The 55,553-nt window shown below is 68.0% G+C and carries 53 protein-coding genes, 1 tRNA gene and 1 pseudogene; 19 read left to right on the top strand and 36 right to left on the bottom strand.

Annotated elements, in window-relative coordinates:
* Nucleotides 1–55: 55 nt before the first annotated feature.
* From LAO51_06060 to LAO51_06050, 3 genes are all read right to left on the bottom strand, one after another.
* Nucleotides 56–445 (bottom strand): ParB N-terminal domain-containing protein, encoded by a 390-nt coding sequence (locus LAO51_06060; protein ID MBZ5638307.1) that lies wholly within the window; start codon nt 443–445, stop codon nt 56–58.
* 176 nt (nt 446–621) lie between these two features.
* Complete coding sequence (locus tag LAO51_06055; protein ID MBZ5638306.1) at nt 622–969, bottom strand: HNH endonuclease; 348 nt, start codon at nt 967–969, stop codon at nt 622–624.
* Nucleotides 970–988: 19 nt separating this feature from the next.
* A complete protein-coding gene (locus LAO51_06050) occupies nt 989–1,219 on the bottom strand; it encodes a hypothetical protein (protein MBZ5638305.1) in 231 nt (76 codons plus the stop codon).
* 122 nt (nt 1,220–1,341) lie between these two features.
* Here LAO51_06050 and LAO51_06045 point away from each other — a divergent pair.
* The 9 genes and pseudogenes from LAO51_06045 (at nt 1,342) to LAO51_06005 (ending at nt 9,284) form a co-directional block, all read left to right on the top strand.
* A pseudogene (locus LAO51_06045) lies at nt 1,342–1,527 on the top strand (hypothetical protein).
* A gap of 213 nt (nt 1,528–1,740) precedes the next feature.
* A complete protein-coding gene (locus LAO51_06040; protein MBZ5638304.1) occupies nt 1,741–1,995 on the top strand; it encodes a hypothetical protein in 255 nt (84 codons plus the stop codon).
* A 177-nt stretch (nt 1,996–2,172) separates the two neighbouring features.
* Nucleotides 2,173–2,448 carry a hypothetical protein gene (locus LAO51_06035; protein MBZ5638303.1) on the top strand — a complete coding sequence of 92 codons (276 nt, stop codon included), beginning with the start codon at nt 2,173–2,175 and terminating at the stop codon, nt 2,446–2,448.
* Between the two features lie 220 nt (nt 2,449–2,668).
* A complete protein-coding gene (locus LAO51_06030; GenBank protein MBZ5638302.1) occupies nt 2,669–3,712 on the top strand; it encodes a hypothetical protein in 1,044 nt (347 codons plus the stop codon).
* 88 nt (nt 3,713–3,800) lie between these two features.
* A complete protein-coding gene (locus LAO51_06025) occupies nt 3,801–4,007 on the top strand; it encodes a helix-turn-helix domain-containing protein (protein MBZ5638301.1) in 207 nt (68 codons plus the stop codon).
* The gene (locus tag LAO51_06020) at nt 4,007–6,442 is read left to right on the top strand and encodes a hypothetical protein (protein ID MBZ5638300.1); all 2,436 of its coding nucleotides are present in this window, start codon (nt 4,007–4,009) and stop codon (nt 6,440–6,442) included. Before LAO51_06025 ends, LAO51_06020 begins: the two co-directional genes overlap by 1 nt.
* Nucleotides 6,443–6,880: 438 nt before the next feature.
* Nucleotides 6,881–7,372: a DUF2924 domain-containing protein gene (locus tag LAO51_06015; protein ID MBZ5638299.1), complete on the top strand. Its 492-nt coding sequence runs from the start codon at nt 6,881–6,883 to the stop codon at nt 7,370–7,372.
* On the top strand, nt 7,369–8,931 hold the full coding sequence (locus LAO51_06010; GenBank protein ID MBZ5638298.1) for a recombinase family protein: 1,563 nt from the start codon (nt 7,369–7,371) through the stop codon (nt 8,929–8,931). Before LAO51_06015 ends, LAO51_06010 begins: the two co-directional genes overlap by 4 nt.
* Entirely contained in the window at nt 8,928–9,284 is a 357-nt protein-coding gene (locus tag LAO51_06005) for a hypothetical protein (GenBank protein ID MBZ5638297.1), read from the top strand. Before LAO51_06010 ends, LAO51_06005 begins: the two co-directional genes overlap by 4 nt.
* 93 nt (nt 9,285–9,377) lie before the next feature.
* Here LAO51_06005 and LAO51_06000 read toward each other — a convergent pair whose 3' ends face one another.
* The 10 genes from LAO51_06000 to LAO51_05955 form a co-directional block, all read right to left on the bottom strand.
* Entirely contained in the window at nt 9,378–9,539 is a 162-nt protein-coding gene (locus LAO51_06000) for a hypothetical protein (protein ID MBZ5638296.1), read from the bottom strand.
* Between the two features lie 37 nt (nt 9,540–9,576).
* The gene (locus tag LAO51_05995) at nt 9,577–10,032 is read right to left on the bottom strand and encodes a hypothetical protein (GenBank protein ID MBZ5638295.1); all 456 of its coding nucleotides are present in this window, start codon (nt 10,030–10,032) and stop codon (nt 9,577–9,579) included.
* Between the two features lie 9 nt (nt 10,033–10,041).
* On the bottom strand, nt 10,042–11,181 hold the full coding sequence (locus tag LAO51_05990) for a HigA family addiction module antidote protein (protein ID MBZ5638294.1): 1,140 nt from the start codon (nt 11,179–11,181) through the stop codon (nt 10,042–10,044).
* Between the two features lie 10 nt (nt 11,182–11,191).
* Entirely contained in the window at nt 11,192–11,488 is a 297-nt protein-coding gene (locus tag LAO51_05985) for a type II toxin-antitoxin system RelE/ParE family toxin (protein ID MBZ5638293.1), read from the bottom strand.
* 449 nt (nt 11,489–11,937) lie between these two features.
* Nucleotides 11,938–12,013: transfer RNA gene (locus LAO51_05980), tRNA-Asn, on the bottom strand.
* Between the two features lie 144 nt (nt 12,014–12,157).
* Nucleotides 12,158–12,760, bottom strand: a complete 603-nt coding sequence (gene rdgB / locus LAO51_05975; protein MBZ5638292.1) for an RdgB/HAM1 family non-canonical purine NTP pyrophosphatase — start codon at nt 12,758–12,760, stop codon at nt 12,158–12,160.
* Complete coding sequence (gene rph / locus LAO51_05970; protein ID MBZ5638291.1) at nt 12,757–13,503, bottom strand: ribonuclease PH; 747 nt, start codon at nt 13,501–13,503, stop codon at nt 12,757–12,759. Before rph ends, rdgB begins: the two co-directional genes overlap by 4 nt.
* Nucleotide 13,504: 1 nt before the next feature.
* Complete coding sequence (murI, locus tag LAO51_05965) at nt 13,505–14,317, bottom strand: glutamate racemase (GenBank protein ID MBZ5638290.1); 813 nt, start codon at nt 14,315–14,317, stop codon at nt 13,505–13,507.
* 7 nt (nt 14,318–14,324) lie between these two features.
* The gene (locus tag LAO51_05960) at nt 14,325–14,999 is read right to left on the bottom strand and encodes a GerMN domain-containing protein (GenBank protein ID MBZ5638289.1); all 675 of its coding nucleotides are present in this window, start codon (nt 14,997–14,999) and stop codon (nt 14,325–14,327) included.
* Nucleotides 14,996–16,132 (bottom strand): N-acetylmuramoyl-L-alanine amidase, encoded by a 1,137-nt coding sequence (locus LAO51_05955; GenBank protein ID MBZ5638288.1) that lies wholly within the window; start codon nt 16,130–16,132, stop codon nt 14,996–14,998. The genes LAO51_05960 and LAO51_05955 overlap by 4 nt, the downstream gene beginning before the upstream one ends.
* Before the next feature lie 130 nt (nt 16,133–16,262).
* On the opposite strand from LAO51_05955, the gene LAO51_05950 reads away from it, so the two are divergent.
* From LAO51_05950 to LAO51_05940, 3 genes are all read left to right on the top strand, one after another.
* A complete protein-coding gene (locus LAO51_05950) occupies nt 16,263–16,628 on the top strand; it encodes a hypothetical protein (GenBank protein ID MBZ5638287.1) in 366 nt (121 codons plus the stop codon).
* A 36-nt stretch (nt 16,629–16,664) separates the two neighbouring features.
* Nucleotides 16,665–17,081, top strand: a complete 417-nt coding sequence (locus LAO51_05945) for a DsbA family protein (protein MBZ5638286.1) — start codon at nt 16,665–16,667, stop codon at nt 17,079–17,081.
* Nucleotides 17,082–17,178: 97 nt separating this feature from the next.
* Nucleotides 17,179–18,813, top strand: a complete 1,635-nt coding sequence (locus LAO51_05940) for a glycosyltransferase family 39 protein (protein ID MBZ5638285.1) — start codon at nt 17,179–17,181, stop codon at nt 18,811–18,813.
* 3 nt (nt 18,814–18,816) lie between these two features.
* Here LAO51_05940 and msrA read toward each other — a convergent pair whose 3' ends face one another.
* The 3 genes from msrA to LAO51_05925 all read right to left on the bottom strand — a co-directional run bounded on the left by msrA (nt 18,817) and on the right by LAO51_05925 (nt 20,527).
* Entirely contained in the window at nt 18,817–19,389 is a 573-nt protein-coding gene (gene msrA / locus LAO51_05935) for a peptide-methionine (S)-S-oxide reductase MsrA (GenBank protein MBZ5638284.1), read from the bottom strand.
* Entirely contained in the window at nt 19,332–19,919 is a 588-nt protein-coding gene (locus LAO51_05930; GenBank protein MBZ5638283.1) for a thioredoxin family protein, read from the bottom strand. Before LAO51_05930 ends, msrA begins: the two co-directional genes overlap by 58 nt.
* Nucleotides 19,920–20,017: 98 nt before the next feature.
* Nucleotides 20,018–20,527: a hemerythrin domain-containing protein gene (locus LAO51_05925; protein MBZ5638282.1), complete on the bottom strand. Its 510-nt coding sequence runs from the start codon at nt 20,525–20,527 to the stop codon at nt 20,018–20,020.
* A gap of 142 nt (nt 20,528–20,669) precedes the next feature.
* Here LAO51_05925 and LAO51_05920 point away from each other — a divergent pair, with 142 nt between their 5' ends.
* Nucleotides 20,670–21,869 (top strand): NAD(P)/FAD-dependent oxidoreductase, encoded by a 1,200-nt coding sequence (locus tag LAO51_05920; GenBank protein MBZ5638281.1) that lies wholly within the window; start codon nt 20,670–20,672, stop codon nt 21,867–21,869.
* A 41-nt stretch (nt 21,870–21,910) separates the two neighbouring features.
* On the opposite strand, the gene LAO51_05915 is transcribed toward LAO51_05920, so the two are convergent.
* The 14 genes from LAO51_05915 to LAO51_05850 all read right to left on the bottom strand — a co-directional run bounded on the left by LAO51_05915 (nt 21,911) and on the right by LAO51_05850 (nt 37,864).
* On the bottom strand, nt 21,911–22,828 hold the full coding sequence (locus tag LAO51_05915) for a protoheme IX farnesyltransferase (GenBank protein MBZ5638280.1): 918 nt from the start codon (nt 22,826–22,828) through the stop codon (nt 21,911–21,913).
* Between the two features lie 4 nt (nt 22,829–22,832).
* Nucleotides 22,833–23,792, bottom strand: coding sequence for a cytochrome c oxidase subunit II (gene coxB, locus LAO51_05910; GenBank protein MBZ5638279.1), 960 nt, complete (start codon nt 23,790–23,792; stop codon nt 22,833–22,835).
* Nucleotides 23,793–23,800: 8 nt separating this feature from the next.
* Nucleotides 23,801–24,091: a cytochrome C oxidase subunit IV family protein gene (locus LAO51_05905; GenBank protein ID MBZ5638278.1), complete on the bottom strand. Its 291-nt coding sequence runs from the start codon at nt 24,089–24,091 to the stop codon at nt 23,801–23,803.
* Nucleotides 24,092–24,101: 10 nt separating this feature from the next.
* Nucleotides 24,102–24,722: a cytochrome c oxidase subunit 3 gene (locus tag LAO51_05900; protein ID MBZ5638277.1), complete on the bottom strand. Its 621-nt coding sequence runs from the start codon at nt 24,720–24,722 to the stop codon at nt 24,102–24,104.
* The gene (locus tag LAO51_05895; protein ID MBZ5638276.1) at nt 24,719–26,344 is read right to left on the bottom strand and encodes a cbb3-type cytochrome c oxidase subunit I; all 1,626 of its coding nucleotides are present in this window, start codon (nt 26,342–26,344) and stop codon (nt 24,719–24,721) included. Before LAO51_05895 ends, LAO51_05900 begins: the two co-directional genes overlap by 4 nt.
* Before the next feature lie 25 nt (nt 26,345–26,369).
* Nucleotides 26,370–27,176, bottom strand: coding sequence for an SCO family protein (locus LAO51_05890; protein MBZ5638275.1), 807 nt, complete (start codon nt 27,174–27,176; stop codon nt 26,370–26,372).
* A 95-nt stretch (nt 27,177–27,271) separates the two neighbouring features.
* Nucleotides 27,272–28,189 (bottom strand): cytochrome c, encoded by a 918-nt coding sequence (locus tag LAO51_05885; GenBank protein MBZ5638274.1) that lies wholly within the window; start codon nt 28,187–28,189, stop codon nt 27,272–27,274.
* Nucleotides 28,186–29,337, bottom strand: coding sequence for a quinol:cytochrome C oxidoreductase (locus tag LAO51_05880; protein MBZ5638273.1), 1,152 nt, complete (start codon nt 29,335–29,337; stop codon nt 28,186–28,188). The genes LAO51_05885 and LAO51_05880 overlap by 4 nt, the downstream gene beginning before the upstream one ends.
* A complete protein-coding gene (locus LAO51_05875; GenBank protein MBZ5638272.1) occupies nt 29,334–30,464 on the bottom strand; it encodes a DUF3341 domain-containing protein in 1,131 nt (376 codons plus the stop codon). The genes LAO51_05880 and LAO51_05875 overlap by 4 nt, the downstream gene beginning before the upstream one ends.
* The gene (nrfD, locus tag LAO51_05870; GenBank protein MBZ5638271.1) at nt 30,457–31,848 is read right to left on the bottom strand and encodes a polysulfide reductase NrfD; all 1,392 of its coding nucleotides are present in this window, start codon (nt 31,846–31,848) and stop codon (nt 30,457–30,459) included. Before nrfD ends, LAO51_05875 begins: the two co-directional genes overlap by 8 nt.
* Entirely contained in the window at nt 31,838–34,858 is a 3,021-nt protein-coding gene (locus LAO51_05865) for a Fe-S-cluster-containing hydrogenase (protein MBZ5638270.1), read from the bottom strand. Before LAO51_05865 ends, nrfD begins: the two co-directional genes overlap by 11 nt.
* A complete protein-coding gene (locus tag LAO51_05860; GenBank protein MBZ5638269.1) occupies nt 34,855–35,079 on the bottom strand; it encodes a hypothetical protein in 225 nt (74 codons plus the stop codon). Before LAO51_05860 ends, LAO51_05865 begins: the two co-directional genes overlap by 4 nt.
* 14 nt (nt 35,080–35,093) lie before the next feature.
* Nucleotides 35,094–35,657, bottom strand: coding sequence for a cytochrome c family protein (locus LAO51_05855; GenBank protein MBZ5638268.1), 564 nt, complete (start codon nt 35,655–35,657; stop codon nt 35,094–35,096).
* Between the two features lie 194 nt (nt 35,658–35,851).
* Nucleotides 35,852–37,864 carry a tetratricopeptide repeat protein gene (locus LAO51_05850; GenBank protein MBZ5638267.1) on the bottom strand — a complete coding sequence of 671 codons (2,013 nt, stop codon included), beginning with the start codon at nt 37,862–37,864 and terminating at the stop codon, nt 35,852–35,854.
* Between the two features lie 92 nt (nt 37,865–37,956).
* Between LAO51_05850 and LAO51_05845 the strand changes: the two genes are divergently transcribed.
* On the top strand, nt 37,957–38,136 hold the full coding sequence (locus tag LAO51_05845; protein ID MBZ5638266.1) for a hypothetical protein: 180 nt from the start codon (nt 37,957–37,959) through the stop codon (nt 38,134–38,136).
* Nucleotides 38,137–38,149: 13 nt separating this feature from the next.
* Here the strand turns inward: LAO51_05845 and LAO51_05840 are convergent, their stop codons facing one another.
* From LAO51_05840 to LAO51_05815, 6 genes are all read right to left on the bottom strand, one after another.
* Nucleotides 38,150–39,763, bottom strand: a complete 1,614-nt coding sequence (locus tag LAO51_05840; protein MBZ5638265.1) for a glycosyltransferase family 39 protein — start codon at nt 39,761–39,763, stop codon at nt 38,150–38,152.
* 147 nt (nt 39,764–39,910) lie between these two features.
* On the bottom strand, nt 39,911–41,074 hold the full coding sequence (gene cax / locus LAO51_05835; protein MBZ5638264.1) for a calcium/proton exchanger: 1,164 nt from the start codon (nt 41,072–41,074) through the stop codon (nt 39,911–39,913).
* Nucleotides 41,074–42,051 (bottom strand): FkbM family methyltransferase, encoded by a 978-nt coding sequence (locus LAO51_05830; GenBank protein MBZ5638263.1) that lies wholly within the window; start codon nt 42,049–42,051, stop codon nt 41,074–41,076. Before LAO51_05830 ends, cax begins: the two co-directional genes overlap by 1 nt.
* Nucleotides 42,044–45,109 carry an efflux RND transporter permease subunit gene (locus tag LAO51_05825; protein ID MBZ5638262.1) on the bottom strand — a complete coding sequence of 1,022 codons (3,066 nt, stop codon included), beginning with the start codon at nt 45,107–45,109 and terminating at the stop codon, nt 42,044–42,046. Before LAO51_05825 ends, LAO51_05830 begins: the two co-directional genes overlap by 8 nt.
* Nucleotides 45,106–46,242, bottom strand: coding sequence for an efflux RND transporter periplasmic adaptor subunit (locus LAO51_05820; GenBank protein ID MBZ5638261.1), 1,137 nt, complete (start codon nt 46,240–46,242; stop codon nt 45,106–45,108). Before LAO51_05820 ends, LAO51_05825 begins: the two co-directional genes overlap by 4 nt.
* Nucleotides 46,242–47,483, bottom strand: a complete 1,242-nt coding sequence (locus LAO51_05815) for a TolC family protein (protein MBZ5638260.1) — start codon at nt 47,481–47,483, stop codon at nt 46,242–46,244. Before LAO51_05815 ends, LAO51_05820 begins: the two co-directional genes overlap by 1 nt.
* 177 nt (nt 47,484–47,660) lie before the next feature.
* Between LAO51_05815 and LAO51_05810 the strand changes: the two genes are divergently transcribed.
* From LAO51_05810 to LAO51_05790, 5 genes are all read left to right on the top strand, one after another.
* Nucleotides 47,661–48,782 carry a glycosyltransferase family 4 protein gene (locus tag LAO51_05810; protein ID MBZ5638259.1) on the top strand — a complete coding sequence of 374 codons (1,122 nt, stop codon included), beginning with the start codon at nt 47,661–47,663 and terminating at the stop codon, nt 48,780–48,782.
* A gap of 1 nt (nt 48,783) precedes the next feature.
* Nucleotides 48,784–49,311, top strand: a complete 528-nt coding sequence (locus LAO51_05805; protein MBZ5638258.1) for a class I SAM-dependent methyltransferase — start codon at nt 48,784–48,786, stop codon at nt 49,309–49,311.
* Nucleotides 49,308–52,019: a glucosidase gene (locus LAO51_05800; protein MBZ5638257.1), complete on the top strand. Its 2,712-nt coding sequence runs from the start codon at nt 49,308–49,310 to the stop codon at nt 52,017–52,019. Before LAO51_05805 ends, LAO51_05800 begins: the two co-directional genes overlap by 4 nt.
* Before the next feature lie 237 nt (nt 52,020–52,256).
* Entirely contained in the window at nt 52,257–53,729 is a 1,473-nt protein-coding gene (locus tag LAO51_05795) for an ABC transporter permease (GenBank protein ID MBZ5638256.1), read from the top strand.
* A gap of 313 nt (nt 53,730–54,042) precedes the next feature.
* The coding region (locus LAO51_05790) for an ATP-binding protein (protein MBZ5638255.1) at nt 54,043–55,553 on the top strand (1,511 nt) is incomplete at its 3' end.

Below are 55,553 nucleotides of genomic sequence, written 5' to 3'. Positions count from 1 at the left end.
ACATCCCGTCCTCCTACTCGCGGCCTTCGGCCGCCAGAAGAAGGAGGGAATTTCTCTACCGATTTACGCCCTCAAACCCGGAAGGATTTCGGAGAGGAAAACAAGCACCGACCTGCTCCAGCTCGGCGAGGACCGCGGCCAGTTTCTCCTCGTCCCACTCGCCGGAGATCTTGTTGAGCGCGAGGTTGAGTTGCCGCTCGGACGGGTCGTCCAGGTCCACGTAGACGACCGGGAGCGTGTCGATCCCCTCGGCTTCGGCGGCCCTGACCCGCTGGTGGCCGCCCACGATGTGGCCCGAGCGCTTGTTGACCACGATCGGCTCGACGGTGCCGAAGAACCGCAGGGACCGGCGGAGGGCGTCCAGATCGTGGTCGCTGATCCGCCTCGGGTTGTAGGGAGCGGCCATTCCGGCCAGTTGCGTGGTAGAAACATGCTCAATTTGCATGGGTTTTGACCCCGTTTCAGGCCCGCTTCAAACGGCCCTCGTTCTCGAAAGCGGGCGCAATATCAATCCATTTCCTCATACCCCCCCCTATGGCAAAACCCGCGGCCGCGTGCGTGCGACCAGGCGCGCGGAAACGGCCGCATTTCCTAGAGTTTGAGGTCCCCTCCCCCTCGCGCTCACGCTCTCGCCTTCTTCGCCACGGACTCCACCATCGTCTTCGCGCTGTGACATGAATGGCAGAGTGCTTGGAGGTTTCGAGGATCGTCCGAACCGCCAGCTCGCTTCGACATGATGTGGTCGACGTCGGTCGCTCGCTGTCCGCAGCCGCGGCACACGTGGTTGTCGCGTCGGAGGATCTCCTTCCTCAGTGTGAGCCACGCGCTCGTGTAGCCGCGCTCTCTCATGCTTGGACGGTTCGCGTCCTGCCGTCGGTACTCGTCGCTCTGGTGTTCGGGACAGAACCTCTCGTGGCTCAGCGCCGGGCACCCAGGCCAGCGGCACGGCGTGGCAGGTCGGCTCGGCATTCCGCACTCCTTCCGTGCCTCACGGTAGTCCGTCCTTGCGTTGCAGATCCGCTACCCCGACCTCGATACGCTGCTCGTTGTGCAGGATCTCGATGAGTCGCTTCGTGTAGTCCGCCTCGCGGGCCAGACGTTCGAGTTCCCACGGTGCCTTCTCGCCCAGACGTCGCAGGCGCCAGTAGTGGCGGTTGCAGTAGGTCCGGCTTCGCCTTACGAGGAAGCGCACGCCGCACACGGCGCAGCGGGCGATCATCGCCACACCCTCGCCTCTGCGGAGTCGCCCCACATTCGCCTCAGAAATGCTCGCGAATTCCCTTGATCACTCGCGAAACCGGGCGCACTCATGACCATGCAACGACGCGAAGGAGAACGACGATGGCCACTAAGCCAAAGACCCCACGGAAGGCGACGAACAACACGATCGCGGAAATCGCTCGGGCCCACCTCGCGATCAACACCCTTGAGACCCGGAACAGCGACGCGCTGGACTTCCACGACGTGGCGGTGTGGAAGGTCAATGCCGCGCTCGAGGCGGCATACGCTGCAGGCATCGCCGCCGCCACCACCAGGGACGAACGGACCACCGATCAGAAGATCGACGCCTTGAGGCCCGGCGGAACCATCGAGCTCTCCCGGAACGACGACGGCACGCGGGTGTTCGCCGAGCGGAGCGGCAACGGCAGGATGCTGCGGATCGTCCGGGAGTTCACGGACGGAACGCAAATCCTCGGCTACGACATCATCCTCGATGAGGTCTGGTAGAGGGAATCCACGATGGCCAAGATCATCAGCCCGAATCGGCACCAGCAGCCGCACGACCTGAAACCCGGCGAGCAGTTCGATGCCGCGTGCATCTACATCAGCGACCGCGGCGCCGTGTACTGCGGGGCGCATGTCGGAACGGAAGCGTCGTTCACCCCATGGGCGTGGAGTTGCCTCGGGTTGGGGACGACGTTCACGAACCCCGATGACGGGATCGTCTTCGCTTGCGAGACGTGCTACCCCCGCGGCTTCCGCGCCGGACGCTGACCCGTGAACGACCGCTCTTCCATCCGCGGGTGCCGTCGAGAGGCGGCGATCATCTATCTGGATCGACCTGTCTGCGAAGTTCATTGGAATCGATATGCCGCGGACGACGCGCCTCCCGCACGGCTGAGGATGGTCCTCGGCCTCGGGGCGGACGCGTCCACCGCGACGGAGGTTGACATGGCCGAGACCAAGAAGTCCGAGACGAAGACTGCGAAAAAGGGCAAGGCCGAGAAGAAGGCGAAGACCCCCAAGGCGGAACGAACGCCGAAGGATCCGGAGGCGACCAAGGTATTCGCGTTCCGGCTCACCCCGGCCGAGAGCGCCGCGATCCACAAGACCGCGGGGCCTCGGAACGCGACCCGGATGGTCCGCGCCATCGCCGTCGCGTTCGCCAGCGAGGACGAGGCGGCGTTCAAGGCGGTCTTGAAGGAAGCCAAGGAAGCGCGACAGTAGCCTCCACCCTTCCCCGACGGCCCGCCGGTGGTGACGCTGGCGGGTCGTTGTCTCTGCGCCGCCTCGTATCCCGCCCGAAGCTCCGATCCGCCGCACGCTAATCATCGATGCGAGTGTAGCGGCCAATCATTTACAAACAAGGCGTTTTCAGAGGCTCGGAGGCTCCACCTGTCTATCGAGTCTATGGTGATAAACTGTGTCTATGCATGCAGCACGGACTGTGGAGATCGATGCCGATTTCGTGCTCCGCGAGATGACCGGTCCCCCCAAGGACTTGCCCAAGTCAGACGCTGGCCACGCCATGCCAATGGAGATCGCACTGCTGCAGCACTTCGCTGAATCGCGCGGGTTCGACCCATTTACCCCGCCGCCGCAGGTGTCCGAGGTATCTCCACCGCCCGATTCCTCGCCGGGCCTTTACGTGTTGCCTGACCTGCCGACGGAGCGACCCTCGCCGCGACAATGCCGCTACTCGATAGGCGTCGATGCCAGTATTCCCGCTCGGTACTTCCAGGTGGTCGTCAGGATTCCCAAGCTGCCGAGCGTCGAACTGAGATGCGTCGCAAGGCCCAGCGCCCACTACTTGTTTCTTGCAGCGTACATGCTCTATCCGCCTGAAATGCGGATGGAGGCTGGTTTCGACTGTTATCACGTTCGGGTCGTGGGGTTGACGGACGATCTTCCCATTGCAGATGTGATTCGAGCGCTATCCCTGGAAGAGATCGGCGCATTATTACGGCTGGAGCGCGGCCCAGGAAAGCCGCATTGGGGTGACTTGCGACCTTTGCTGAGGACCGTCGTGATCGAGTCGGCCGGAGGCGCCGCGGTTCACGAGATCAACATGGGCCGTGGCAAGATCCGAGTCGAGCTCGATCCGGCCCGATTACGCGACGCTTCGGCGGTAGATCGGGCCGCCGTCCGCGCGCGGCTCCAGGCAGTCGAGGGCGAGATCGAGCTTCCTCCCGGGAACCGCCCGTGGTATGGCGGAAAGACTATCAAGGAAGCGTATCGGAAGATGATCCCGATCTGTACCTCCATCCTCACCGATGCCCGCGCCCGCGGTAGGCAAAACTTCTTTCACCTGAATGCCGTGGAATCCATGGTGCGCAAGCGGGCCGTAGGCAATCCGATGCTTCAAGAGGCGATCGCAAGAGTGCTTTGGGAGTCTTCGCGCCTTCCCTCGGCGAAGGCGCTCGCGCTTCGAAGTCTCGCCATCTCCATGGGATTGACGGTCGACTGGGTTCGCCGCGTAACTCGGGAGTAATCCGCGGTCAATCCTCCCATGTAACAAACCGCTGGCGTGGTATCTCTCCAGACGTGGCCGATGTCTTTCGGCCCGACCGGAGGATGTCATGTCGATCGCTCTTCTCACGGCTCGCGATGTCGCGAGGATCCTCAACGTCCGTCCCGTCACGGTATACGCGGCCGCGTCAACTGGCCGACTCCCGAGCGTCCGGCTTTGGAAAGGCAAGCGCCGAAGCCTTGTGCGTTTCCGGGCCGAGGACATCGACGCATTCATCCGCAACCGGACGGAATCCCAGGATCGCCGAGTCGACTGATGCCCGCGTTCTTTCCCGAAGGGACCATCTTCGAAGTGGCCCGTGCTGCCGGCCGCGAGTTCACGAGGCTGAGCTCCTCCGGGGAGATGGCCATCCAGTGCCCCCGGGCCGAGAACCACCGCCACAACGACGCGCATCCGTCGTGCCGGCTGAACTCGGAGAAGAACACGTGGTTCTGTGATCCCTGCGGCCGCGGCGGCGGCGTAGCAGAACTCGCCGGGCTACTCGGCGTGGACCTCTCGACGATCACTGGAACCAAGATCCCCGACGCGTCGATGCCGAAGGCACGCCCTCGAGCCTCGGCAAAGCGCGTTCTTCACTTCGTCTCAAACGGTCCAGTCTCCGCCAACACGCAGCTTTGGTTCAGGAACTCGCTCAGCAAGGCCTACACCGCGGAAGCCTGGCGGGCACTCGGCGTTGAGGAAGGGACCATCGACGACCAACTGGCGATCGCGTTCCCCCTCCCGAGCGGTGGGTACAAGGTCTGCCTGTACCGACGCCCTGATCCGAAGCGACGCAAGCCTTACACGTTCTGGTTTGCGGACGGCGGTAAGACCGACCTGCTGCTCGTGGGAGATGGCAACGAGGTGCTCCTCGTAGCTGGCGAATGGGACATGCTGGCCGCGCTATCGGCCGGCATCAACTGCGTTGCCACGGGAACGGGAGGGGAAGGCGCCTGGAAGGTCGAGTGGTCGAAGCAACTCGCCGGGAAGCGTGTTCTCATCACCTACGACGTCGATCCAACGGGTCACGCCGGAACCCAGATGGTCGTGGAAGCCCTCCAGGGATTCGCCCGAGAGGTCTACGCAGTACGCTTACCGCTTTCGGGCGACATCGAGACCGACGGCAAGGACCTCAGCGACTTTCTCGCCGTTGCCGGTCCCGAGGGACTGCGTGCACTGCTCGAAGAGACCCGCCAGAAGGGACCGATTCCTGCGGCTGCGAAGTCGGCGGACCAGGAACCTAAGGGACCAGCCTCCATTCCGTCCCGTCTCGCCGAGATTGAACAGATCCTGAAGTTCGTACCGGCCGATGCGAATGAGGCCTTCAAGCTGAGTGTCTTCGCGCGTCTCCTCCCAATCCTCGCGGCTCTCGACCCTGTCGCTCAGGATCTGGCGGCCAAGCAGGTGAAGACGAAGTTGGGGATCTCGATGGCCGCCATCCGGAAGGAGATCGAGGCCGCCGGTTCCAGATCCAGCCAGGAATCGAGGTCCACGCCGGAGGAGACCGAGATCTCGGAGGAGTCTCGCGCCCTGCTTCGCGACCCGAATCTCGTCCGCAGGTTCTTGGACGACACCACCACGCTCGGCGTTGTCGGCGAAGCACGCAACAAGGTGAACCTGCTCCTCGCCATGACGTCCCGGCGCTGTGAAAAGCCCATGAACGTCGTGGTGAAGGGAGAGAGTGCGGCGGGGAAGAACCACGTGGCGGAAGGTGTGGCCTCCTGCTTCCCGGTCGCCGACGTGGTGCGGGCGACGAATCTCTCGCCGCAGGCTCTCAGTTACTGGGACGGCGATCTGTGCCACCGCATCCTCCTGATCTGTGAGGTCGAAGGAGCGGACCGTGCCGAGTACACGCTTCGAGTCTTGCAGTCGGAGGGAAATCTGACCGTCTACTACGTGACGAAGGTCGGAGGGGAACTCAAGACGATCGAGAAGACCGTGAAGGGACCCGCCGCCACGATCACGACGACCACCAGAGATTCCCTACATCCCGAGAATGAAACCCGGCTCGTCGAGATCGCCATTGATGAGAGCGAGGAGCAGACTCGTCGCATCATCGAGTTCCAAAAGCAACAAAGAATGAAGGGCGCGGATCCGGAGCAGGCCGCGGTGATACGGGACATGTGGCGCGGTGCTCAGGCCGCACTCGAAACCGTCCCGGTGATCATTCCTTTCGCCGAGTTGATCACCTTCCCGACAAAACAGGTCCGGGCCCGAAGGGACTTTCCGAAGCTGATGACGCTCGTCGAGGTGTCTGCCTTCCTCCACCAGTTCCAACGCGAGCGGATGGAGGTGGGCGGTCGGAGCTACATCGTCGCCGACATCAGGGACTATGCCCTCGCCTACGATCTCGTCCACGGCTTCCTCGAGCGGGTGCAGTCCGGCCTCAGCGACCGCGAGGTCGGGGTGTTAAGTGCGTTGGAAGTTGCTGCCTCTGAGAAGCTCTCCGCCAGAGACGTCGCATCCCGTCTCGGCTGGTATCAGGACGCTGGGCGGAAGCGTGCGAAGCGGTGCCTCGAGGGGCTGCAGGACAAGAACTTCATCGGGGGCACCGAGCCGAAGCCGGGTACGGCGACACTGTACTGGTTCAAGACGGCTCCCTCGGAGGCCGAGTCGGGGATCACGACTCCCGAACAGCTTGCGGCGGCCCTGTTGGCGAGGGGTGGACACCTGCCCACAACCTGGACATCCCCCTTGTCCAGGGGTGACTAACTGAAATGAAAGCACTTAAGGGCAACCTGGACATTCGGACACGAGGTGCACGGAGAGAAGAAATTCTGCCGGGCAGTCCGGCGCCCCTTTTTTATTTCCCTCTCACCCGGGACAGTCTGTCCGAAGAGCGGCTTAACTCTAATGATGAGAAGTGGTTAGAGGCTGGACAACCCGTTTGTCCAGGTTTGTCCAGGTGGGCGAACCGATGAACACTGTGAGAGGACGATCCACGCCGATCCGGCCGCGGGGCCCCGACTCGGCCGAAGCCGGCCGGCATGCTCCGAGCCTGGAGGAGCTCGCCACCCTGCTCGCCTCTGGATTCCTGCGTTGGGCCGAATTATCGCGCCGTTCCGCCATTTTTTTGACCGATCGGCGCCGGTATTCCCTTGAAGTTCCTGCCGAAGTAAGCCCTGATGACCGTGAAAACGGGGCGACACCATGAGCGAAACGCTTCAAGCCAGAATCGACACCCTTCGCCGGATGACCACGGCCGAGTTGAAGGCCGAGTGGGTGCGCGTCTTCGGCGAGCCCCCCCGGTCCGGCAACGTCGCCTGGATGCGGAAGCGCCTCATCCACCGCGTCCAGGTGGAGGTGCTCGGGGACCTGAGCCCCGAGGCGAAGGCCCGGCTCGAGTACCTGATGCAGTTCGCGCCCGGGTGGATCCCGATGGGCAAGCGGTCGCTGCCGAACGTCCTGGCGCCACCCGCGACCGAGAAGCCCCAGGTCCCCGACGCCCGGGTGCCGAGGCCGGGCTCCGTCATCACCCGCGCCTACCAGCGCAGGACGATCGCCGTGACGGTCCGGGACCATGGGTTCGAATTCGACGGGACGATCTACCCCTCGCTCACCGCCGTGGCCAAGACGGTGACCGGCTCCCACTGGAACGGGAACCTCTTCTTCGGGTTGACCCGCCGGAGGAAGTCGGCGTGAGCGCCAAGCGCAACGGGAACGGCTCCAACGGCAACGGGACCGGCCCCGTGGTCTGCGCCATCTACACCCGCAAGTCGACCGACGAGGGGCTGGAGCGGGACTTCAACTCGCTCGACGCCCAAAGGGAGGCTGCCGAGGCCTACGTCCGGAGCCAGGAAGGCAACGGCTGGGTCCTGTCGGCCGCCCGCTTCGACGACGGCGGCTACTCCGGGGGAACCCTGGAGCGGCCCGCCCTGCAGCGTCTCCTCGGCGAGGTCCGCGCCCGCCGGGTCCAGCGGATCGTCGTCTACAAGATCGACAGGTTGTCGCGGTCCCTCCTCGACTTTGCCCGCCTGGCCGAGGTCTTCGAGGAGCACGGAACCGGAATCGTGAGCGTCACGCAGCAGCTCGACACCTCGACGTCGATGGGGCGGCTGACGTTGAACATGCTCCTCAGCTTCGCCCAGTTCGAGCGAGAGATGGTCTCCGACCGGACGAGAGACAAGGCCCACGCCGCCCGCCGGCGAGGAAAGTTCATCGGCGGACAGCTTCCGCTGGGCTACGACCGCACGCCCGAGGGCGGCCGGTTGGTCGTCAACCCGGACGAAGCCGGGCGCGTGTGCGACATCTTCAAGCTGTTCTTGGAGAACCCCTCGATCATCGGCAACGTGGAGGAGCTGCGCCGTCGTGGCTGGACGCTTAAGCGGTGGACGACCCGGGAGGACCGGGTTTACGGTGGCCGGGCCTTCGACAAGCACTCCCTCGGGCGACTCCTGCGGAACCCGGTCTACATCGGCGAGGTGCACTTCGACGGTGGCGTCTACCCGGCCGAGCACGAGGCGATCGTGGACCGCGAGACCTGGAACCGCGCCCAGGAGTTGCTCCGCGAGGCCAAGCCCCAGACCCGGGCGACATCTTCCCCGGCGCTCCTGGCGGGGCTTCTGCGGTGCGTGCCGTGCGATTCCGCGATGACCCCCAGCTTCAGCCAGAAGGGTTCCACCCGGTACCGCTATTACGCCTGCGTTAAGGCCCAGCGCCAGGGGTGGAAGTCGTGCCTCTCGAAGTCGCTCCCGGCCAGGGAGATCGAGGGCGCCGTCGTGGACCGCCTCCGCGCCATCGGAAGGGACCCCGGCCTGATCGAGGCGACGCTGGAGCAGGCGCGGAAGGTGAGGACCACCCGCCGCCGGGAACTCGAAGACCAGATCCGCCAGGTCCGGGACGAGATCGACGAGGCGCACTCCGACCGCCGGAAACAGATCGTCCGGTTCGCCGCGGGGTTCCGGAGGGGCGATGAGCCGCCGGTGGACGTCCCCGAGCTCGAGGGGCGTCTTGCCGGGCTGGCGCAGGAGCTGGAATCGCTGCGCCGCCTCCGGATCGACGCCGCCGACCTCCGCAAGGCGCTGGGCCAGTTCACCCCGGTATGGGACCACCTCACGGCGCTCGAGCAGCAGCGGGTCGTGAAGTTGCTCGTCGACCGCATCGACTACGACGGCCGGACAGGCAAGGTGGCGATCACGTTCAGCGCGTTGGGCGTGCGGACGCTGGCGGCCGAGAAGGCACCGACGGAGGCCGCGCGATGAAGGCCCCCTCGTCGGCGGTCGGGGCTGGGACGAGGGTCGAGTTCCAGTTCTCGAAGGGGCAGGCTGCGCCGCGCTCGCACGACTCGGTCGCCCGGCGACACGAGCGCCCGGCTTCGGGCGGGGCGCCCGACGTCCCAAAGGCCACCCAACGCCTCGTCGTCGGTTACTTCTTCGAGCGGCTGGTGCGCGAGGGGAAGGTCCGAGACTACGCCGAGATCGCGCGGCTGACGGGGCTAACGAGGGCCAGGGTGACGCAACTCGCAGATCTCACCCTGCGTCCGAACCAGTGGCAGGCGGCAGTCCTTCAGGCAACAACGGTCCACGTTGAGCGAAAGACAACGGTCCAAGTGTAACCGGGCCGCCGAATGCCACAGCGGTCCGTCCCGGTCGTCCCGAATCGACAACCTTCCGGAAGCGTTTCGCGCAGCGGAAACACGCGGCGCTTTCTAACGACCCTTCTTCTTGCCTCTCCCCGTGTCTCCCCGCCCGGGCACAGGAACCCGCTCGACTACCATCGTACGTGGGTTCTTCCTCGCTTCTTCGACCGTCTTGAACTTCCCGGTCCCAGCGTCACGCCCTTCGAGCCTAGTCTTCGGCTTGTTTGCCATCTACGGCCTCCCTTCTGCCTCCAATTGGTGCGACAAGCTAGACTGCCTGCGCTGCCTCTTCGAGATCATTTCTGAAGTCGAATACGAGCTGGATGGGATCCCGCGGACACTTGTTTTCGTTGTAGCTGTCGACGTCGCACTTCAACTGCTTGCAATCTCCAACGATCTGGTTCCTTCGCAGTCGGAACGCGATCAGCATGTGGGACCTCTTGGCCACACGGATGTCGTCCCAGAGCCAACGCTGCTGACCGTTCTTCGTAACTCGGATCGCGTGTTTCGCCCGCACGGATCGCCCTTGCGGATCCTTGACGTACTCCTCCCCCATCGCGCGGCCCAACTCCTCGGCACATTGGGCAATTAGCGACTCCGGTTGCGGTTTCCAGCGTCCGCTGCGAACCGCCCAGGCAGCGATCTGCCGGGCGGTCGCGGGCCAAGGCTGGCCAGAATCCATGTATTCGTTCGCGATCCGCTGCATTTGCTCTCGGTAGGACATACTTCTCTCCTACACCGCCTCGGCGACAATCTGGCCCCAACCTTCGGTCAACGCAGACGATGTAAGGGCTTCCTTCACGGGAACCAACATCTCTCTGCTGTGGCTGTAGTGGATCTCGTTCCTGAACTGGAGCTGTCCAACGACGATGCCGGCGTGGACACCGTGGAGGGCGGCGAATTTCATGATCTTGAGTTTCGAGTAGAGTGGGCGCGTTCTGGAGATGAAGTCCTCAAGCGCTGCGCGCTCCACGAGGGCGTTCGAAGCAAACTCATCGATTTCACGCTCATGCTGTGGTTTCTCGGTTGGAGGTCGAGCGTCAGCCCCTACCAAACGGATATCCACAGCCTGGCGCTGGCGAAGTCCATCGCGGTTCATGACATGCCGCAGTTCGTGAACCAACGTGTGCCAGAAGAAGTCGATTCGGTCATAACGGAGCGACAGCGCGATCACTGGCTCGCTCTTGCTAAGCCAGAAACAGGCACCATCGATCTTCGTCCCTGCAAGCTGCTCCAGCACGACAAGACGAATCCCGGCGCGGGCAAGCACGACCGGCACCTGCCTCACGTCTTCGACGTGGCTGCGGAGAACCAGGATTTGCGAAAGCACATCCTTGAGCCTCGTGTCGGAAAACGTTACAACCTGAATCGCGCGGGATAGGCGTCTCGCTCGGAACAGCCATGCGCACTGCGCCGGAGTCAGCGCGCTGTAGTCAGTGGACTTCCGCGCCGCTTGATAGAACTTCGGCATCTGGTTCAACGAGTTAATCTCGAAGAACTCGCACACGCGCTTTTCCAAAACCTCGACGTTCTCCGACCGTTCAATCCATCCGCGTCGGAGCATCTCCTTCATCGGCGCCATTTCCCAGAGCCTCGCTCGTCGCGCGACATCGCTTACGTCGGGTCGCTGCTTCCATAGCCGGTAGGAGGACTCGAGGTTCAGCCACAGCTTGGCGCCAGTCCCGAAAGCTTCACCGATGGCAGCAGCGGTCTCCGGCGTGATCTGGCGCTTGCCGTTGATCACGAGATTCAGCCCTGCCCGGTCGATTCCGGTGATTTCCGCGAGGTCTCCCTGCGTCCAACCCCGGGCCTCCATCTCTTCCTTAATGAAGTAGCCGGGCGGGAAGCGCTCAGCCGGCACCTTGTCGGTCATAGCCTCTCCCTCAATGGTAATCGGTGATTTCCACGATCACGACGGTCTTGTCAGGCCCCTTTCCCTCAAGCTCGACGATGAGCCGATATTGGTCGTTGATTCGCATCGAGTGCTGTCCATCTCTCTTCCCTTTCAATTTCTCGAAATGCAGCGATTTCATCGAGTAGAACGCCCTCTCGTCTTCCGCGTCCTCGATTAGTTGAATCCGCGCTCGAAACGCCGACACCCCTTTCCCGTCGAAGCTCCCGGCATAGGCCGCGTCGCTCCACAGACGCTCCAACTCGGACGTGCTGAATCGAAGCTTCATGCTGCGAATGGTAGTTCGGAGATGTCCTGTTGTCAAGTGGCGTTGTTGCGTACATAGCAACAATCGTATACCGTGTGAACAGACGATGTTGGCTGGAATTGCAGCCCCGTGTCGCTGCATGTGCGGTGGAGTGTTCCCGATGAGACTCGGGCGGACGTCGGGCAGGGCCATTCCAAGGATGACTGCCGAGCTCGGAGTTCGGTATCGATTCTGTCCCGCCTGTTAACCGTTAACAGCTTCCGCCGACCATGATCGGCAAATCTCGCCGCCTGTTAAATCCCGTTAACAGCTTCCGAGAGAGCGGAGAGAGTTTCAGCCGGGACGCCGGACCCGCGGGGGCAACCTGTTAACGGAGAGAGCGCGCCGCGACCGGGAAACGTTGGAATTGCGCGCAGAAACGCGACCTGCGGGTGGGGTTCGACGGGGTCTAGTTCGATGCTCGGTAAAGTTGGCTCCTGAGGAGGGACTCGAACCCCCGACCCGGTGGTTAACAGCCACCTGCTCTACCAGCTGAGCTACTCAGGAACACGTTTCGAGGCCGCCGTGCGGGCCCGGGAGAATTTACCATCGGGGGCCGGGGAGCGTCAACTTGGCGGGCGTACGCACCGTTCGCTGCCGCGTCCGATGCGCGCATGCCCAATTCCAACCGGCCAGTCTGCCGCGCCCCGCTCACAGCACGAGCTTCCCCTCACTGACCGCCTCGATCATCCTCCGAATCGCCTGCCCGCGGTGCGAGAGCGCTTCCTTCTCCGCGCGGGTCAGCTCGGCGAACGTCCTGCCGGTGCCCTCGTGGAAGAAGATCGGGTCGTAGCCGAAGCCGTTCTCCCCTCTCGGCGCGTCGAGGATTCGCCCTTCAGCGGCGCCCTCGAACACCGCGAGCGCACGGCCGGCCCGCGCCACCGCGAGAGCGCATCGGAACCTCGCGGTCCTCATCGCGGGCGGCACTCCGCGCAGTCTCTCGACGACAAGACGGTACCGCCCCCCATCGTCGAGGTCCGCTTCTCCGTAGCGCGCCGACCGCACGCCCGGCTCGCCGTGAAGCGCATCCACCTCGAGCCCCGAGTCGTCCGCGAGCACCTCGAGGTCGGTCCGCAGCGAGTACGCCTCCGCCTTGATCCTGGCGTTCTCCTCGAACGTCGCGCCGGTCTCCTCGACGGGGGAGCGGTCGGTGAGGGCTTCGAGGCCCGCGACTTCGATTCCCGCGGGAAAGAGCGCCGCCCTGAACTCCCGGAGCTTCCCGGCGTTCAGCGTGGCGACGACGAGGCGGCTCACCGCCGTATCAGGAGGCGCGCGAGGATGCCGCCGAGCGCCTCGCGCTGCCGCTCCTGGAGCCGGTCGATCCCCTGGTCGGCGAGGGTGAGCAGTTCGCCGAGGCGGTCGCGGCGGAACGGGGTGGACTCGGCCGTCCCCTGGATCTCGACGTAGCGGCCGTCGTCGGTGCGGACCACGTTCATGTCCACCTCGGCCGCCGAGTCCTCGATGTAGTCGAGGTCGAGCGCGGGCTCCCCCTCGACGATCCCCACCGAGATCGCGGCCACGGCGCCGGTCAGCACCGGCCGGTTCAGGGCCTTCTTCTCCCGCAGCCGGTCGAGGGCGAGGCACATCGCGACGAACCCGCCGGTGATCCCCGCGGTCCTCGTCCCGCCGTCGGCCTGGATCACGTCGCAGTCGATCCAGAGCGTCCGCTCGCCCAGCGCGGTGCGGTCCACGACGCTCCTTAGCGCGCGGCCGATCAGCCGCTGGATCTCCATGGTCCGCCCCGCCGGCCGCCCGCGGTTGATCTCGCGGGGCGACCTCGTGTGCGTCGCCGCAGGGATCATCGCGTACTCGCCGGTGACCCATCCCTGCCCCGTGTCCTTGAGGAAAGGCGGGACCTTGTCCTCGAGGGTCGCCGCGCACACGACGCGCGTGTCGCCCACCGAGATCAGGACCGAGCCGTCGGGGAAGCGCAGGTACCCCGGCTCGATCGTGACCGGCCTCAGCTCGTCCGGACCCCGCCCGTCGTGCCTCGCCATCTCACTCCCCCGCCACGCGCGCGCGGCCGATCAGGCTCACGGGCCGCCCGAGGAACCGCTCGGCGACCGACGCGAACGGCGCCGGCGAGTCGGTCACGTAGAACCGGTCGGCGGGCCGCGGCGAGCCGCCGGGGGCCGCCAGGTCGCTCTCCCGCTCGAGCCACTCGCGCACTTCGGCCGCCACCGCGTCGGCCGAGTCCACGAGGGCCACGCCGGGGCCCATGACGTCGCCGATCGTCCCCGCGAGGAGCGGGTAGTGCGTGCACCCGAGGACCACCGTGTCCACCTCCGCCTCCTTCAGCGACGCCAGGTAGGTCTCGGCCACGCGGCGCGCCACGTCGTTGTCGGTCCACCCCTCTTCGGCCAGCGGGACGAACAGCGGGCAGGGCCGGCTGAACACCTCGGCCTCGGACCTCAGGGCGAGGATCGCCCGCGGGTAAGCCTCGCTCGCGACCGTGGCGCGGGTGCCGATCACGCCGATCCGGCCTCCCGTCGAGAGCTTCGCCGCGCGGCGGGCGCCGGGGAGGATCACCCCGATCACCGGCACGTGCGCCTCCTCCGCCACCTCGTCCATCGCGACGGACGAGACGGTGTTGCAGGCCACCACCAGCAGCTTGACCCCCTGCTTCTTCAGGAACCGCGCGGCCTCGATCCCGTAGCGGCTCACGGTCTCCGGCGACTTGGTCCCGTACGGGACCCGCGCGGTGTCGCCCAGGTAGACGAAGCACTCGCCGGGAAGCGCGGCCTCGAGCGCCTTGAAGACGGTCAGGCCGCCCACGCCGGAGTCGAACACGCCGATGGGACGCCGGTCCATGCGCTCCTCAGACCTCGATCGGCTTGTCGCCGGGAGTGGGCGACGGCGTTGGCTCCCCTTCATTCGGCGGCTCGGTCGGCGGCGGCTCGAGCAGCGTCGGGTCGGCGCGGAGCGGCCGCCTCAGGTCGAGGTGCCCGCTCAGCGTCTCGCACGGCCGCCCCTCCACCAGGATCCCGACCCGGACGATCTCCGGGACGTTCAGCGCCACCGAGTTCACGATGGCGTAGACGGCCTGGATCTCGTCGTCGCTCCCGCCTCCGCCCCCCGCGATCAGCTCCGCCGAGAAGTCGGCGTACGCGGTGCCGTCCTCGAGCACGTAGACCTGCCTCAGGCGCGTCCCCGCGGGGAGCGCCGGGAGCGCGGCCTCGGTGGTCGGCCCCGAGATCAGGTCGGACAGGATCTGCTTCGCGCGGTCGGCGGGGAGCGGGGTTACGAAGATCTCCCTCGGCTCGCCCGCGAGCAATTCGCTGGTCGCCGAGGGAAAGTAGAGCGTGACGGTCGCGCGGCCGAGGGGCTCGGGCTCCGCCTCCGGCGCCTTCGCGCTGTCCTCGGAGGGCGCCGCCGGTGCCTTCGCGGCCTCGGCCGGGACCTCGGGCGCTTGCGTCGTGCCGCCGCGGCACGCGGGGGAGCAGAGCAGGACCGCGCCGACGGAGACCGAGGCGAGCCCCCTCATGACGATCACCGGCCCGCCCCGGGCTCGTCGAGACGGGTGCGCCCCTCGAGGTAGCCGCGGACCGCGCGGACGATCGCGTCCACGACCTTGTCGAGGTAGGCGGGGTCCTTGAGCCGGCTCTCCTCCGCGGGATCGGTGATGAACCCGGCCTCGACCAGGATCGCCGGCATCGTCGCCCCCATCAGGACGCGGAACGGCGCCTGCCGCACCCCGCGGTCCTTGGTCCCCGCCAGGGCGTTCATCTCCTTCTGGACCGACTCGGCGAGCCGGGCGCTCTCCGCCAGGTACTGGTTCTGCGCGAGGTCCCAGAGGATCAGGTCGAGGCCGCGGTCCCCCTCCGGTTTCTGCGCCTCTGGCGCCTCCGCGACCCCCGACGCGTGGTTCTCGAGGGCGGCGAGGGTGCGGGCCTCGTCGTCGGTGGATTCGGGCGCGAGGAAGTACGTCTCGGCCCCGGCCGCGCCGCGACGCTTCGAGGCGTTCAGATGGATCGAGAGGAACAGCAGCGCGCGGTTGTGGTTCGCGATGGCCGAGCGCTCGTCGAGCGGCACCAACCGGTCCTCGTCTCGGGTCAGCACCACGGTGGCGCCGGCCTCGCGCTCGAGAGCTATCTTGAGCCTTCGCGCGAGGTCGAGGGCGACGTCCTTTTCCTGCGCTCCCGAGGGACCGGCGGCGCCGATCTCCACCCCGCCGTGGCCGGGATCCACGACGATCACGGGGCGCACCCGCCCGGCCCTGGGCGCGGCGATGGAGGGCTCGGAGCGCGACGGGCGGTCGCCGCGGAGGTCGATGACGACGCGCGAGGGATTCTTGAGCTCGAAGCTCTCGTACCCCTTGTACGCGCTCCCCATCGAGAGCGTGAGGGTCCGGTCGCCTCGAGCCTGCCACCCCTTGAGGATCGCGTCGTCGATTTTGGACTCCGCCGGGGTGAGGTCCACGGGCGACGCGAACACGATCTCGACCTTCGTGGCCGAGGTGGTGATGGACGACGCCACGGGCTGGCTCAGCGTGACGATGACCCGTGTCGCGGAGCCGCCGGTGTCGGCCGTTACCTTCGCGGTGGGATTTCCCGCCGCTCCCGCCGCTCCCGCCGCGAGGAGGGCGGCGAAGGTCGCCGCGAGGCACCGGCCCGAAATGGACGTCATCTCTCGCGCTCCTCCGCCGCGATCGGCCCGCCGATTGTGGCACAGCCTGGCATCCTCAACAAGAAGAAGCACTTGTCGGACGCGTGGGTCGCCGTGTTGTAATATGGAGCGCTTCGGAGGAAACCAGCAAATGTCCAAACGCGAACGTCAGAGGGAAGCGGCGCCGGGCGCTCGGTCCGGCGGCGGCGGCACGCCGGACACCCGGGCCTGGATCGCGAGGGCCGCGATCCTGGCCGGCATCGGCGTGCTGATCTACATGAACGGCGCCGTGCTGCGCCAGGCGCGGGAGAGCCGCACGGATCTCGGTGACCGGCTCGGCCAGGTCGAGGCCCGCGTGGCCCAGCTGGGCACCAAGGTCGACGCCGCCGCGCGATCGACGCCCCCCAGGAGCGGGCCGGATCCCGACAAGGTCTACACGGTGAGGACCGAGGGCTCGCCCGCGGAGGGACCGGCGTCCGCGCCGGTCGTGATCGCCGAGTTCTCGGACTTCCAGTGACCTTTCTGCGCGAGGGTCGGTGCGACCCTCGACCAGATCCGGAAGGCGTACGGTGACAAGGTCCGCGTCGTCTGGAAGAACTACCCTCTCGACATGCACAAGGACTCGCCCCTCGCCCACCTCGCCGCCGCGGCGGCCGCGGACCAGGGGAAGTTCTGGGAGTATCACGACAAGCTGTTCGGCAATCCCGGCCAGCTGAAGCGCGATCAGCTCCTGAAGTACGCGAGCGAGCTCGGGCTGAACGTCCCCCGCTTCCAGGAGGCGATGGACACCGCGCGGTTCAGGTCCCGGATCGACGCCGACACCGCCGAGGCGCGGACGCTCGGCGTGACCGGCACCCCGGCGTTCTTCGTCAACGGGCGGTTCCTGTCGGGCGCGAAGCCCTTCGAGGAGTTCAAGAAGGTCATCGACGCCGAGCTGACCCGGCTGCACCAGCCGATTCCACCGGCCTGAGCGCCGCGGGGGCGAGGAGCGCGAGGGCGACCGCGGAAGCGTTGACAGGCCGCGTGCGACCGAATCTAATCCCCGCATGACCGCGCGATCCCGAGGCGTGACGGCCCGTCCCCGGGCTCCCGCCCGCGCCGCGTCCCGCGGCGAGCGTCTCGCCGCGGCGGCTCCCTGGGCGATCGTCGCCCTGGCCGTGATCCTCGTGCTCGCGATGCGCGTCCGCCTGATGGACCTGCCGCTCGAGCGCGACGAGGGGGAGTACGCCTACGCGGGGCAGATGATCCTCGAGGGGCACGTGCCGTACGGCGACATGGACAACATGAAGCTGCCGGGGACGTACTACGCGTACGCCCTGTTCATGGCGCTCCTCGGCCAGTCGCCGCGCGGCATCCACTTCGGCCTCGCGCTCTGGACCACCGTATCCGCTCTCCTCCTGTTCGCCGTCGGCCGGCGGCTGCTCGATCCCCTGGCCGGGGCCATCGCTGCGGCCGTCTTCGCGATCCTCTCGGCGAGCTTCTCCGTGCTCGGGTTCGCGGGACACGCGACCCACTTCGTCGTTCTGCCCGTCCTCGCGGGATGCTGGGGCATCCTCTGGCCTGGAAGGAGAGAGCGGCTCGGTCTCCTCGCCGCGGGGCTGGCGTTCGGCCTGGCGTTCCTGATGAAGCAGCAGGCTGCGGCGTTCGTGCTCTTCGGGGTGCTCTTCGTGCTCTGGAGGTCGCGCAGCGCCGGCTGGCGGTCCGCGGCGCTGAAGGGCCTCCTGTTCTCCCTCGGCGCCGCCGCCCCGTACGCGGTGCTCTGCGCCTACCTCGCGTCCAAGGGGGTGTTCGCCAATTTCTGGTTCTGGACGGTCACCTACGCCCGCGACTACGTCGGGGAGGTCCCGATCACCGACGCCGGGGCGATCTTCCTGGACCAAGCCGGGGAGGTGACGGGCTGGTACGCGGGCGCCTGGGCGCTGGCTGCCGCCGGCGCGATCGTCTATTTCATCCGGGGCAAGGACCGGGACACGAAGGTGTTTCTCGCGGGACTCACGATCCTCTCCTTCGCGGCGGTCTGCCCCGGGTTCTTCTTCCGGGAGCACTACTTCATCGTGATGCTCCCGGCCGTCGGCTTGCTCACGGGGGCCGGGTACGCGGCGCTCCCCTCGGGGAGGGCGGGCGGCGAGGGTCCCGGCTGGACGCGCGCGCTCTACGCCATCGCCTGCTTCGCGGCCCTCCTCGCCGGCGGCGTCGCGCAGGCCGCGCCGGTCTTCAAGTGGGACATGGAGCACGTCTCCCGCAGGTGCTACGGGATCAACCCGTTCCCCGAGTCGATCGAGATCGGCCGGTACATCGACGCGAATTCGGCGCCCGCCGACCGGATCGCCGTCCTCGGCTCCGAGCCCGAGATCTACTTCTACGCGCACCGGCGGTCGGCGTCGCGGTACCTGTACGTCTACGCGCTGATGGAGCCCCATCCCTACGCGGGGCGGCTGCAGGATCAGGTCATCGAGGAGATCGAGGCGGCCCGGCCGCGGATCGTGGTGCTGGTGCGCGTCGGCGTATCCTGGCTGGGACGACCCGATTCGGACAAGCGCATCATGCGCTGGATGGACTCCTACCTCCCGGCCCACTACGACGTCACGGGACTGGCCCAGATGTCACGGAACAACTCGACGCGCTACCTCTGGGGCCCGGAGGCCGCCGCGGCGGCGGGCGACAGCCACGACGACGTCCTGGTCATGAAGCGGCGCGACTGAGGATCAGCCCGCGAACCGCTCGACGCGGGCGTGGCAGTAGGGCACCGAGCCCTTGTGCTCGTAGTGCCTCTGGTGGTAGTCCTCCGCGCGCCAGAACGTCTCCGCCGGCTCGACGCGCGTCGCGACCTTGTAGCCGCGGCGCGTCAGCTCCAGAACGAGCTTCTCCGCGATCCGGCGCTGCTCGTCGCCAGAGAAGAACACGGCGGAGCGGTACTGGTGCCCGATGTCCGGCCCCTGCCGGTCGACCTCGGTCGGGTCGTGGATCTCGAAGAACAACCGCGCGAGCGCCTCGTAGGTCGTCTTCGCGGGATCGAACACCACCCGCACGGTCTCCGCGTGCCCCGTCCTGCCGGTGCAGACCTGCTCGTACGTGGGCGAGTCGACCTGGCCGCCCATGTAGCCGGACTCGACCCGGAGGACGCCGGGTACTTTCTGAAGCCAGTACTCGACCCCCCAGAAGCAGCCGCCGGCAAAGAATGCTTCCTGGGTCGCCGGCGCCGGTTTGCCGCCGCCCGCGCTCACTTCGGCCGGGCCTGAGTGCGAGGCTCGTTTCCCGCCCGCCACTTGATGTTGCAGCCGATGCTCGGCTTCTGGTCGGCCGGTACCTCGCGGCTCGCGAGGACCGCGTCGAGCGCGGCCCTCAGGTCCTTCCCCGTCACGGGGACGCCGTTGCCCGGGCGGCTCTCGTCCATCTGGCCCCTGTAGACGAGCTTGCGGCCACCGTCGAAGACGAAGAAGTCCGGGGTGCAGGCGGCCTGGTAGGCCTTCGCCACGTCCTGGCTCTCGTCGAAGAGGTACGGGAACGTGTAGCCGGCCCGCTCCTTCTCGATCTTCATCTTGTCGGGCGCGTCGTCCGGGTAGGCCGCGACGTCGTTGCTGCTGATCGCGACGACGGCGGCGCCGCGCTTTCCGTACTCCCTGCCGAGCGCGGCGAGCTCCTGCTGCACGTGCTTGACGTACGGGCAATGGTTGCAGATGAACATCACGAGCAGCGCCTTGGCGCCGTCGAAGTCGGAGAGCGAGACGGTCTTCCCGTCCGTGTCGGGCAGGGAGAAGTCCGCCGCCCGCCTGCCGAGCTCGAGCATCGTGGAAGGGGTCGCTGCCATCCGTCACCTCCATCGGGCCGGCGGAGATGCCCCCGATCAGCGCGGTCCAAATCGGAGTATATCCATCCTCAATCGTCTCGCAACCTGGCGGCCACGTGTCAACTGCGCCGCGGACGCTGGCGGCCCGACACCCGGAGCGCCTCCTCCGCGGTTCGAATCACGCGCGGCCCGTCGACGTGCGGCGCGAGCTTCACCTCGGGGAAGGTCCGGAGCCGCTCGAGCACCGCTTCGACGCTCGGGGCGAGCAGCCGGTCGGAGACCTCGTAGAAGCCGCCCGGGCCTTCCTCGACCTCGTTGTGTCCCGCGAGGATCGACCGGATCTCGGAGACGATCCCGGGGGTCGGGCTCGGCACGAGCAGGATCGCGATCGCGCCGTGGTCGATGCGCAGGCGGCTCGCCAGCGTGAGCGGCTCCCCGCCGTTCGCGCGCCGGCCCTCCTGCAGGAGCACCTTCTCCTCCATGCCGATGTGGCGGAGGATCCCGGCCCGGAACAGGGCGAAGGACGCGAGATCCATCCCGCCGGACGGCGGCGACGCGCGCGTGAGCAGGACGTCGAGCCTCGCGTGGTCCATGGCGAGGAGGCGGTGGATCGGCCCCGTGGATCGCATCGGTCGGTCACCTCCGCGCCAAGGGTACTACCGCCGATAGGGCGCGGCTGCGCGATCCCCCGAACGTGACTAGAATGTTGCGCGTCACGTCCCAGTGGACCGGGCGGGGCCGCGGCGACGGCGGCACGATGAGGAGAGCGACATGCCGCATGCCAGGTACCTGATCGTCGGTGGAGGTATGGCCGGCGAGGCCGCGATCCACGGCATTCGCGAGGCGGACCGCGAAGGCTCCGTCGCCCTGTTCGGCACCGAGCCCGACCCGCCCTACGACCGCCCGCCTCTTTCGAAGGGACTCTGGAAGGACAAGCCGGTCGAGAGCGTGTGGCGAGACACCGAGGGGCTCGAGGTCGGGTTCCACCTCGGCCGCACGGTGGTCTCGCTCGACCCGGGATCGAAGAGCGCGACCGACGACGCCGGGGCGGTCCACACGTTCGACAAGCTGCTCCTGGCCACGGGAGGGGCGCCCCGTCGCCTCCCGTTCGGCGGCGACCGGATCAACTACTTCCGCACGCTTCAGGACTACCGCGAGCTTCGCGCGCTGGCGGATCGGGGGCGGCGCTTCGCCGTGATCGGCGGAGGATTCATCGGTTCCGAGATCGCCGCCGCCCTGGCCATGAACGGGAAGGACGTGACGATGATCTTCCCCCAGGAGACCATCGGGGCCCGCGTGTTCCCGCACGACCTGGGCCTGTTCCTCAACTCCTTCTACGCCGGGAAGGGGGTCACCGTGCTTCCGGGGCAGACGGCCGCACGGTTGGAGCCGCAAGGAGATCGCCTCTCCCTCGAGGTCCACCCTGCGGGCAGCCCGATACGGCAGGCGATCGGGGTGGACGGCGTCGTGGCGGGCATCGGCATCCGCCCGCTCGTCGAGCTGGCGCAGGCCGCGGGTCTCGAAGTGGACGGCGGGATCGTCGTGGACGAGACGCTGCGGACGAGCCACGGGGACATTTACGCGGCGGGCGACGTGGCGTCCTTCCACAGCCCCGTGCTGGGCAAGCGGATCCGCGTCGAGCACGAGGACAACGCCAACACCATGGGACGAGCCGCCGGCCGCGCCATGGCAGGATCGGGGGAGCCCTACCGCCACCTCCCCTTCTTCTACTCGGACCTCTTCGAGCTGGGGTACGAGGCCGTCGGCGAGATCGACTCGCGCCTCGAGATCGTCGCGGACTGGAAGGAGCCGCACCGCGAGGGAGTGGTGTACTACCTGAGGAGCGGCCGCGTCCGAGGGGTGCTCCTCTGGAACGTCTGGGAGCAGGTCGAGGCGGCGCGCCGCCTGATCGCCGAGCCGGGTCCGTTCCGCCCCGCCGACCTCCGCGGACGGCTCCCCGAGGCTCGCTGAGGTCGAAGGCGCCCCGGCGCGGGCTCCGTTCGCGCCGCCCTTCAGCTCCACCAGGCCCATCGGGCCAGGTACGGATCGACGGCCAGCAGCAGCATCACCGCCAGCGCGTAGGCGTTGATCCCGTGGAACGCGCGCCAGAGCGACCGGGTCTCTCCGCCGCCGCGGAGGACGTAGGCGCCGAGCCCTCCCAGGAAGAGCGCGGAGGCCGCGAGGCCGAGGACGACGGGCGGCGACGACGTGAGGCCGTAGAGCGGGAGCAGGAGGGAGGACGCGGCCGTCGTGATCATCCAGACGAAGGTCAGCCGCGCGAGCCGCCGCCGGCTGAGGAGCGCCGTCAGGGTCGGGAATCCGCCGCGCTCGTAGTCCCGGCCGAACAGGAGGAGGAGGAGCCAGAAGTGAGGGATCTGCCAGACGAAGAAGAAGAACGACAGGCACAGGATCCGCGGGTCGGCGGGGCTCCCTCCGGCGGCCGTCCAGCCGATCGCGGGCGGCAGCGCTCCGATGAACGCGCCCGGGACGACGGCCAGGGCGGTCACCCGCTTGAGCGGCGTATAGATCCCGTTGTACCAGGCCACCGCGAGGAGCCCGAGGAGCGAGGTCGCGATGCCGTGCGCCGCCAGCAGGAGGGCGAAGCCCGAGCTGATGAGGAGCGCCGAGAAGACGAGCGCCGCGGCCGGCGCCAGGACGCCGGCGGGGAGGGGTCGCGCGCGGGTCCGCTCCATGCGGCCGTCGGCCTCCCGCTCCTGCCACTCGTTCAGGACCGAGGCGCCGGCGGAGAGCAAGAGCGTGCCGCCGCAGGCGGACAGCACGCCCCATCCGAGCCCTCGCGCGAAGACCGCGTAGCCGGTGGCCGCCGACAGCGTGGAGAGGCTCGCGATCCGGATCTTGGTCAGCACCGCGAGCGCGCGAGCGAGCGCCGCCGGCTCGAGGGGACGGGCGACCGCGAGGCTCAGGGGCACGGGATCACCTCAGGGTCTTCAGGTACGCGATGACGTCCTCGATCTCCCGGTCCGTGAGGGCGGCCGGGTCCATCGCGGCCGGGTACCCCTTCACGATCTCGGCGGCGGGATCCAGGATCGCGCGCCTCAGGTACGCGTCGTCGGCGACGACCTCGGTCGTCCGGCCGCGCGCCACCACGAGCCGCTTGGCGCCGTAGAGCCCCTTGAACGTCGGCCCCACCATCGGCGTCCCGTCCACGGAGTGGCAGGAGAGGCAGAGGTTCGAGTCCAGGACGGCGCGCGCGGACGCGAGGCCCGGCGCGCCGCCGGCGGCTTCCTTCGCCGCGGCCGGTTCCTTCCCGGGCGGCGGTGCGTTCTCGTCGGCGAAGTACCACTTCTTGAATTCGGGAACGCTCAGGACGTGGACCTTCGAGAGCATGAACGAGTGGTTCACGCCGCATATCACCGTGCACTGGATGTCGAACGTGCCGGGGGCCTCCGGGGTGAACCAGAGGAAGTTGTTCTTCCCCGGAACCGCGTCCACCTTGACTCGGAACGCCGGGATGTAGAACCCGTGGATCACGTCGAGCGAGCGCACCTCGACGCGAACCGGCTCGCCCAGGGCCACGTACAGCTCGTCCGTGATCCGCCCGCTCGGGTACTTGAAGCTCCAGGCCCACTGCCGGCCCGTCCCCAAAACCACCATCGCGTCGCGCGGAGGGTTGCGCATGTACTCGAAGTTCGTCCAGCCGAAGTAGAACATCCCCATGAAGAGGGCGAGGGGGATGACGGTCCACGTCACCTCGAGCCAGGCGTGCCCCTCGATGTCCTCTCCCACCGGGTTGCGCTTCCTGGCGTAGCGGATCACGAAGTAGACCATCGTCGCCGTGATGCCGACGAGGAACAGCACGCAGAGGGCGAGGATGGCCAGGAAAATGGTGTCCACCCTCTCCACGATGCCGGCGGCGTGCGGGTCGAAGGGCACCTTGCTCCTCAGGCGAAGCGCACCAGGACGTCCGAGAACAGCAGCCCCAGGAAGATGAGCAGCGTGCCGAGGGCCACGAGCAGCATCGTCTTGAGGAGCAGTCCCTCGTACTTGAGGTGCATGAAGAAGTAGAAGACCAGCCCCGCCTTGAGAGGGGTGATCGTCAGCATCGCCGGGACGGACAGGGCCTCGTGGAACGCCCGGCTGACGAAGACCAGGATCGCCGTCAGGACGACCAGCGCCCCCCACACCCTGAGGAGCGTCGGGTACGGGATGACGTGTCCGGTCGGGTGCTCCATCGCGCCCTCCTCACGCCGCCAGGTAGAACAGCGGCAGGAGGAATATCCAGATGACGTCCACCAGGTGCCAGTAGAGCCCCGCGTTCTCCAGCTTCACGTAGTCGTCGCTCGTGATCCGGTCCCTCGTCACGAGGTAGAGCATCGCTCCGAGGACGCCGATCCCCGCCAGGACGTGGACCCCGTGCAGGCCGGTCATGGTGAAGTAGAGGCCGAAGAACAGGTTCGATCCGGGGGGGCGCTTCAAGAGCTCGGCCCCGTTCGGGTACATCCCGCGGCCGATCTCGGCGCTCCACTCGACGTACTTGTCCACGAGGAAGACGGCGGCCAAGAGGAGCGTGGCCGAGAGGAGGAGCTGCGCCTGGCGCTTCGCCCCCTTCTGGACGGCGGTGATCGACATCGCGACGGTCAGGCTGCTGGTCAGGAGGACGAGGGTGTTGGCGACGCCGATCACCACGTTCAGCTCCTGCCCCCCCTCGTGGAACTCGTGCGGGTACTTCATCCGGTAGGCGGAGTACAGGAGGAACAGCCCCCCGAATAGGATCAGCTCCGTGAACACGAAGAGCCACATCCCGATCTTCGCGCCCTGGTAGTCCCGGTGCGGCGCCTCGGCGGCGGTCTCCCTCCCGGTCATCTCCCCTTCCCCGGATTGAACACGTACGGCCCGCCTGTGATCGTCGGGATCTCGTGGAAGTTCTCCACGGGCGGCGGCGACGGGATCGTCCACTCGAGGGTCACCCCCCCCCACGGGTTGGCCGTCGCCTTCCCGCCGCGGAAGAGCGCGACCACGAAGTTGCCGAAGAGGATGAGGAGCCCCGACGCGAGGAGCCACGAGCCGACCGTCGCCACCACGTGGCCGGTGTGGAACTGCGGCAGGTGCTGGAAGTAGCGCCGCGGCATCCCCATCCACCCGAGGACCAGCATGGTGAAGTAGAGCATGTTGAAGCCGATGAAGATCGGGAACCAGGCGAACGTCGCCACCTTCCGGTTGTACGTCCTCCCGAACATCTTCGGGAACCAGTGGAGGAGCGCCGCGAAGAAGGCCATCCCGGTCCCGCCGAACATCACGTAATGGAAGTGCCCCACGATCCAGTAGGTGTCGTGCAGGTGGACGTTCACCGCGAGCGCCCCCTGGATGATCCCGGTCAGCCCGCCGATGGAGAACAGGAAAACGAAGGTCAGCGCGAAGAGCATCGCGGGAGACAGGTCGATGGAACCCTTGTAGAGGGTCGCGGTCCAGTTGAACACCTTGATCGCGCTGGGGATCGCCACCAGGAACGTGAGGAGCGAGAACACCATGTTGGCCGTCTCGCTCATGCCGCTGGTGAACATGTGGTGCGCCCAGACCAGGGACCCCACCCCCGCGATCGCGATCGAGGAGTACGCGATCGCCTTGTAGCCGAAGGCCGCCCTGTGGGCGTGCGTCGGGATGACCTCGGAGACGGCGCCCATGGCCGGCAGGATCATGATGTAGACGGCGGGGTGCGAGTAGATCCAGAACAGGTGCTGGTAGAGGATCGGGTCCCCGCCCTTGGCGGGGTCGAACACCCCGATGCCGAAGATCCGCTCGAGCATCACCAGGAGGAGCGTGATCCCGAGGATCGGGGTCGCGAGGACCTGGATCCAGCCGGTGGCGTACACCGACCAGACGAACAGGGGCATCCTGAAGAACGTCATCCCCGGCGCCCGCATGCGGTGGACGGTGGTGATGAAGTTGAGCCCGGTGAGGATCGAGGAGAAGCCGAGGATGAACACCGCGAACACCGCCAGCGTCACGTTGGTGCCGGTCCTCAGGCTGTAGGGGGCGTAGAAGGTCCACCCGGTGTCGGGCGGGCCGCTTCCGGTGAAGAGCGACGCGATCGCGAGCAGGGCGCCGGCGACGAAGAAGTACCAGGAGGCGAGGTTCAGGCGGGGGAACGCGACGTCGCGCGCGCCGATCAGGATCGGGAGGAAGAAGTTCCCGAACACCGCCGACAGCCCCGGAATCACGAACAGGAAGATCATGATCACGCCGTGGACGGTGAACAGGGCGTTGTAGGTCTGGGGCGCGATCATCGTCGGGTTCATGCTCAGCGCCACGAGCCGCATCGTCACGCCCAGCGCGACCCCGACGAAGAAGAACGACACCATGCAGGCGAGGTAGAGGATCGCGATCCTCTTGTGGTCGGTGGAGAGGATCCAGCCGAGAATCCCCCGCCGGCGCCCCGCGTCGAGGTAGCTGCCCGCGTCGAGCGCGGCGGTCGCTGTCGTGCCCATCCTTGGAGCCCCTCCTCGAGCGGCGCTAGCCGGCGCTCCGTTCGTTCGTGCCGCGCTTCCTCGACCGCCCCTTCGAGATCAGGGCCGCCAGGAGCGCGGCCGCCGCCAGGAGGATGATCGTGCCGGCGACGCGCGTCACGCTGAAGACGTACCTCCGCCCCTCGGCATCGTAGCTGAAGCAGAAGCGGAGCCACTTGTTCACGGTCGGAAGCGCGATCCCCTGGGCGGCGAAGCCGACCGCGGTCTCGAGCTCCGCCGGGAGGTAGTCCATTCCGTAGAGGTACCGGGTCACCCGCCCCGTGGGCGAGAGGACGATGATCGCCGCGGGGTGGGCAAAGCCCCCGTCCTGCCGCCGGAACTTGAAGCCGACCGCGTCCGCCAGCGCCTTCGTCGAGGCCGCGTCGCCCGTGAGGAAGCGCCAGCCCTCGGGAGGCACGGGGCGTTTCATGAGCTCGAGGTAGTTCGCGCGCTTCCGCTCGGCGATCTCGGGAGTGTCCCGATCGTCGAAGCTCACGGTCAGGACCTTGAATTCCTTCCCCGGCTCGAGGTCCATCCGCTCCAGGACGGCCGCGAGGTTGTTGAGCTGAGGCGTGCAGACCATGGCGCAGCGGAAGTAGTTGAGGGTGAGGAGCACGGGCCGGTCGAGGAGGCGGCCGAGCGCCACCTTGTGCCCCCCCTCGTCGACGAGCGTGAGGTCCAGGGGAACCTGCCCCCCCAGCTTCTCGAAGATCCCGATCTCTCCCGGCGGCGGCGCGACGACGTCCCCGGCGCGCGAGGCCGGCGCCAGGCAGGCCGCGGCCGCGAGGACGACGAGCGACGCGGATCCTCTCAACCCTTTTCCCCCTCCCGATCGAACACCGGGAACATGGCCGTGGGCTCGATTCTGTCCCGCGCGAGGGAGCGCCGCAAGCGCCCGGTCGATCCCTTTCATCGCGGAGCCGCCCGGAGCAGCTCGCGGTGGAGCGCCCCCCAGTCGTCGGCGTCGAGCGTCGCGACGGAGACCGCGAAGCCGTCGCCGGGCGCCCCCGGAACGACGGCGGCCGCGAGCGCCGCCGGCGTCTCTCGCCAGCGCGGCGAGCGGGCGAGGGTCAGGGCCGCTCGACTCCCGTCCACGATCGCCGCGCGGAGGAGAGCGGATCCCCGGTCCCCCGCAGGGCCCTCCGGCACCGCCAGGGGAGCGACCGGCGCCTCCTCGGCCTCGAGCCTCGTCATCGCCAGGCTCACCGGTATCCGGTTCGGCACCCTCTCAGGCGCCGACGCGAACTGCTTCGCAAACGCTGCGAGCGCGGCCGGCTCCTCCGGCCCGTGCGGGAATTCGCCGAGGGATTGGACGAAGTGCGTAAGCGCCATCCGGTCCCTCGCGGGCAGGAAGTCCCAGGAGGTCATCGCGGAGCCCGGGATCCCGTCCTCGAGCGTCTTGAAGATCCCCTCGATCCTGTACCCGTGGATCCAGCCGTCGGACTTCGTGAAGTCGCGCGGCCGGGGCACCAGGGTCGCCGAGGCGGGACCGTCGCCCCGTCCTCCGATGCCGTGGCAGGAGGCGCAGTTGCGCGCGAAGATCGCCTTGCCCCGCTCGAGGAGGGCCGGCGTCGCGGTCAGGATCGTCGCGGGATCGACCGGCGGGATCACGTATCCTTTCTGCGGCGTGACCTCGGTCGGATCGAGCCAGCCGCTCTCCCCCTCGGGCGGCGAGACCGGCGGGCCCGCGAGGGGCGCGTTCGCGTTCCTGAGCCCCGGGACCACGATGGACGCGAAGAGGATGGCGATGGCGATCGCCAGGACGACGACCAGGAGCGTCGAGAGCAGGCGCTTCAGCTCTTCCGGGCCGACGTACTGCTCGATCACAGGCGGTACTCCAGGCTCTCCTCGAGGAACGGATCGCCCACGGCCATGTCCTCACCGACCGTCATCGCCCTCCTGAGCCAGAGTAGCGCGATCCCGCCGAAGAAGAGCGCGAAGCTCGCCTCCGGCCAGGACGGGAGCGGGCCCGTACCCGACGCCGGTAGGATCAGCCAGTACAGGTCCAGGAAGTGGGCCACGAGGAACAGCACCGCCGCGCGGCGCAGGCTCGCGGGCCGCCCCTTCGCGTCGCGCGGGATCATCACGAAGAACGGGATCACGAAGTGGAGCGCGCCGATGAGGACGGCGAGGACGAGCCAGCCCCCCTCGAGCCTCTCCCGGTACCAGAACACCTCCTCGGGGAGGTTCCCGTACCACTGGAGGAGGTACTGGGCGAACGCGATGTACCCCCAGAACACGGCGAACGCGAAGAGCCAGCCCCCGAGGCCGTAAAGGTTGTCGAAGCGGACTCCCGGCAGCCGCCCGCGGTCCTTGAGGTACAGCACGGCCAGCGAGACCGCGGCGAGGCCGGCGAGGAACGAGCCCGCGAAGACGTAGACCCCGAAGATGTCGCTGTACCACTCGGGCTCCATGCTCGACATCCAGTCGAACGCCGCGAGGGTGAGGGTCAGCGCGAAGATCGCCATGAACGCCGGGGCGAACCGGCGGGCGCGAACGTTGAATCCCGGATCCCGCGTCCGGTCCTGCCGCACCGATCCGCCCACGAACACCCGGTAGGAGAGGAGCCAGAGGGCGACCGAGACGAGGACCCGGACCGAGAAGAACGGGACGTTCAACCACGCGGCCTTGCCGGCGATCGCGGGCTTCAGGGCCGCTTCGGGGCGGGTCCAGGGGTAGAGCACCGGGAGCGCGAGGAGCGCGATCAGCGCGACGGGCGCCACGAGGACGACGAGGCCGGCGACCCGCTCCGCGGTCCTGCGGATCGGCACGCTCCAGCGGACGTCCGCCAGGTGCTCGAGCGCGACGAGGAAGAGCGCGCCCAGGCCGACGGTCAGGAGGAACATGAACCAGAGGAGCCAGTTCGCCCAGAACCGCGCCGGTCCCGCGGCGAGCCAGGTCGCCGCGAGCCCCACGGCGCCCGCCGAGGCCATGAGGGCGGGCACGCGGCCCGACGGCCCCCGGGGCGCGCTCATCGGAGGTCCTCGTCTTTCGCGTTCTGCGCCCGCTGCAGGACCCGGACGTAGTGCACCGCCGCCCATCGCTCGTCCTCGGTCAGGTCGGCGGCGTAGGAGGGCATCGAGTTCTTCCCCCGCATGATCACGTGGTAGATCTGCCCGTCGGCGAGGCCCAGGATCGCCCGCGACTGGAGGTTGGCGGGCTTCGCGCCGTAAGCCGCGGTGAGGGTCGGCACCCCGTTCCCGAGCGCGCCGTGGCAGACGATGCAGTGGTTCTCGTAGGCCCTCCGCCCGAGCCTGAGCACCTCCGCCGTGCGCGGGAGCGGATTCACGAGGGCCGCGGCCTCCTCCTCGGTCCGGATCGTGCACGGGACGTGCTCTCGATCGACGGTCCCCGAGACCGGCGGCCGCATGCCGTGGCCGTCGGGGAAGAACGCGCTCCCCTTCTGAGCGTCGAGCCTCGGCTGCTCCAGCATGTGGACCATCGGCGGCATCACCGGAACCAGCTTCACCCCCCAGTAGGTGGCGTAGCCCGCCACCGCGCAAGAGAGGGCGATGCCGAGCGCCGACCGCGAGACGAAGCGGAGTGGGATCGGCCCTCGCTCCGCCGGCACGGTCAGGACCTCGATCTCCAGCGCTCCGGCGGCGACGAGCGCCGCCCGCGCCGGCTCGACGGCGAGCGGGACGCTCCCGGCCTCGACGGCGAGCGCGAACCGGTCGCGGGTGATCGAGGCCATCGCCTTGGAGCCGTGGAGCGGGTGGCCGAAGAACGGGAGCCGCGCCAGGAGGTGCAGCATCCCGAGGCCGGCGGTGAACGTCGCGAAGAGGACGGTCACCTCGAACATGATCGGGACGAAGGCCTGCCACGAGAAGGGCGTCTTGCCCCCGGTGATCAGCGGGTAGTCCAAAGCACTCGTCCACCACTCGAACACCATCGCGGTGATCGCGCCGAGCGCCCCCGCGACCAGCGTCATCCCCGCCAGCGGCGACTTCCTGGTCCCGAGCACCTCGTCGATGCCGTGCACGGGGTAGGGGGTGTACGCCTCCAGGCGGCCGAGCCGCTGGGGCTCGATCCGCGCCGCCGCGTCCACGAGCGCCTCTGCGCTGTCGAAGAGCCCCAGCACGGCGAAGGCGCGCTCACTCATGGCCGCCCCCGCCGTGGGAAGGCTGGGCTCCCGGGAGGCTCGCCTTGACCTCGCTGGTCGCGATCACCGGGAGGACGCGCGCGAACAGGAAGACGAACGTGAAGAACATGCCGAACGAGCCCAGCAGGATCCCGAGGTCCACGAGGGTCGGCTTGTACAGATGCCACGACGACGGGAGGTAGTCGTGGTGAAGGGAGACCACGATGATGACGAACCGCTCGAGCCACATCCCGACGGTGACCGCTAGCGCGACGAAGAGCATCACGGGATACGAGCGCCGGAAGCGCGGGACCCAGAAGACGTGCGGTATCAGAACGTTGCAAGCGATCGTGAGCCAACCGGCCCACCCGTAGGGTCCCCAGACGTACTGGAGGAAGATGGACTTGAGGTACGGGTTCTGGCTGTACCAGGCCGTGAACCCCTCCATGGCGTAGGCGTACCCCATCAGGCACGACATCCCGAGGATCAGCTTGTTCATCACGTCCAGGTGGTAGTCGGTGATCAGGTTCTTGAGGTGCATCGTCTCGCGAACGACCACCAGCACGATGACCACCATGGCGAACCCGGCGAAGATCGCCCCGGTGACGAAGTAGGGCGGGAAGATCGTCATGTGCCAGCCGGGCACGATCGAGACCGCGAAGTCGAACGACACGACGCTGTGCACCGACAGGACGAGGCCGGTGGCGAGGCCGGCGAGCAGTAAGTACGCCTTCTCGTAGTGCCGCCAGTGGGTGGAGGCGCCACGCCAGCCGACACTGAAGATCGCGCACAGGGTCTTGCGGACCTTCCCTTGCGCCCGCTCGCGCATGGAGGCGATGTCCGGGATGAGGCCGAGGTACCAGAACAGCAGGGAGACGCTGAAGTAGGTGCTCACGGCGAAGACGTCCCAGATCAGCGGCGAGCGGAAGTTGGGCCAGATCGCTCTCTGGTTCGGGTAAGGAAACAGCCAGAACGCCACCCAGGGTCGGCCCACGTGGATCAGCGGGAAGATCGCCGCGCACATGACCGCGAAGATCGTCATGGCCTCGGCGAACCGCGCGATGGCGTTGCGCCACGTCGCGCGGAACAGGAGCAGGATCGCCGAGATCAGCGTGCCGGCGTGGCCGATTCCGACCCAGAACACGAAGTTGATGATGCCGAAGCCCCAGTACACCGGGCGGTTGTTCCCCCAGACGCCGATCCCCATGTAGAACGTGTACAGGATCAGCGAGCCGCCCAGGGCGAAGATCACGAGCGAGATCAGGAAGCCGGCCCACCAGGCTCGCGTGGGGCGCGCCACCGTGAGCTGCAGCACCTGATCGTCGAGGGAGCCCGCCGTCACCTTCCCCTCGAAGACCTCCTTCGGCCGGAGGCTCTGGGGAAGCGTCGCGGCGTCAGCCTTCATGGCCGTCTCCGTCTCCCACGGGGTGGACCAGCCGGGCCAGGTACGTCACCGACGGCTTCACCCCCAGCTCCTCGAGCACGCGATACCCCCGGTCGCTCGCGGAGAGACGGGAGACCTCGCTCGCGGGATCCTTGAGATCGCCGAACACGATCGCGCTCGACGGGCAGGCGGCGGCGCAGGCGGGGACGATCTCGCCGTCCCGGACCTTCCTCCCCTCCCCGTTCGCGCGCTGGCGGACGTCGTCGATCCGCTGGACGCAGAACGTGCATTTCTCCATGACGCCGCGGGGGCGGACCGTGACCTCGGGATTGAACACGAGGCTCAGGGGCTCCGTCTTCTCGGCGTTGTACTCGAAGTAGTTGAACCGGCGGACCTTGTAGGGGCAGTTGTTCGCGCAGTACCGCGTCCCGACGCAGCGGTTGTACGCCATCTGGTTGAGGCCGTCCGGGCTGTGCGTCGTCGCGTTCACCGGGCAGACGGTCTCGCAGGGCGCGTTGTCGCATTGCTGGCAGAGCATCGGCTGGTGGACGACGGCGGGGTTCTCGGGCGGCCCGTCGAAGTAGCGGTCGATCCTGATCCACTGCATCGCACGGCCGCGGCGCACCTGCTCGGGACCCACCACCGGGACGTTGTTCTCCGACTGGCAGGCGACGATGCAGCCGCCGCAGCCGACGCAGGCCGTGAGGTCGATGGCCATCCCCCACTTGTGATCGGGGAACCGCTGCGGCGGGAACAGGGTGGCCAGCTCGTGCTTCCCCTGCTCCATCCCCTCCTTCGCGTATCGGGCCAGCGGCAGGCTCCGGACGATGTCCCGCCCTTCCATCGACCGGTGCATCTGCGCCATCGCCAGCTCGGCACGCGACCCCGTGGAGGCGACTGTCGCCGCGGCGAGGAAGGGGGAGGCCGCTGCGCTCCCCGTTCCCAGGAGCCGCCAGGCGTCGACGCCGACCCCCGTCGCGACGTTCCCCGCGCGGCGCCCGTAACCGAGCGCCAGGGAGACGGTCCCTTCCGCCTGCCCGGGCTGGACGAGCGCCGGGACCTCGATCGACCGCCCGCGCGCCTCCAGCCGGACCACGTCCCCGTCCTCGAGGCCGAGGCGCCGGGCGTCCGCCGGCGAGACGCGCGCCGGGTTCCCCCAGGTCGAGGTCGTCACCGGGTCCGGAAGCTCCTGGAGCCAGCCGTTGTTCGCGTACCGGCCGTCGTGGACCGTGGTGGCCGGATGGAGGAGCAGCTCGAGCTCCGCCCTCGGGGCCGCAGGCGCCACGCCGGCGGTCGCTCGCTCCACCGCCGCGACCCGGATCGCGCGCGGCGGCGCCGGCGCCACGGTGCGCTTCAGGACGCCGTCGTGGAGGGCCGCGTTCCAGAACGCCTCGAACGGAACGGGGCTCGCCGCCGTGTACACCTCTCTTCGCCACCGGTCCTGCAGGTACGCGTGGTAATCCTCCGGGACGCCGGCACCGAGCGCCCGCGCCCAGCCCAGGAGGATCTCCTCCCCTTGCCGGGTGTCGTGGAGGGGACCGACCGCCGGCTGCTGCAGGCTGAGCAGGTCCGTCGAGGTCTCGTGGTCGCCCCAGGACTCGAGCCAGTGGTGCTCCGGAAGGGCGACCGGGCATTCCTCCGCCGTCTCGTCCCGGTGGACGCCGATGAAGATCCTCGCCGGCACGCTCGCCAAGGCAGCCTTGAACAGGGCCGCGTCCGGAAGCCAGTAGCCCGGGTTCACTCCCCAGAAGATCGCGGCGGCGAAGCCTCCGGCCCTCACCTCCCGTAGCGCTTCCGCGAGATCCTCCGCCGTGCCCGGGCCGTCAGCGACCGGGGGCGAGTGAGCCGCGACGACGGTGTGCCCCTCGGCCCCCAGCATCACGTTGAGGAGCGAGGCGGCCACATGCGCCTCCGCAGGAAGCGTCGGCCCCGCCACCACGAGCGCCTCGCGGCCGGCCCTAGCGAGATCCGCGGCGACGGCTTCGAGCAGCCCCGCGGGCGCCTTCACCCGTCCGGCGATCACGTCGAGACCGAACGCGGAGAGGACGTCGGGCGAGAGGCCCGAGGGAAGAGGGATCCCGTGGATTTCGTGCAGCGCGCGGGCGAGCGCGAAAACGAGGAACGCGGAATCCGAGGGGCGCGCGGGCAACCGGTGGTCGGCATTGGTCCCGGTGACGCTCATTCCCGCCTCGACCACCCAGAGCCGGCTCATGGAGCCGTCCCGGTCGACGACGCGACGACGCGATGCGAACTCGCGAATGGCGATGGGGGCCTCGCTATCGATCCCCAGGAAATCGCTCTCGAGGGAGAGGACGACCTCCGCCCGGTCGAACCGCAGCCGGGGCCGTCGAGCGTCGCCGAAGCAGGCCACGGCGGCATCGCGCGGCCCCGGTCCGACGAGCGGCTCGACCGCGACGTGCCTGAGACCGGGAAGGACGCGGCGGAGCTCCTCGATCAGGGCCCGGCGGGTCGGCGACACGACGGCCCCCGTCACCAGGAGGACCGGCCGGCGCGACGCTGCCGCTGCCCTCAGCGCCGGGACGACCCGGCGCTCCGCCTCGGTCCAGGTCGTGGGCTTCCCGTCCAGGTGCGGTCGCCTCAACCGGTCGGGATCGTAGAGGCGAAGGATGTCGGCAATCGCCCGGAGATGCGTCTTCCCGGCGTAGTCAGGGTGCTCATCGTTCCCTTCGATGTGGATCGGCCGTCCCTCCCGCACCTTCACCAGCACGCCGAAGGCGGACGTCCCCTCCTGGAAGGTGCTGGCGTAGTGGTTCGCGACACCGGGGACGACTTCGGGCGGCCTCTTGGTGTACGGGACGATCGTCCCCCGCTGCGGACTGGAGCAGGACGCGCCCGACGCGATCGCCGCCGACGCGCCGAGCAGGCCGAGGAAGCGCCGCCTGGAGAGGCCATCGACCGGAATCTCCGGCGGCTCCCCCACGCCGTGCGCGGCCCGGGCGACGAGCTCGTCCTCGGTCGGCGGGAGGCCGTGGTACTCGGCCAGCGACCGCCAGTATCGTCTCGCCGTCACCGCGGACCCTCCTCGCGCGGGACGGAGTGGCGCGGCGGCGTGGTGCGCGTCAGGGGCCGGGGTCGTGACGGCCCCGGTTCGATCCGCCCCAAGGGATCCGCCGGCTCGTTCGCGGAATCGCCGAGGGAAGACCGGCTCCCGGCCACCCGGGAAGACGCGAGGCCTCCCACGAGAGCGGCCAGCATCCCGAGGAAGCTCCTGCGGTCGTCGGATCGCGGCATTCCGGTCCTCCGCGTCATCGGTGGCACGCGTTGCAGTGCTCGGGCCCTCGCCGGATCGTCGAGCCAGCGGGAAGGGCGGCCCTGGGGTCGCGATGGCACCCGAGACAGTTGGCCATGCGCATGGACATCCGCCGGGAGACGACGGTCATGGTCTGGACCTCGCCGTGGCAGGTCTGGCACGCGATCCCGGCGTTCACGTGCGGCCGGTGGTCGAAGTAGACGTAATCCGGAAGCGTGTGGACCCGTACCCACTCGAGGGGATGGCCGGACTCGAAGACGTCGGTCAGCTCCTTGATCGCGGGGCGATCGGTCTTGGTGACCCGGTGGCAGTTCATGCAGGTCTCGACCGCCGGAATCCCCGCATGCCGCGAGCGATCCGCTCCCGAATGGCAGTAGAGGCACGGGATCTTCAGCGTCCCCGCGTGAAGCGCGTGCGAGTACGGGATCGGCTGCTCGGGGGCGTACCCGCGTGCGAAGCGATCCGGCTGCGCGAACCAGCCCACGGCCCCCACGGTCGTGAGGAGGCATGCCGCTCCGATCGGCAGGACGAATCGCACGAAGCGATCCCAGGGATGCACCCGCCCTCCGGCGCGCTCTGGCCCCGATTGCGCCTTCCCCGCCCCCCCCCCCCAGCCCGGTCCTCCTCCATATGGAGAAGGTCCTCCGGGCACGAAAGGGGATCTTAACCCGGTTTTCGGCAGGACGAAACTCCCGGAGTCGACCTCGCCCGGAGCGCCGCGCCGATCGGGGTCGTCACCGGTGGGGCACGATGCTACCGGCGCCGCGCCAGGGCCTCCCGCGCGCTCCGGAGGTGATCGCGGATCGATTCGGAGTCCGGCCGGACGCGAAGCGCCTCATCGTACTGCGCGATGGCCTCGGGGAGCCGGCCCGCCTGGACCAGGGCGAGTCCCAGGCCGTCGTGGGCCTCGACGAAGTCCGGCCGGATCCTGAGCGCCCGCTCGTAGTGCTCGATGGCCTCCCGGACCCGGCTCTGGCGGAGCAGGACGACCCCGAGATTGTTGTGGGCATCGGCGTAGTCCGGCCTGGAGCGGATCGCTTCGCCGTAGTGCGCGATGGCCTCGTCGAGACGCTCCGCGCCGGCCAGGACGTTTCCCAGATTGAAGTGGGCCTCGGGATAGCCAGGCTTGAGCTGCAACGCCCGCTCGAAGTGCTCGGTCGCCTCGCGGACCCGACCCTGCCGGGCGAGGACGAGGCCGAGGTTGCTGTGCGCCTCAGCATTGTCCGGCGTGCGGTCGAGCACGCGCTCGTAGGTCGCGATCGCCTCGGCGTCCCGCCCCTCCTGGAGGAGCGCGACCCCGAGGTTGACGCGGGCCTCGGTGTAATCGGTCTTGAGCTCGAGCGCACGATCGAGCTGCTCGACGGCTTCGGGAATCCGGCGGTCCTGGAGCAGCGCGCGTCCCAGGTTGTTGCGGACCTCGGCGAGGTCCGGCCGGAGCTGCGCCGCGCGCGTCAGGAGATCGATCGCCTCGCGGTTCCGACCCTCGCCCGCCAGGAAGTTGCCCAGGTTGTTGTACGCCATCCAGCAGCCCGGATTCCGCGCGAGGGTCGTCCGATACAGCGTCTCCACGTCGCTGTACGTCGCGCTCTGCCGAAAGGTCAGGAGCGCCAGCACGCACGGGAGCGCCACCGCCGGCGCCCGGCTCGCCCAACGCGGCACGCTTCCCAGGCGCGCGGCGCCGAGAGCGATCCCCGCCGACGCCAGGGCGATCGGCCCCAGGCTCGGCAGGTACTGGAAGTGGTCCGCCACGAACGAGAAGCGGAACGGATAGACGTTGAGGAAGCCCAGGACCGGGAAGAGGGTTCCCACGAAGAACAGGTACGCCGCCAGAGGTCCACGCCACCGCCGGCGCAGGAGCCACAGGGCCAGAACGAGCGCGCCCGCGGCCAGCGGGAACAGGTACTGCCATGCGATGTCCTGGCGCACCTCCCATCGCGGATAGATGAAGGTCAGGTTCGCCGGCCAGAGCAGCTTGCCCAGGTAGAACCAGGTCACGCGGCCCGCGAGCAGACAGCGCTCCACCGCGGTCAGCGAGAACGCTTCACCCTGGGCCCCGACGAGCGCGCGCTCCACCCACGCGGTCGCGAGGCCCGCGGCGGCGCCCATGCCGAGCCAGGGCAGGAGCGGCAGCGCGTCGCGTCTCACGGCGAGACGTCCCCGCCGCCACCAGAAGACTACCAGCAGCGCCGCCGGAAGCGTGGCGGTGACCGTCTTGCTCAGCAGCCCGAGGACGAACAGCCCCGTCGCCAGGACGTACCAGCGCACGCGCCGGTCCTCGTCGAACCGGAGGTAGGCCCAGGCTGACCCGAGGTAGAACACGGCCGACAGTGTGTTCTTGAGCTCCGTGATCCACGCCACCGACTCGACGTGCACCGGGTGCAGCGCGAAGACCGCCGCGGCGAGGTAGGCCCCGGGGATCTTCACCCGGAGCAGGACTCGCCACACGAGGACGGCCGCCAGAGCGTGGAGCAGGATGTTCGCCAGGTGATAGCCGAGAGTGTCGTCGCCCCAGAGCCGGTGCGCGAGCCAGAACGCGCTGTGCGCCAGCGGGTAGTACTGCTGCGTGGCGCCCAGCTCGAGCCAGATCCTGGAGAGCCCGTGCAGCGAGCGGAGATCCGGCCGGGTCACGTGGGCGTCGTCGTCCCAGATGAGCCCGCCGTGGATCGCTGGGAGGTAGATGACGAGCGTCGCACCGACGAGGAGCGCCGCCGCGAGCAAACCGGTGAGGCGGGACGTCCCCCGGACCGAGGTGAGAGACCGCGTCATCGCGAGGTGATTCTGACGAATCCCGGGGGCCGCGACAAGGCGTTCGCGACGAATCGCCTTAAGATGGTGTTCGGGAACAGGAGGATCCGGCCATGAAGCGTGTATTCGCGATCCTGCTCGTCGCCGTCGCTCTCGTCGGCGTCGCCGCGCTCTTCACCTCGACGCCGGCCAGCGCGAGGGCCACCTGCGCAGGCGTCCGTTGCATCCCGTGTCCCGACGGCTACCACCTTCGCATGGTGCCGCCGAATTGCTGCCAGTGCGTGCATAACTGACCCGAGCGGCGGGCTACCTCCGCTTCAGGACCGAGAGGAACCAGCCGGACTTCGGCGCCCTGAGGGCGGCGTCCGCACCCCAGGCGTAATCGGTCCGGTCGGGAGCGACGATGTCCGCCAGGCCGACCTGCGTGTAGTTCCGTCCCAGGAAGCCGCCCAGCCACTCCTCGACCCGCCGCGGAACCGCCATGTGCGCCGGGTCCGACGCCCAGATCGGCGAGAACACCAGGTAGTCCGGGCGCGACGCCTCGATCTCCCGGATCAGGTCCACCTGCATGGTCTCCGCGTAGGGCTGCCGCTCGGTCATCGGGAACATGTAGAGGTACCCCGTGGCGGAGCGGCGGCGCGAGAGGAAGTAGATCTCGGGCTCCGAGCCGAGCACCGCGATGCGAGCGTCCCGCGCGGCGTGCTCGTCGATGTACCTCGCGACGACCGCCGCCTCTGGGAAGGGGTTCAGCCGGTAGACCGCGCGGCAGGCCTCGAGCGGGGTCATCTCGAAGTAAAACTCCCTTCCCTGGACCACCGACAGCAGGGCGGCCGCCGCGAACACCCCCGAGGCGAGCCAAGGTCTCCCCTTCGCACCCAGCGTTCCGATCGCGACGCCGGCCAGGAGCGCGACCGCCGGGAGCAAGACAACGAAGTAGTGCTCGCGGAAGTAGAAGCCCGGGCAGACGGCCAGGAACGAGAAGGCGGGGAAGGCGGCCATGAACAGGCGCCGGCGACCGCAGGGGTTGTTCCTCCAGAACGCCAGGGGCATCCCCGCCGCAGCCAGGATCCAGATGGGGGTGCTCGCGCGCACCTGCTCCCCGAGCTGCGCGAGGAGGGCGCTCGTCGCGCTCGACAGGGGGACGATGGACACGTAGGCGCGCGCGTAGGAGACCGTCCAGAACCAGAACCTGCCGAAGACCCCCGCCCACCCGAGCAGGAGACATGTCAATCCGAGCGGCAAGGCCGCGCTCGCGAGGAACGCGGCGGATCGCGCGATCACCTTCGGCGGCTCAACCGGGCGCCGGCGGAGGAGCGATCCGACCAGATAGACCGCGCCGAAGGCGGGAAAGAAGACTCCGTGCTGCTTCATGACGAAGGCCAGGCCCAGCAGGAATCCGGCGGCGCTGAGGGTGCCGATGCGGTCGCCGTCGACGGCCCTCAGCAGCAGCACGGTGCCTCCGAGCGCCGCCAGCACGACGAAGTGCGTCGCGTGCGCGGCCGTCCCCATCACGGCCGGGCTCACGGACATCACCGCGTAGCACCCGGCCGACGCGATCCCGGCCAGCGGGCCGTAGAGCCGCCGCCCCAACAGGAACATCAGGGCGATCGCCGCGCCGTTCACCGCGAGCAGCCCCGCGTGGATGCCCCGGGCCGAAGGTCCGAACACGGCCATGAGCAGCGCGTAGGCGGCATACGTGCCCGGGAGCTTCATGTTGTAGGCGAGCTGATAGGGGGGAACGCCCTCGAGCATCAGCTGTCCCGCGTACGCGTACTCCCCCTCGTCGCGCTCCAGCGGGAAATCGAGCATCCGCACGCGGATCAGCGTGGTGAGCGCGACGATCGCGAGGAGCGCGAGCCAAGCCGAGGCCTCGCGCCGGTCTCCCCGCGCCGCCCATTCCCGAAGCACCGACCGCGTCATTGCGGGCACCTCCCTGCCAGCAGCTTCATTGTCCTCTCGGCGCCCCGGGGACTTCAATCCGCTCGCCCGGTTAACGGACCGCCCCTCCGGCGCGTCCTTCTGTAACTTCGGCGATCGCATGGGCGGGCGGTCCGCGGAGACGCTCCCTCACGCCGGGAGGAAGTAGAAGGCCACGGCGAGGATGGCGTAGACGGCCAGCAGGAGCACCCCTTCCATCCAGTTCGACTCCCCGTCCTGGCAGACCAGGTGGACCGAGACGACGCCGAGCACGACGGCGCCGACCTCGAGGAGCGTGAAGTGGAGGTCGATCGGCGCGGGGCCGACGAGATACGAGATCCCGACCAGGAGCGGGGTCACGAACAGCGCGATCTGCAGCCCCGAGCCGATCGCGATGTGGAGCGCGAGATCCATCCGGTTCCGGAGCGCGGCGACGACCGCGCTCGAGTGCTCGGCCGCGTTCCCCACGATCGCCACCACGACCACGCCGACGAACAGGTCGGTGAAGCCGAGCGCGCGGGCCGTCGGCTCGAGCGATCCCACCAGGAACTCGGAGAGCAGCGCGAGGAGCGCGCTGCTGGCCAGGAGGAGCGCCACCACGGTCGCCGCTGAGCTCCGTCGGGCTCCCGGCGGCGCGGCGGCGCCTTTCTCTCCGCCGCCCGAACTCGGATGCACGCCGTCCCCCGCGTAGAGATGCCGGTGCGTCCCGAGCGAGAAGACGAGGCTCAGGAGGTAGACGACCCCGAGGACCACGGCGATCTCGACGGAGAGCCCCTTCTCGAGCCGGTCGAGCCCCGCCCGCGTGGCCCCCGCCCCCGCCCGCACCATCGGGTCCCTCGCCGCGTACCAGAAGACGGTGGGCACCAGCAGGCCGATGGCCGCCAGCGCCATCAGCGTCGAGCCCAGGGACGCCGCGGTGCGGTTGAAGCGCTGGACCTTGTGCTTGAGCCCCCCCGCGAGGATCGACAGCCCCAGGACCAGGAGCGCGTTCCCGATGATCGAGCCGGTGAGCGAGGCCTTCACCACGTCGGCGAGGCCGTGCGAGAGGCCGACGACCGCGAGGATCAGCTCCGCGGCGTTGCCGAACGTGGCGTTCAGGAGCCCGCCCGCTCCCGGACCCACGCGCTCGGCGAGCCGCTCCGTCGACCGGCCCATGATCCCCGCGAGGGGGACGATCGCCGCGGCGGAGACGAGGAAGATCGCGACGGGGGGCGCGTGCGCGATCTCGAGGACGGCGGCGACCGGCACGAGCGCGAGGAGCCCGTCGAACGGACGGAAGCTCCCTCGTGCGAGTTCCGCGTCCTTCACCGCCATCACGACTCCGGGACGAAGGCCAGGTCGACGTGATGCCCGCCGCCCACGCTCCTCAAGGCTTCCTCGTCGGTGACCGCGAGCGGGCGCGCCGTCCTCTCCTCGACGAGCTCGACCCGGTAGCCGCGGGCGCGGAACCACGCGAGGTACGCCGAGGGCTCGGTGCCGCCGATGCTCGTGAGGTTCGACGGGGCGAACTCGGAGAGGACGATCGGGCGGTACCGCGCGAGAGACCGCTCCATGCCGCGGAGGGCGTACGGCTCGAACCCCTCGATGTCGATCTTCACGAAGTCGATCCGGGTGTCGGGGTAGCCGTCGTCCCAAACGACCGCCCGCACCGTCCTGAATTGCGGATGGACGCCGTGCACCAGCGCCTCGAGGCGCCCGCGCTCCTTGTGCGTGAACCTCGCGCCGCTGTTCCCCGCGTTCCCCAGGTCGGACTGGACCAGCTCTCCGGGCGCGTCCGAGAGCGCCGCCTCGAGCACCGTGACCGGCAGGCCCCCCCCGGCCAGCGACAGGCTGAGCCTCAGGAGCGCCGCGCTCTGCGGATCGGGCTCGACGGCGATGACCCTTCCCGCGGGGCCGACCAGCGTGGCGGCGTGCAGGGCGTGGAACCCGATGTTGGCCCCGACGTCCAGGACGGCCATGCCCGGCTTCAGCGTTCGACGGTAGAACTCGACGACGTGCGGCTCGTAGGTGCCGTGCTCGAGGATCTCCCAGCCGACGCCGAAGTCGGTCCCCGGCGTCGCGATCGTGAACAGGCCGCCGAGGGCGGGGGTCAAGATCGTGACCGGGCCGGCCTCGAGGCCTCGACGCATGAGCCGCCTCACGAGGAGGCTCTTGGCCGTCTTCCGGAAGCCCGAGAGGGCGAGCTCCGCGTCGACCCAACCGCGCTCGGGCGGCTCGATCGGAGCGCCCGTGACGGCCCGGCCGATCAGCCCCAGCAGCACGCGGCGCGCGGCCGCGGATACGCTATTCACCGGCGGCGGCCGCCGGAGCCGCCGGGATCCGCGACGGCTCGAGGAGCGAGTACATCACCGGCACCACCAGCAGCGTGATGAACGTCGAGATCAGGAGCCCGCCGATGACGGCCAGCGCCAGCGGCTTCTGGAGCTCCGCGCCCGAGCCGAGTCCGAGCGCGAGAGGGAGCAGGCCGAACAGCGTGGCCAGCGTGGTCATCAGGATCGGGCGCACGCGGACGCGTCCCGCCCGCACCAGGGCCTCGTCGAGCGGAAGGCCTTCGCTCTCGCGGAGCTTGTGGACGTAGTCGAAGAGGATGATGCCGTTCTTCACGACGAGGCCCACCATCAGGATGATCCCCATGAACGAGGAGACGTTCAGCGGGGTCCCCGTGACGAGCAGCATGGCGAAGACGCCGACCAGCGACAGCGGAGCCGCGGAAAGGATGACGAGCGCCGGGCGGAAGGCGCGGAACTGGGTGACCAGCACGGTGAACACCGCGGCCAGCCCCAGCCCCAGGATCACGAGCAGCACGCGGAAGGAGCTCTGCTGGGTCTCGTACTGCCCGCCGATCTCGTAGGTCGAGCCCTCCGGCATCCGCGTCGACGACATGACCTCCTTCACGTCGCGGATCACGCTTCCCAGGTCGCGGTCCTCGAGGCGGGCGGTCAGCGCCACCATGAGCCGCTGGTTCTCCCGGCTCAGCTCGCTCACCCCCTGCACCTGCTCCGCGCGCGCGAGCGACGCGAGCGGCACCACCTGCCGCGCCGGCGTGACGATCGGATACTGCCGGATGTTCTCGCCGTCGAAGCGGAACGCGTCCGGGAACCGCACGCGAATCCCGATGCCGCGGTCCGCCCGGCGCAGGGACGTCGCCGCCTCGCCCAGCAGACCCGCCGCGACCTGCTGCGAGACCTGCTCCACGGTCAGCCCGGCGCGCCCCGCGAGCGCAGCGTCGACCCGGACCACGATCTCCGGGTTCCCCTTCTGGATCGCGTTGTAGTCCACGATGCCCGGGATCTTCCGGATCCTCGCGCCGACGTCGTCCGCGAGCTTCTCGAGCTCGGGCATGCTGTCGCCGAAGAGCTTCACCTCCACCGGCTCCGGCGACCCCTCGAGGTCGCCGAGCATGTCCTGGAGGAGCTGGACGAACTCCACGATGATCCCGGGGACGCTCCGCTCGATCTGCCCGCGGAGATCGGAGATCACCTCGTCGCACGAGCGCTTGCGCTCGGACCTCGGCTTGAGCTTCACGAGGATGTCGCCCCGGTTCTGCTGGGTGACGAACAGCCCCATCTCCGCACCGGTGCGCCGGGAGAACGACGCGGTCTCCGGCATGGCCTTGATGCGCTGCTCGATCCCGCGGAGCATCCGGTCGGACTCGTCGAGAGAGGTGCCCGGCGGGGTCCAGTAGTCGAGGACGTAGCCCCCCTCGTCCATCGCCGGCAGGAACCCGGACTCGAGCCGCGTGAAGAGGAGGACCGCCAGCGCCACGAGGAGGGCCGCCGCCCCGGCCACGATTCCCCGGCGTCGGAGCGACCAGCGCACCGCGCGCTCGTAGGCGCGGTTGACCGGTTCGATGAAGCGCTCCGACGACTCCCGGTGGGCGCGAGGGGTGAGGAAACGCTGCGAGAGGAGAGGAATCAGCGTCACCGCGAAGACCAGGGACAGGAGCACCGAGACGCTCAGGGTGAGGCACAGCGCCCGGAAGAAGTCTCCGATCATGCCCTGGAGCAGCCCGAGGGGCAGGAATACCACCAGCGTCGTCGCGGTGGAGCCGGTGACGGGCGCGAGCAGCTCCCGGGTCCCGCGCTCCGCGGCGTCGGCCGGGGCCTCGCCGAGCCCCAGGTGGCGGTAGATGTTCTCGATGACCACGACGGCGTCGTCGATGATCAACCCGATGGCGACCGCCAGCCCGCCGAGGGACATCAGGTTGAGCGTGCCCCCGAGGACGTGGACGAAGAAGAAGGTGCCGGCGACCGAAAGCGGCAGGGACGTCGCCGCGATCAGGGTGGAGCGGGTCTCGCGGAGGAACACGAACAGGATCAGGACCGCGAGCGCGGCGCCGATCAGGATGGCGTCCCTCACGCTGGCCATGGCGTCGCGCACGAACTCGGCAAGGTCGTAGACCACCGAGAGATGGAGCGTCTTCGGAATGGCGGAGCCCAGGTGCGCGGTGGTCCCCTTGAGGTCGTCCACGATCTGGAGGATGTTGCCGCCGATCTGGCGCGAGACGTTGATGAGCGCGGCGGGCTCGCCGTTCCCCGTGATCAGGACCGTGTGGTCCTCGACGCCGTCGCGGACCTCGGCGATGTCGCGCAGGCGGATGGGGGTCCGGCCTTCGACCGCCACGACGGTGTCGCGGATCGGATCCAGGTCCGTGTAGAGCCCGGTGGTGAGGACGAGGTACTGCTGGTAGTCCTTGGGCAGGCGCCCGACGGACGCGACCCCGTTGGTGGCCCTGAGCCGGTCGGCCACTTCCGGGAGCGACAGCCGATGCGAGAGGAGCTTCTCGGGGTCCACGATCACGGACACCTCGCGGGTGTCCGTCGCCTGGACCTCGACCCTGCCCACCCCCGGCACCCGGCTGAACAGCGGGCGGAGAACGTAGTAGGCGTAATCCCTGAGGTCCGCTCCGGGAACGTCGCCGTTCAGGATCAGGCTGAACACCGGGAACACCACGGGGGTGACCCGCTCGACCGCCGTCTCGGTCTCCGCGGGCAGCGAGGCGCGCGCCTCGCCGACGCGCGCCTCGAGGAGCTGCAGGGCGTACGGCATGTCCATCTCGGGATCGAAGAGGACGGAGATCTCGGTGGAGCCGCGGATGGTCCTCGATCTCACGCGACGCACGCCCAGCACGGTGCTGGCGGCCTCCTCGAGAGGGCGCGTCACCGACGGCAGCATCGTCTCGGGGGCGAGGTCGCCGGAGTGCGCGAGGATGACGATGCGGGGGAAGTTCAGCTCGGGGTAGATGTTGCTGGGGAGCACGAAGGCGGCGTAGAGGCCCGCCGCGGTCAGGAAGGCGGTGAGCAGGTACACGGCGTAGGCGTTGCGCCGGCAGAAGGCGACGATGTTCACGGCTTCGCGACCCTGATCCTGGACTTCTCGCCGAGGCCGTAGCCGCCGGTCCACACGATCGAGTCGCCCTCGCGGACGCCGGAGAGGATCTCGTCGCGGTCGGGGGTCTCGATGCCGAGCACGACGGGAGACGCGGTGGCGGCGTCTCCCTCGACCCGGTAAACGTGCGGCCGGCCTTCCTGGTCGCGGTAGACGGCCTGCGACGGGGCGACCAGCGCGTCGGCGTGGGTCTCGAGCGGAATTCGCGCGGACAGGAACGTCCCCAGCGCGAGGGATCCGGCTTCGTTGGCGAGCCGGATCCGCACCAGTCCCAGGTCGGTCGTCGGGTCCACGGCGGCCGACACGGCGACGACGCGGCCGTGCAGCGTCTCGCCGCGCAAGGAATCGCCTTCGAGCTCGACGGCCTGCCCCGACCGGAACGCCGGCAGGTACGCCGCGGGCACGTTGGCGTAGAGCTCCACCTCGCGGCGATCCGCCACCTCGAACAGCGGCTCTGCCGCCGTGCCGTCCACCTGCTCCCCGACGCTGACGAACCGCTTCACGACGGCGCCGCCGATCGGCGACCGGATCTCGGCGCGCATCAGCTGCGTCTCCGCCAGGGACGCCGTCGCCTGCGCCTGCTTCAGAGCCGCTTCGGCCACGGCCTCCTGCGTGCGCGAGTCCTCGACCTCCTTTCGCGCGGCGATGCCGCGCTCGAAGAGCGTCTCGTTCCTCGCGCGCGCCAGCTTCGCGTTCTCGAGACCGGCCTCGGCCTGCGCCAGGGCCGCCTCGGCCTGCCTCGACTGCTCGCGCAGGAGCCGGTCGTCGATCCTGGCGACCCTTTGGCCGGCCGCGACCGGGTCCCCTTCCGCGACGGGCAGCTCCGCCACGCGCCCGGCGACGAGGGAGCTGACGCGCACGTCCCGGTTCGGGAGCGCGGCGACGGTCCCGGAGATCGTGACGGTCCGGCTGATCGGCGCCCGGGTCACCTGCGTCAGCGTGACGTCCACGACGGCGGCTTCGCCCTTCTCTCCGCCCTCCCCCTCGTCCGCGCCGGACCTCCGCGAGCAGCCGGCGACGGCCAGGGCCGCGGCGAGCGCCACGGCCGCCGCGAGCCGCGGCCACCGGGCCGGACCGTTTGAGAGGTCGCGCATCAGTCGAGCGCCACGCCCACGGCCTCCTCGAGCCCCGCGAACGCGGCCTGGAGGCCGACGAGGCTCTCCCGGTACTCGCGTTCCACCTGTCGCACGTTCCGCTGGGCGTCAAGGACGGTCAGCAGGTTCGCCTTTCCCTCACGGTAGCTCTCTTCCGCAAGTCCTTCGAGGCGGCGCGCCGCCGGCACCAGCGAGCTGCGGTAGAGTTCCGCCTCGGTCCTCCTGACGCTCCACTCGCCGTACGCGGCTTCGACCCGGGCCGCCACGGCGCGGCGCGTGGCGTCGGACTCGGCGTCGAGCGCGGCGAGCGTGGCGCTCGAGCGGGCCAGCTCCCCCTGTTTCCGCGAGAAGAGCGGGATCTCGAGGGAGAATCCCCCGCGCGCTCCGGCGTGAAAGTCGCCCGGCGCGTTGAAATCGCTCCCGAACTCGACGGTGAGATCGGGAATCCGCTCGGCGCGGAAGAGCGTCCGCTGGCTCTCTTCCACCCTGATCTCCTGCGCGAGGCGCTCGAGATCGGAGTTCGACTGCGCCGCGCGGGAGACCAGCTCGTCCATCGTGAGGGCCGACGGAGCGTCCTCGAGGGAGCCGACGATCCTCCAGCCCGCGCCGGCCGGCGCGGCCAGAAGCGCGTCGAGCCGGCTCAGGGCGACCTTTTCTTCCTGCTGCTGCACCGCGAGCTCGGCTTCCGCGCGGGCCATTTCCATCTCGGCCTCGAACACCTCGAGCTGGGGGACGTCCCCGGCGTCGAAGCGCGCCTTAGCGATCTCCCGGAGCCTGCGGGCGAGAGCGAGCGCGCCATCGCGCTGGGCGGTGGCGTCGCGGGCGGCGATCAGGCCGTAGAACGCCTCGCGCACCTCGCGGCGGACCCGGCGCTCCAGAGCCGCGATCTCGAGATCCGTGAGCGCGGCCTCCTGCCGCGCCATCTCGATTCGCCGGCCGCGCCGCCCTCCGATCTCGAGCGGCTGGTCGATCACGACGCTCTCGTGGGGCGTGTCCCGCGCCGCCGAGACGCTGAGCCCCGGGTTGGGGACCTGCCTCGCGACGCGGACTCCCGCCTGCGCGACCGGGCGGCGGAGCCGCGCCGCGGCGATATCCAGGTTCTGCCTCGCGGCGAGGTCCAGGGCCGCGGCGAGGGTCAGCGTGGGCGCCGCCGCGGGCGCGCTCGACGTCTCCGGCGTCTCCGCCCAGGCCGCCGCGGTCAGCAGCGCCGTCGCCGCGAGAACGCTCGCGGCCTTCACCATGACGCTCGAGCCTTCGCTCTCACGAGTCGCGCGGTCACGAATTCACTCCGCACCGCCCCGGGGAAAATCGGAATCTAACAGAGTACCGACCCGCGCGGCAACCGCCAGGCAACCTCGCGCCTCCCGGCGCTTTCCAGGCGGCGGTTTCCGTGGGAGAATCGCGGCCTTGGGCACGCCGTGCGAATTGCTCTGGACTGCACACCGTCCGCCGCGTCCCTCGGGCACGGGATCGGTGTCTACGCCCGCCATCTCGCCTTCTCCCTGGCCCGCATCGCCGGCGGCGACGACCGTTTCGACCTCGCCTTCGAATCGCACAAGTGGCACGCCAGGGTCCGGGGCATCCCCGAGATCGACACCCGCTTCACCCATCGGCGGCTCTGGCCGCTGCCGGTCCGCTTCGGATGGGCCTCGGAGGTCGGCGTTTTCCACGGGCTGGATGCGCGGCTTCCGAGGACGAGATTCCCGCGGGAGGTCGTCACGTTCCACGACATGTATCCGTTCCACCGCTATCTTTGGGAGGACGGGGACGCCCACGTCGTCCGGTACCACGAGAAGCGCCTTCTCCGGTACCCCCGGATCGCGGAGCGCGCGGCCGCCATCATCTGCGTCTCGCGGAACACGAGGGACGACCTGCTCCGGATCGCCCCCGCCGCCGGGCCCAAGATCCTGGTGATCCACCACGGCACCGACGCCGGCGATCCCGGAAGGGTGCCCGACGACGACGACGTCTCCCCGACGGTTCGGGAAGCCGCGTACGGCCGCTACTTCGTCCACGTCGGGACCCTCTGGCGCATCCGGAACCTGCCGGCCACCGTGCGCGCCTTCGCCCGCGTCGCGCGCGCCCACCCGGACGTGCGCCTCGTGCTCGTCGGCGACCGGGGCGAGGACACCGACGAGGTCAGGAGGCTCGCGAGCGAGCACCGGATCGAGAGCGCGATCCTCCTCCTCGGGATGCTCCCCGAGCGCGAGAAGCTCTACCTGGTGTCGAGAGCCGTCGCCCTCCTGATGTTCCACCTGTACGCGGGGTTCGGGCTGCCCGTCGTCGAGGCGATGGCCCTGGGCGTTCCCGTTTTGGCCTCCGACCGGGGCGCGCTCCCCGAGATCGGGGGGGACGCGGCGATCTACACCCGGGTCGACGACGAGGAGGGGATGGCCGCGGCGATGACGGGAGTGCTCGACGACCGAGAGCTCAGGGCGCGGCTCGCGGAGAACGGACGGAGGAGGTCGCGGGAGTTCACCTGGGATTCCACGGCGCGAGCCACCTACGGGATCTACAGGAGATTGGCGGAGACGATCTGAGATGGCGGAACGGATCATCGAGCTCGGCTGCGGGCCGGCGAAGACGCCGGGTGCGTTCGGAGTGGACATCTTCCCCTACCAGGGGGTGGACCGGATTCAGGATCTCGACCAGATCCCCTGGTCGCTTCCCGACGGAAGCTTCGACAGGGTGATCGCCCGGCACATCATCGAGCACGTCGAGCGCGCGGACCTGTTCATGAAAGAGGTGCACCGGATCGCGGCGCACGGAGCGCTCCTCGAGGTGGTGACGCCGCACTACTCGTTCGTCCACTCGTGGAGCGATCCCACCCACCGGCGGCACCTCTCGACGCAGTGGTACCTCCCCTTCCTCGCCGGGGGGTACCTGGCCGAGCAGGTCGGCGCGTTCGAGCGGGTCTCCTCGACGGTGACCTTCGGCAGCTCCGTGCGCTGCTGGATTCCCAAGCTCATGATCCGCCTCAGAGGGCTGGACCGCTGGGAGAAGCACTACGCGTTCGTGTACCCGGCGCGGGACATCCTGACCACGTTGCGCGTCGTGAAGCGGCCGTGAAGCGGCGCGCGGCGGGGCTCGGGAGCGGAGAGCGGGAGCGGCTGGCCGAGGACGCTCGGCGGGAGAAGAACTGGAAGCGCTGGGGACCCTACCTCTCGGAGCGCCAATGGGGAACGGTGCGCGAGGACTACTCGGAGGGGGGGACCTGCTGGGAGTCTTTCCCGCACGAGCACGCGAGGAGCCGCGCATACCGCTGGGGGGAGGACGGCCTCCTCGGCATCACCGACCGCGAGTGCCGCCTCTGCTTCGCCCTCGCGCTCTGGAACGGCAAGGACCGGATCCTGAAAGAGCGCCTCTTCGGCCTCGCGGGTCCCGAGGGGAACCACGGCGAGGACGTCAAGGAGGCATACTACTACCTCGACTCGACGCCGACCCACTCGTACATGAGAGCGCTCTACAAGTACCCGCAGGCGGAGTTCCCGTACGAGAGGCTGTTGGAGGAGAACCGGCGACGGGGCAAGAGCGAGGCCGAGTTCGAGCTCCTCGACGCCGGCGTCTTCGATGGCGGACGGTACTTCGACGTCGTCGCCGAGTACGCCAAGGCCTCGCCGGACGATCTGCTCGTCCGCGTGACGGTCGCGAACCGCGGGCCCGACGACGCCGGGCTGCACGTCCTCCCCACGCTCTGGTTCCGCAACACCTGGAGCTGGGGAGCGCTGCGTGAAGAGGAGGCGGAGAGGCCGCTCCTCGAGGCGGAAGGGCCCAGGGCGGTACGGGCCACCCACGAGACGCTCGGGACGTATCTCCTCACGGCGGCCCCCGATCCGGACGGACGGCCGCCGCGCCTCCTGTTCACCGAGAACGAGACGAACGCGGCGCGGCTCTGGGGCTCCGGCCCGACGATCGACCACTCCAAGGACGCGTTCCACGACGTCGTCGTCCACGGGACGGAGGCGGCCGCGAACCCCGCCGGCCGCGGCACGAAGGCGGCCGCGCATTACGTCCTCGGCATCCCCGCCGGCCAGGAGCGCGTGCTGCGGCTCCGGCTCTCCTCCTCCGGCGAGTCGGTCCCGGAGCCGTTCGGCCCCGAGTTCGACAGGATCTTCTCCCTCCGCCTCGCGGAGGCCGACGCCTTCCACGACTCCGTCGCTCCGGCCGGGGCTACCCTCGAGGAGCGCGCGGTGATCCGGCAGGGGTACGCGGGACTCCTGTGGTGCAAGCAGTTCTACCACTACGTGGTACAGGACTGGCTCGAGGGGGATCCCTCGCAGCCTCCCCCGCCCCCGGCCCGGCGGCAAGGACGGAACCACGACTGGGTGCACCTCTACAACCGCGACGTGATCTCGATGCCGGACAAGTGGGAGTACCCGTGGTACGCGGCCTGGGACCTCGCATTCCACATGGTCCCGTTCGCGCGGATCGACCCTGAGTTCGCCAAGGAGCAGCTCGTGCTGTTCCTTCGCGAGTGGTACATGCACCCGAACGGGCAGGTCCCGGCCTACGAGCTCGCGCTCTCCGACGTGAACCCGCCGGTCCACGCGTGGTCCGCGTGGCGGGTCTACAAGATGACGGGCGAGCGAGGGAAGCGCGACCGGCGGTTCCTGACGCGGGTGTTCCAGAAGCTCGTCCTGAACTTCACCTGGTGGGTGAACCGCAAGGACGCCGAGGGGAAGCACCTCTTCTCCGGCGGCTTCCTCGGCCTCGACAACATCGGGGTGTTCGACCGCTCCACGCCGTTTCCCGCCGGCGGGCAGCTCGAGCAAGCGGACGGCACCGCGTGGATGGCTTTCTACGCCGCGACGATGCTCTCGATCGCCCTCGAGCTGGCCCGCGCGGACGCGGCGTACGAGGACATGGCGTCCAAGTTCTTCGAGCACTTCGTCGAGATCACCGACGCGATGAACTCGCTGGGCGGGACCGGGCTGTGGGACGAGGAGGACGGCTTCTACTACGACCGGCTTCACGTCGACGGCCGCGACGTCCCCTTGAAGGTCCGCTCGATGGTGGGGGTCATCCCGCTGTTCGCCGTGGAGGTGCTCGAGTCCGACTCCCTCGATCGGCTCCCCGCCTTCAGGAAGCGCATGGACTGGTTCCTCTCCCACCGTCGCGACCTGGCGCGGCAGATCGCGTACCTCGAGATCGGATCGCGCCACGGCCACGAGCACCGCCTCCTGGCCATCCCGTCGCGGGACAGACTCCAGCGGGTGCTCCGCTACGTCCTCGACGAGAGCGAGTTCCTCTCGCCCCACGGCATCCGCTCGGTATCGCGCGTCCACAAGGATCGGCCGTACGTGTTCAACGTGAACGGGCAGGAGCACCGGGTGGACTACGTCCCGGCGGAGAGCGACTCCGGCCTGTTCGGAGGGAACTCGAACTGGCGGGGGCCGGTGTGGTTCCCCCTCAACTTCCTGCTGATCGAGGCGCTGGAGCGCTACCACCACTTCTACGGCGACGATTTCAAGATCGAGTGCCCGACGGGATCCGGGCGCCTCATGAGCCTTCAGGAGGTCGCGCGGGAGATCGCCCGGCGGCTCTCGTCGATCTTCCTCAAGGACTCGGCGGGGAGGCGACCCGCGCACGGCGAGGACCGCCGGTACGCCGACGACCCGCACTTCCGGGACCTGGTCCTCTTCTACGAGTACTTCGACGGCGACAACGGCCGCGGCGCCGGGGCGAGCCACCAGACGGGCTGGACGGCCCTCGCGATCAAGTGCATCGAGGAAGCGGTGAGGGCGAGGGGGCGGCGCGGCGGAATCGAGGCAGGGTAGCCCGTGCCCGTCGACTGGCGGCGGGAGTCAATGAAGAGGATCTCCGAGAAGCCCGGGGCGGTTCAAAGCGCAGTGTATCCTATCGGGGAGAGGTGCCGGGAGGGCGGCGACCCGAGTGGCACGGGGCGAAAACGCGGTGTTTTCGAGAGGGACCGGCCCGGCCGCCTCGGTCTTTCGACTGTGCGATCCCGGCGGAGTCATCCGGTGCGTCGCGCCGCACGCATCGGCGGAGGATCGATGCCCTGGAACTACAGCGAGAAGACCAAGCAGATCTTCATGGACGCGGTCCAGGGCAAGCCGGGCACGCATCTCGGAGAGATAGAGAACGCTGACGGCATCGGCGAGCACGGATCCATCGCCTGCGGCGACGCCCTGCGCTTCACGTTCCGAGTCGAGCGTCACCCGACCGACCCGCTCAAGGACGTGGTCGTCGAGGCGCGCTACCTGACCTTCGGATGCACCTCGGCCATCGCTGCCTCGGAGGTGCTCTGCACGCTGATCGAGCAGGGCCGCTACACCCCGATCGATTCCCTGAAGATCACGAACCAGGACATCGTCAAGTCCCTCGAGGGGCTGCCGGCCCAGAAGATCCACTGCTCCGTGATGGGGGCCGAGGCCCTCGAGGCCGCCGTCTTCAACTGGGCCCAGCGGCGGGGCGTCGACCTCAAGGCGCTCGGGATCGACATCCGTCCGGAGGAGCGGGAAGAGGGGCGGATCGTCTGCCAGTGCTTCACCTTGAGCGAGCCGTACATCAAGCGCAAGATCCGGGAGCTCGGCCTCAAGACCATCCCCGACATCACCGGAGCGATCAAGGCGGGAGGGGCATGCATGTCCTGCCACCACGTCCCCGGGGGCCTGCAGGACCTGCTGGACGAGGCGTGGGGCCCTCGGCCGACCACCTTCAGGGAGTTGCCCGTGTTCCCGGCGCCGAGAGAGCACGGCTCCCTCGAACAGCCCGCCGTCTCCCCGTTCCAGTTCAGCAAGAAGGTGGAAGAGGCGATGGATGAGTACGTCCGCCCGTTCCTGAGGAAGGACGGGGGCGACCTCGAGCTGCTGGACATCAAAGAGTTCAGCCGCGCGCGCGTCATCCCCACCGGCAACGTCGACTACCTGGCGTTCATGACTCCGGGCATTCTCGGCCAGAGCGTGCTGTTCAGCGCCATCTTCTACGGCATCGCGGTGATCTGGGAGCGCGATCTGGGCGTGATCCATAAGCTTCTGGTCAGCCCGGCACTGCGCGGCGCGCTGGTGTTCGGCAAGGCGCTGTCGGCGGCGGTCCGCGGTCTCATCCAGGCGGTGATCGTCTATTTGATCGCCGCCGCGCTGCACATCGGCATGCACTGGGAGCTCACCGATATTCTGGCGGTCATGCTGGCGGTGATGCTCGGTTCCGCCACCTTCGCGACCTTTTCGCTGATCATCGCCTGTCTGGTGAAGACGCGTGAACGGTTCATGGGCATCGGCCAGGTCCTGACCATGCCGTTGTTCTTCGCCAGCAACGCCATCTACCCGATCGAGTTGATGCCCGACTGGCTCAAGGTCATCGCCCGGCTCAACCCGCTGACCTATCTGGTGGATGTCCTGCGCGGCTTGATGATCGTCGGCGGTGAAAGCGTCCACAGCGCCGCCCTCGACTTCGGCGTGATGAGCCTGGTATTCGTGCTGTTGCTGTTCCTAGCCGCCCGGCTGTATCCGACATTGTTGACGTAGGTTGCGCCGCGACCGGCGCGCAGTTGCACGACTACGTCGCCAGCCAGAAGCTTTCGGAAGAGGAGGCACTGAAAAAAGGCATGGAAGCCAAGACGGTGGAGTTCGTGAAGCAGGGGCGAAGATATATAAGAAAGCCTGAGGAATATTAGCTTTCGCTGATAGAAGCCCGAATACGGATGTGTTCGGGCTTTTTCGTTTTGGTGGGGGTAATATTTGTTTCAAAGAAGAATTGAGAATTGGCTTTAAGGTGCCCCAAATAGAAATCTTCCTATTTTGTATTCCAACAAAATGCAACTAGCTTGGGGGAGGTCTTGTGCGCTATACACGTTTTGAGATTCACAATTTCAAAGGAATTGAAAAGGTCCGTCTTGATCTTGCGCGCACACCACGCTCTCGCGTCCACACTCTCATTGGCCTCAATGAAAGTGGTAAGACAACAGTACTAGAGGCGATCGACAGATGGGCTTACCGGGAAAGTCTTGATGCCTTGAGTTTACCGGGTTATGAGCAACCAGATGTTCATGAACTCATTCCCATTGCGAAGCGTTCTAATTTCAATGATGCAATCACTATTGAGGCAGTTTGTGAGCTTGAGTCAGAAGACCAAACTTTGGTGAAAAACGCCTTAAAGAAACAACATAATATGACTGTCTATGGCGCTATTCAGCCCTTTACTATAAAGCAGAGTTATAAATTTAGTTCATCACGTATTGCAGAAAATCAACCACAGAATACGTGGACGCTTGCGATAAGGGGGAAACTTGCAGAACAGCAATACCCCGTGTGGCTGAAAGACACTGCTTGGCAACAAGTTGCTAATGTCATAAAAACTTTATTACCACGGATAGTCTATTTTCCGAACTTTCTATTTGATTTTCCTGACAGAATCTATTTAGAAAATGCTCCAGCTGATGAATTGAAACACGCCTTTTATCGCGCGGTGCTTCAGGATGTTCTTGACGCTATCGGGGATAAGACCAACCTTCCGGAACATGTTCTCGCGCGTGCCAAGAGTGGAGGAGAGTACGACAAGAAGGCGCTTGAGAGTGTACTTCTTAAAATGGGTGCCCACATTACAAAAACAGTTTTTAGTAATTGGGACAGAATTTTTCATCGCCCTGCTGGAACCAAAGAAATTGTAGTAACAGCCAGTCTAGATAATCGCGGTGTCTGGTTTCTCCAATTGAGACTTAAAGAAGGTAATGAACACTATGATATTAGCGAACGTTCCCTTGGTTTCCGTTGGTTCTTTACCTACTTGCTTTTGACCCAGTATCGAGGGTTTCGGAAGCAGGGACCAAAAGATGTTGTCTTTTTGTTTGATGAGCCTGCCTCGAACCTCCATCCTTCAGCGCAAACTCAGCTTCTGGACAGCTTTCGGACGTTGCCTGAGGGATGTACCGTGATATATACCACACATAGCCATCACCTGATTAAGCCGGAGTGGCTTGATGGTGCGTTCGTTGTACGAAATGAGGGGCTTCATTACGCAGCGGATGAAGATGATCAATACACAGCGAAACGGACTTTAATTACGGTAACTCGTTATCGAGAGTTTGCAGTACAACACCCACAGCAGACTACCTATTTCCAACCGGTACTTGATGTATTGGACTATCGGCCGACCTTGCTTGAGAATGTTCCTGATGTTGTCATGCTTGAGGGCAAGAGCGACTTTTTCGCCATCAATTACATGGCGCAACGCCTTTTGGGAAAATCTGATCCTCATCTGCTTCCTGGAACGGGCTCGGGGTCCCTTGATTCAGTAATAAGGCTATATGTCGCATGGGGCCGCAATTTTGTTGTTCTCCTCGATTCAGATAA

This window comes from Terriglobia bacterium (assembly GCA_020073205.1).
In the GTDB taxonomy this organism is placed as follows: Bacteria; Acidobacteriota; Polarisedimenticolia; order Polarisedimenticolales; family JAIQFR01; genus JAIQFR01.
Note: the sequence above shows the minus strand (reverse complement) of the source record. Positions and strands in the feature narration are given on the sequence as shown.

What these genes read in the sequence shown, in the direction of transcription:
- LAO51_05840 (MBZ5638265.1), bottom strand. Translation starts at nt 39,763, where the DNA reads ATGACGCGGTCGGTGCTTCGGGAATGGGCGGCGCGGGGAGACCGGCGC.
- LAO51_05985 (MBZ5638293.1), bottom strand. Translation starts at nt 11,488, where the DNA reads ATGAAGCTTCGATTCAGCACGTCCGAGTTGGAGCGTCTGTGGAGCGAC.
- LAO51_06005 (MBZ5638297.1), top strand. Translation starts at nt 8,928, where the DNA reads ATGAAGGCCCCCTCGTCGGCGGTCGGGGCTGGGACGAGGGTCGAGTTC.
- LAO51_05850 (MBZ5638267.1), bottom strand. Translation starts at nt 37,864, where the DNA reads ATGACGCGGTCTCTCACCTCGGTCCGGGGGACGTCCCGCCTCACCGGT.
- LAO51_05905 (MBZ5638278.1), bottom strand. Translation starts at nt 24,091, where the DNA reads ATGGAGCACCCGACCGGACACGTCATCCCGTACCCGACGCTCCTCAGG.
- LAO51_06040 (MBZ5638304.1), top strand. Translation starts at nt 1,741, where the DNA reads ATGGCCAAGATCATCAGCCCGAATCGGCACCAGCAGCCGCACGACCTG.
- LAO51_06055 (MBZ5638306.1), bottom strand. Translation starts at nt 969, where the DNA reads ATGCCGAGCCGACCTGCCACGCCGTGCCGCTGGCCTGGGTGCCCGGCG.
- LAO51_06025 (MBZ5638301.1), top strand. Translation starts at nt 3,801, where the DNA reads ATGTCGATCGCTCTTCTCACGGCTCGCGATGTCGCGAGGATCCTCAAC.
- LAO51_06050 (MBZ5638305.1), bottom strand. Translation starts at nt 1,219, where the DNA reads ATGATCGCCCGCTGCGCCGTGTGCGGCGTGCGCTTCCTCGTAAGGCGA.
- LAO51_06000 (MBZ5638296.1), bottom strand. Translation starts at nt 9,539, where the DNA reads ATGGCAAACAAGCCGAAGACTAGGCTCGAAGGGCGTGACGCTGGGACC.
- LAO51_05955 (MBZ5638288.1), bottom strand. Translation starts at nt 16,132, where the DNA reads ATGACGTCCATTTCGGGCCGGTGCCTCGCGGCGACCTTCGCCGCCCTC.
- LAO51_05815 (MBZ5638260.1), bottom strand. Translation starts at nt 47,483, where the DNA reads ATGGTGAAGGCCGCGAGCGTTCTCGCGGCGACGGCGCTGCTGACCGCG.
- LAO51_06060 (MBZ5638307.1), bottom strand. Translation starts at nt 445, where the DNA reads ATGCAAATTGAGCATGTTTCTACCACGCAACTGGCCGGAATGGCCGCT.
- LAO51_06020 (MBZ5638300.1), top strand. Translation starts at nt 4,007, where the DNA reads ATGCCCGCGTTCTTTCCCGAAGGGACCATCTTCGAAGTGGCCCGTGCT.
- LAO51_05895 (MBZ5638276.1), bottom strand. Translation starts at nt 26,344, where the DNA reads ATGGGCACGACAGCGACCGCCGCGCTCGACGCGGGCAGCTACCTCGAC.
- rph (MBZ5638291.1), bottom strand. Translation starts at nt 13,503, where the DNA reads ATGGCGAGGCACGACGGGCGGGGTCCGGACGAGCTGAGGCCGGTCACG.
- LAO51_05845 (MBZ5638266.1), top strand. Translation starts at nt 37,957, where the DNA reads ATGAAGCGTGTATTCGCGATCCTGCTCGTCGCCGTCGCTCTCGTCGGC.
- LAO51_06015 (MBZ5638299.1), top strand. Translation starts at nt 6,881, where the DNA reads ATGAGCGAAACGCTTCAAGCCAGAATCGACACCCTTCGCCGGATGACC.
- LAO51_05875 (MBZ5638272.1), bottom strand. Translation starts at nt 30,464, where the DNA reads ATGAGTGAGCGCGCCTTCGCCGTGCTGGGGCTCTTCGACAGCGCAGAG.
- murI (MBZ5638290.1), bottom strand. Translation starts at nt 14,317, where the DNA reads ATGGACCGGCGTCCCATCGGCGTGTTCGACTCCGGCGTGGGCGGCCTG.
- LAO51_05805 (MBZ5638258.1), top strand. Translation starts at nt 48,784, where the DNA reads ATGGCGGAACGGATCATCGAGCTCGGCTGCGGGCCGGCGAAGACGCCG.
- LAO51_05795 (MBZ5638256.1), top strand. Translation starts at nt 52,257, where the DNA reads ATGCCCTGGAACTACAGCGAGAAGACCAAGCAGATCTTCATGGACGCG.
- LAO51_05930 (MBZ5638283.1), bottom strand. Translation starts at nt 19,919, where the DNA reads ATGGCAGCGACCCCTTCCACGATGCTCGAGCTCGGCAGGCGGGCGGCG.
- LAO51_05820 (MBZ5638261.1), bottom strand. Translation starts at nt 46,242, where the DNA reads ATGCGCGACCTCTCAAACGGTCCGGCCCGGTGGCCGCGGCTCGCGGCG.
- LAO51_05950 (MBZ5638287.1), top strand. Translation starts at nt 16,263, where the DNA reads ATGTCCAAACGCGAACGTCAGAGGGAAGCGGCGCCGGGCGCTCGGTCC.
- LAO51_05900 (MBZ5638277.1), bottom strand. Translation starts at nt 24,722, where the DNA reads ATGACCGGGAGGGAGACCGCCGCCGAGGCGCCGCACCGGGACTACCAG.
- LAO51_06035 (MBZ5638303.1), top strand. Translation starts at nt 2,173, where the DNA reads ATGGCCGAGACCAAGAAGTCCGAGACGAAGACTGCGAAAAAGGGCAAG.
- cax (MBZ5638264.1), bottom strand. Translation starts at nt 41,074, where the DNA reads ATGGCGGTGAAGGACGCGGAACTCGCACGAGGGAGCTTCCGTCCGTTC.
- nrfD (MBZ5638271.1), bottom strand. Translation starts at nt 31,848, where the DNA reads ATGAAGGCTGACGCCGCGACGCTTCCCCAGAGCCTCCGGCCGAAGGAG.
- LAO51_05995 (MBZ5638295.1), bottom strand. Translation starts at nt 10,032, where the DNA reads ATGTCCTACCGAGAGCAAATGCAGCGGATCGCGAACGAATACATGGAT.
- LAO51_05860 (MBZ5638269.1), bottom strand. Translation starts at nt 35,079, where the DNA reads ATGCCGCGATCCGACGACCGCAGGAGCTTCCTCGGGATGCTGGCCGCT.
- LAO51_05880 (MBZ5638273.1), bottom strand. Translation starts at nt 29,337, where the DNA reads ATGAGCGCGCCCCGGGGGCCGTCGGGCCGCGTGCCCGCCCTCATGGCC.
- LAO51_05925 (MBZ5638282.1), bottom strand. Translation starts at nt 20,527, where the DNA reads ATGCGATCCACGGGGCCGATCCACCGCCTCCTCGCCATGGACCACGCG.
- LAO51_05990 (MBZ5638294.1), bottom strand. Translation starts at nt 11,181, where the DNA reads ATGACCGACAAGGTGCCGGCTGAGCGCTTCCCGCCCGGCTACTTCATT.
- LAO51_05920 (MBZ5638281.1), top strand. Translation starts at nt 20,670, where the DNA reads ATGCCGCATGCCAGGTACCTGATCGTCGGTGGAGGTATGGCCGGCGAG.